This window comes from Nonomuraea sp. NPDC001699, assembly GCF_053596455.1.
On record NZ_JBSFGF010000005.1, the window covers coordinates 113,811 to 168,093 of the forward strand.

At 70.2% G+C, this 54,283-nt stretch carries 58 protein-coding genes and 1 riboswitch (2 of these 59 only partly in view); of the genes, 24 read left to right on the forward strand and 34 right to left on the reverse strand.

The window, feature by feature from the left end:
• The 3 genes in view from ACWCSU_RS17115 to ACWCSU_RS17125 are tightly spaced (at most 44 nt apart) and all read left to right on the forward strand, a layout consistent with a single transcriptional unit that may run on beyond the window.
• On the forward strand, positions 1–237 hold the end of the coding sequence (locus ACWCSU_RS17115; RefSeq protein ID WP_357702356.1) for a family 2B encapsulin nanocompartment shell protein. It extends 1,173 nt beyond the left edge of the window; 237 of the gene's 1,410 nt are visible here — the last part of the coding sequence; the start codon falls outside the window, past its left edge; it ends in the stop codon at positions 235–237.
• A 44-nt stretch (positions 238–281) separates the two neighbouring features.
• Complete coding sequence (locus ACWCSU_RS17120) at positions 282–1,652, forward strand: family 2B encapsulin nanocompartment shell protein (RefSeq protein ID WP_449936407.1); 1,371 nt, start codon at positions 282–284, stop codon at positions 1,650–1,652.
• Entirely contained in the window at positions 1,652–3,859 is a 2,208-nt protein-coding gene (locus tag ACWCSU_RS17125) for a terpene synthase family protein (RefSeq protein WP_449935932.1), read from the forward strand. The genes ACWCSU_RS17120 and ACWCSU_RS17125 overlap by 1 nt, the downstream gene beginning before the upstream one ends.
• Here ACWCSU_RS17125 and ACWCSU_RS17130 read toward each other — a convergent pair.
• Both ACWCSU_RS17130 and ACWCSU_RS17135 read right to left on the reverse strand, forming a co-directional pair.
• Complete coding sequence (locus ACWCSU_RS17130) at positions 3,826–4,173, reverse strand: STAS domain-containing protein (protein ID WP_357702352.1); 348 nt, start codon at positions 4,171–4,173, stop codon at positions 3,826–3,828. The two genes, ACWCSU_RS17125 and ACWCSU_RS17130, sit on opposite strands and share 34 nt — an antisense overlap.
• A 453-nt stretch (positions 4,174–4,626) precedes the next feature.
• The gene (locus ACWCSU_RS17135; RefSeq protein ID WP_357702350.1) at positions 4,627–4,893 is read right to left on the reverse strand and encodes a hypothetical protein; all 267 of its coding nucleotides are present in this window, start codon (positions 4,891–4,893) and stop codon (positions 4,627–4,629) included.
• A gap of 452 nt (positions 4,894–5,345) precedes the next feature.
• On the opposite strand from ACWCSU_RS17135, the gene ACWCSU_RS17140 reads away from it, so the two are divergent.
• The gene (locus tag ACWCSU_RS17140) at positions 5,346–5,780 is read left to right on the forward strand and encodes a C40 family peptidase (protein ID WP_449935936.1); all 435 of its coding nucleotides are present in this window, start codon (positions 5,346–5,348) and stop codon (positions 5,778–5,780) included.
• A gap of 248 nt (positions 5,781–6,028) precedes the next feature.
• Here ACWCSU_RS17140 and ACWCSU_RS17145 read toward each other — a convergent pair whose 3' ends face one another.
• The 3 genes from ACWCSU_RS17145 to ACWCSU_RS17155 all read right to left on the reverse strand — a co-directional run bounded on the left by ACWCSU_RS17145 (position 6,029) and on the right by ACWCSU_RS17155 (position 8,054).
• The gene (locus ACWCSU_RS17145; RefSeq protein WP_357702346.1) at positions 6,029–6,295 is read right to left on the reverse strand and encodes a hypothetical protein; all 267 of its coding nucleotides are present in this window, start codon (positions 6,293–6,295) and stop codon (positions 6,029–6,031) included.
• 650 nt (positions 6,296–6,945) lie between these two features.
• Positions 6,946–7,440: a MarR family winged helix-turn-helix transcriptional regulator gene (locus ACWCSU_RS17150; protein ID WP_364084171.1), complete on the reverse strand. Its 495-nt coding sequence runs from the start codon at positions 7,438–7,440 to the stop codon at positions 6,946–6,948.
• Positions 7,437–8,054 carry a DJ-1/PfpI family protein gene (locus ACWCSU_RS17155; protein ID WP_449935938.1) on the reverse strand — a complete coding sequence of 206 codons (618 nt, stop codon included), beginning with the start codon at positions 8,052–8,054 and terminating at the stop codon, positions 7,437–7,439. Before ACWCSU_RS17155 ends, ACWCSU_RS17150 begins: the two co-directional genes overlap by 4 nt.
• Positions 8,055–8,115: 61 nt before the next feature.
• On the opposite strand from ACWCSU_RS17155, the gene mads6 reads away from it, so the two are divergent.
• Positions 8,116–9,462 (forward strand): methylation-associated defense system protein kinase MAD6, encoded by a 1,347-nt coding sequence (gene mads6, locus ACWCSU_RS17160; protein WP_357702340.1) that lies wholly within the window; start codon positions 8,116–8,118, stop codon positions 9,460–9,462.
• Positions 9,463–9,470: 8 nt separating this feature from the next.
• Here mads6 and ACWCSU_RS17165 read toward each other — a convergent pair whose 3' ends face one another.
• A complete protein-coding gene (locus tag ACWCSU_RS17165; protein ID WP_449935941.1) occupies positions 9,471–12,152 on the reverse strand; it encodes a BTAD domain-containing putative transcriptional regulator in 2,682 nt (893 codons plus the stop codon).
• 115 nt (positions 12,153–12,267) lie between these two features.
• Between ACWCSU_RS17165 and ACWCSU_RS17170 the strand changes: the two genes are divergently transcribed.
• Positions 12,268–13,176, forward strand: a complete 909-nt coding sequence (locus ACWCSU_RS17170; RefSeq protein ID WP_357702336.1) for a M23 family metallopeptidase — start codon at positions 12,268–12,270, stop codon at positions 13,174–13,176.
• 6 nt (positions 13,177–13,182) lie between these two features.
• Here the strand turns inward: ACWCSU_RS17170 and ACWCSU_RS17175 are convergent, their stop codons facing one another.
• On the reverse strand, positions 13,183–13,998 hold the full coding sequence (locus tag ACWCSU_RS17175) for an FKBP-type peptidyl-prolyl cis-trans isomerase (protein ID WP_449935944.1): 816 nt from the start codon (positions 13,996–13,998) through the stop codon (positions 13,183–13,185).
• A 95-nt stretch (positions 13,999–14,093) separates the two neighbouring features.
• Here ACWCSU_RS17175 and ACWCSU_RS17180 point away from each other — a divergent pair, with 95 nt between their 5' ends.
• Positions 14,094–15,140: a DUF2293 domain-containing protein gene (locus tag ACWCSU_RS17180; protein WP_449935946.1), complete on the forward strand. Its 1,047-nt coding sequence runs from the start codon at positions 14,094–14,096 to the stop codon at positions 15,138–15,140.
• Positions 15,141–15,156: 16 nt separating this feature from the next.
• On the opposite strand, the gene ACWCSU_RS17185 is transcribed toward ACWCSU_RS17180, so the two are convergent.
• Positions 15,157–15,855 carry an inositol oxygenase family protein gene (locus ACWCSU_RS17185; RefSeq protein ID WP_449935948.1) on the reverse strand — a complete coding sequence of 233 codons (699 nt, stop codon included), beginning with the start codon at positions 15,853–15,855 and terminating at the stop codon, positions 15,157–15,159.
• Between ACWCSU_RS17185 and ACWCSU_RS17190 the strand changes: the two genes are divergently transcribed.
• Positions 15,761–16,135, forward strand: coding sequence for an MmcQ/YjbR family DNA-binding protein (locus ACWCSU_RS17190; protein ID WP_357702328.1), 375 nt, complete (start codon positions 15,761–15,763; stop codon positions 16,133–16,135). The two genes, ACWCSU_RS17185 and ACWCSU_RS17190, sit on opposite strands and share 95 nt — an antisense overlap.
• On the opposite strand, the gene ACWCSU_RS17195 is transcribed toward ACWCSU_RS17190, so the two are convergent.
• The 7 genes from ACWCSU_RS17195 to ACWCSU_RS17225 form a co-directional block, all read right to left on the reverse strand.
• Positions 16,115–16,723 (reverse strand): LysE family translocator, encoded by a 609-nt coding sequence (locus tag ACWCSU_RS17195; protein ID WP_449935950.1) that lies wholly within the window; start codon positions 16,721–16,723, stop codon positions 16,115–16,117. The genes ACWCSU_RS17190 and ACWCSU_RS17195 overlap by 21 nt on opposite strands.
• 271 nt (positions 16,724–16,994) lie before the next feature.
• Positions 16,995–18,206: a serine hydrolase domain-containing protein gene (locus ACWCSU_RS17200; protein ID WP_449935953.1), complete on the reverse strand. Its 1,212-nt coding sequence runs from the start codon at positions 18,204–18,206 to the stop codon at positions 16,995–16,997.
• Between the two features lie 123 nt (positions 18,207–18,329).
• A complete protein-coding gene (gene kynU / locus ACWCSU_RS17205) occupies positions 18,330–19,526 on the reverse strand; it encodes a kynureninase (protein WP_449935955.1) in 1,197 nt (398 codons plus the stop codon).
• 119 nt (positions 19,527–19,645) lie between these two features.
• Positions 19,646–20,161 (reverse strand): 3-hydroxyanthranilate 3,4-dioxygenase, encoded by a 516-nt coding sequence (locus ACWCSU_RS17210; RefSeq protein WP_357702320.1) that lies wholly within the window; start codon positions 20,159–20,161, stop codon positions 19,646–19,648.
• On the reverse strand, positions 20,158–20,583 hold the full coding sequence (locus ACWCSU_RS17215) for a RidA family protein (protein WP_357702318.1): 426 nt from the start codon (positions 20,581–20,583) through the stop codon (positions 20,158–20,160). The genes ACWCSU_RS17210 and ACWCSU_RS17215 overlap by 4 nt, the downstream gene beginning before the upstream one ends.
• Positions 20,580–21,377 carry a 2-keto-4-pentenoate hydratase gene (locus ACWCSU_RS17220; protein ID WP_357702316.1) on the reverse strand — a complete coding sequence of 266 codons (798 nt, stop codon included), beginning with the start codon at positions 21,375–21,377 and terminating at the stop codon, positions 20,580–20,582. The genes ACWCSU_RS17215 and ACWCSU_RS17220 overlap by 4 nt, the downstream gene beginning before the upstream one ends.
• Positions 21,370–22,779 carry an aldehyde dehydrogenase family protein gene (locus tag ACWCSU_RS17225; RefSeq protein ID WP_357702314.1) on the reverse strand — a complete coding sequence of 470 codons (1,410 nt, stop codon included), beginning with the start codon at positions 22,777–22,779 and terminating at the stop codon, positions 21,370–21,372. Before ACWCSU_RS17225 ends, ACWCSU_RS17220 begins: the two co-directional genes overlap by 8 nt.
• Before the next feature lie 198 nt (positions 22,780–22,977).
• Between ACWCSU_RS17225 and ACWCSU_RS17230 the strand changes: the two genes are divergently transcribed.
• From ACWCSU_RS17230 to ACWCSU_RS17240, 3 genes are all read left to right on the forward strand, one after another.
• Complete coding sequence (locus ACWCSU_RS17230) at positions 22,978–23,520, forward strand: VanZ family protein (RefSeq protein WP_449935959.1); 543 nt, start codon at positions 22,978–22,980, stop codon at positions 23,518–23,520.
• A 153-nt stretch (positions 23,521–23,673) separates the two neighbouring features.
• On the forward strand, positions 23,674–24,426 hold the full coding sequence (locus ACWCSU_RS17235) for a GntR family transcriptional regulator (protein WP_357702310.1): 753 nt from the start codon (positions 23,674–23,676) through the stop codon (positions 24,424–24,426).
• A 123-nt stretch (positions 24,427–24,549) separates the two neighbouring features.
• Positions 24,550–24,780: a hypothetical protein gene (locus ACWCSU_RS17240; protein ID WP_357702308.1), complete on the forward strand. Its 231-nt coding sequence runs from the start codon at positions 24,550–24,552 to the stop codon at positions 24,778–24,780.
• A 157-nt stretch (positions 24,781–24,937) separates the two neighbouring features.
• On the opposite strand, the gene ACWCSU_RS17245 is transcribed toward ACWCSU_RS17240, so the two are convergent.
• A complete protein-coding gene (locus ACWCSU_RS17245) occupies positions 24,938–25,981 on the reverse strand; it encodes a hypothetical protein (RefSeq protein WP_449935962.1) in 1,044 nt (347 codons plus the stop codon).
• A gap of 147 nt (positions 25,982–26,128) precedes the next feature.
• Here ACWCSU_RS17245 and ACWCSU_RS17250 point away from each other — a divergent pair, with 147 nt between their 5' ends.
• Complete coding sequence (locus ACWCSU_RS17250; RefSeq protein ID WP_357702304.1) at positions 26,129–26,650, forward strand: gamma carbonic anhydrase family protein; 522 nt, start codon at positions 26,129–26,131, stop codon at positions 26,648–26,650.
• On the opposite strand, the gene ACWCSU_RS17255 is transcribed toward ACWCSU_RS17250, so the two are convergent.
• The gene (locus tag ACWCSU_RS17255; protein ID WP_449935965.1) at positions 26,622–27,524 is read right to left on the reverse strand and encodes a hypothetical protein; all 903 of its coding nucleotides are present in this window, start codon (positions 27,522–27,524) and stop codon (positions 26,622–26,624) included. The two genes, ACWCSU_RS17250 and ACWCSU_RS17255, sit on opposite strands and share 29 nt — an antisense overlap.
• Before the next feature lie 53 nt (positions 27,525–27,577).
• On the opposite strand from ACWCSU_RS17255, the gene ACWCSU_RS17260 reads away from it, so the two are divergent.
• A complete protein-coding gene (locus ACWCSU_RS17260) occupies positions 27,578–28,906 on the forward strand; it encodes a hypothetical protein (protein WP_357702300.1) in 1,329 nt (442 codons plus the stop codon).
• A gap of 214 nt (positions 28,907–29,120) precedes the next feature.
• On the forward strand, positions 29,121–29,282 hold the full coding sequence (locus ACWCSU_RS17265; RefSeq protein WP_020540796.1) for a hypothetical protein: 162 nt from the start codon (positions 29,121–29,123) through the stop codon (positions 29,280–29,282).
• Between the two features lie 118 nt (positions 29,283–29,400).
• Here ACWCSU_RS17265 and ACWCSU_RS17270 read toward each other — a convergent pair whose 3' ends face one another.
• From ACWCSU_RS17270 to ACWCSU_RS17300, 7 genes are all read right to left on the reverse strand, one after another.
• Positions 29,401–29,682, reverse strand: coding sequence for a metal-sensitive transcriptional regulator (locus tag ACWCSU_RS17270; protein WP_352327377.1), 282 nt, complete (start codon positions 29,680–29,682; stop codon positions 29,401–29,403).
• A gap of 29 nt (positions 29,683–29,711) precedes the next feature.
• Complete coding sequence (locus tag ACWCSU_RS17275) at positions 29,712–30,779, reverse strand: glycosyltransferase (RefSeq protein WP_397035693.1); 1,068 nt, start codon at positions 30,777–30,779, stop codon at positions 29,712–29,714.
• On the reverse strand, positions 30,776–31,570 hold the full coding sequence (locus tag ACWCSU_RS17280) for a hypothetical protein (RefSeq protein WP_357702297.1): 795 nt from the start codon (positions 31,568–31,570) through the stop codon (positions 30,776–30,778). The genes ACWCSU_RS17275 and ACWCSU_RS17280 overlap by 4 nt, the downstream gene beginning before the upstream one ends.
• A gap of 147 nt (positions 31,571–31,717) precedes the next feature.
• The gene (locus tag ACWCSU_RS17285; RefSeq protein ID WP_364084128.1) at positions 31,718–33,817 is read right to left on the reverse strand and encodes a (Fe-S)-binding protein; all 2,100 of its coding nucleotides are present in this window, start codon (positions 33,815–33,817) and stop codon (positions 31,718–31,720) included.
• A 127-nt stretch (positions 33,818–33,944) separates the two neighbouring features.
• Positions 33,945–34,529, reverse strand: coding sequence for a TetR/AcrR family transcriptional regulator (locus ACWCSU_RS17290; RefSeq protein WP_357702293.1), 585 nt, complete (start codon positions 34,527–34,529; stop codon positions 33,945–33,947).
• Between the two features lie 16 nt (positions 34,530–34,545).
• Positions 34,546–35,334 (reverse strand): class I SAM-dependent methyltransferase, encoded by a 789-nt coding sequence (locus ACWCSU_RS17295; protein ID WP_364084125.1) that lies wholly within the window; start codon positions 35,332–35,334, stop codon positions 34,546–34,548.
• Positions 35,331–36,140, reverse strand: coding sequence for a sugar phosphate isomerase/epimerase family protein (locus ACWCSU_RS17300; RefSeq protein ID WP_449935972.1), 810 nt, complete (start codon positions 36,138–36,140; stop codon positions 35,331–35,333). The genes ACWCSU_RS17295 and ACWCSU_RS17300 overlap by 4 nt, the downstream gene beginning before the upstream one ends.
• Positions 36,141–36,255: 115 nt before the next feature.
• Here ACWCSU_RS17300 and ACWCSU_RS17305 point away from each other — a divergent pair, with 115 nt between their 5' ends.
• From ACWCSU_RS17305 to disA, 5 genes are all read left to right on the forward strand, one after another.
• Positions 36,256–36,954, forward strand: coding sequence for a class I SAM-dependent methyltransferase (locus tag ACWCSU_RS17305; protein WP_449935975.1), 699 nt, complete (start codon positions 36,256–36,258; stop codon positions 36,952–36,954).
• A 66-nt stretch (positions 36,955–37,020) separates the two neighbouring features.
• Positions 37,021–37,395: a MerR family transcriptional regulator gene (locus tag ACWCSU_RS17310; RefSeq protein ID WP_357702285.1), complete on the forward strand. Its 375-nt coding sequence runs from the start codon at positions 37,021–37,023 to the stop codon at positions 37,393–37,395.
• Positions 37,392–37,700 (forward strand): thioredoxin, encoded by a 309-nt coding sequence (trxA, locus tag ACWCSU_RS17315; RefSeq protein WP_357702283.1) that lies wholly within the window; start codon positions 37,392–37,394, stop codon positions 37,698–37,700. The genes ACWCSU_RS17310 and trxA overlap by 4 nt, the downstream gene beginning before the upstream one ends.
• Positions 37,701–37,737: 37 nt before the next feature.
• The gene (radA, locus tag ACWCSU_RS17320) at positions 37,738–39,144 is read left to right on the forward strand and encodes a DNA repair protein RadA (RefSeq protein WP_357702281.1); all 1,407 of its coding nucleotides are present in this window, start codon (positions 37,738–37,740) and stop codon (positions 39,142–39,144) included.
• Between the two features lie 40 nt (positions 39,145–39,184).
• Positions 39,185–40,261, forward strand: coding sequence for a DNA integrity scanning diadenylate cyclase DisA (gene disA, locus ACWCSU_RS17325; RefSeq protein ID WP_357702279.1), 1,077 nt, complete (start codon positions 39,185–39,187; stop codon positions 40,259–40,261).
• A gap of 14 nt (positions 40,262–40,275) precedes the next feature.
• On the opposite strand, the gene ACWCSU_RS17330 is transcribed toward disA, so the two are convergent.
• Positions 40,276–40,947 carry a hypothetical protein gene (locus ACWCSU_RS17330; protein WP_357702278.1) on the reverse strand — a complete coding sequence of 224 codons (672 nt, stop codon included), beginning with the start codon at positions 40,945–40,947 and terminating at the stop codon, positions 40,276–40,278.
• Between the two features lie 78 nt (positions 40,948–41,025).
• Between ACWCSU_RS17330 and ACWCSU_RS17335 the strand changes: the two genes are divergently transcribed.
• Positions 41,026–41,901 (forward strand): HhH-GPD family protein, encoded by an 876-nt coding sequence (locus ACWCSU_RS17335; RefSeq protein ID WP_364084116.1) that lies wholly within the window; start codon positions 41,026–41,028, stop codon positions 41,899–41,901.
• A 17-nt stretch (positions 41,902–41,918) separates the two neighbouring features.
• On the opposite strand, the gene ACWCSU_RS17340 is transcribed toward ACWCSU_RS17335, so the two are convergent.
• Both ACWCSU_RS17340 and ACWCSU_RS17345 read right to left on the reverse strand, forming a co-directional pair.
• Complete coding sequence (locus ACWCSU_RS17340) at positions 41,919–42,335, reverse strand: cupin domain-containing protein (RefSeq protein WP_449935980.1); 417 nt, start codon at positions 42,333–42,335, stop codon at positions 41,919–41,921.
• A 45-nt stretch (positions 42,336–42,380) separates the two neighbouring features.
• A complete protein-coding gene (locus ACWCSU_RS17345; protein ID WP_449935982.1) occupies positions 42,381–42,758 on the reverse strand; it encodes a cupin domain-containing protein in 378 nt (125 codons plus the stop codon).
• A gap of 59 nt (positions 42,759–42,817) precedes the next feature.
• Between ACWCSU_RS17345 and ACWCSU_RS17350 the strand changes: the two genes are divergently transcribed.
• The gene (locus ACWCSU_RS17350; RefSeq protein ID WP_449935983.1) at positions 42,818–43,288 is read left to right on the forward strand and encodes a MarR family winged helix-turn-helix transcriptional regulator; all 471 of its coding nucleotides are present in this window, start codon (positions 42,818–42,820) and stop codon (positions 43,286–43,288) included.
• Between the two features lie 5 nt (positions 43,289–43,293).
• On the opposite strand, the gene ACWCSU_RS17355 is transcribed toward ACWCSU_RS17350, so the two are convergent.
• The 5 genes from ACWCSU_RS17355 to ACWCSU_RS17375 form a co-directional block, all read right to left on the reverse strand.
• Positions 43,294–44,232 (reverse strand): sugar phosphate isomerase/epimerase family protein, encoded by a 939-nt coding sequence (locus tag ACWCSU_RS17355; RefSeq protein WP_357702269.1) that lies wholly within the window; start codon positions 44,230–44,232, stop codon positions 43,294–43,296.
• 576 nt (positions 44,233–44,808) lie between these two features.
• Positions 44,809–47,310 (reverse strand): ATP-dependent Clp protease ATP-binding subunit, encoded by a 2,502-nt coding sequence (locus ACWCSU_RS17360; RefSeq protein WP_357702267.1) that lies wholly within the window; start codon positions 47,308–47,310, stop codon positions 44,809–44,811.
• Between the two features lie 1,051 nt (positions 47,311–48,361).
• Complete coding sequence (locus ACWCSU_RS17365; protein ID WP_125641669.1) at positions 48,362–48,694, reverse strand: histone-like nucleoid-structuring protein Lsr2; 333 nt, start codon at positions 48,692–48,694, stop codon at positions 48,362–48,364.
• A gap of 514 nt (positions 48,695–49,208) precedes the next feature.
• Positions 49,209–49,697, reverse strand: coding sequence for an RDD family protein (locus ACWCSU_RS17370; RefSeq protein ID WP_357702265.1), 489 nt, complete (start codon positions 49,695–49,697; stop codon positions 49,209–49,211).
• A 107-nt stretch (positions 49,698–49,804) separates the two neighbouring features.
• Complete coding sequence (locus tag ACWCSU_RS17375; protein WP_364084106.1) at positions 49,805–50,323, reverse strand: RDD family protein; 519 nt, start codon at positions 50,321–50,323, stop codon at positions 49,805–49,807.
• 108 nt (positions 50,324–50,431) lie between these two features.
• Between ACWCSU_RS17375 and ACWCSU_RS17380 the strand changes: the two genes are divergently transcribed.
• Complete coding sequence (locus tag ACWCSU_RS17380) at positions 50,432–51,388, forward strand: hypothetical protein (RefSeq protein ID WP_449935987.1); 957 nt, start codon at positions 50,432–50,434, stop codon at positions 51,386–51,388.
• 10 nt (positions 51,389–51,398) lie between these two features.
• Here the strand turns inward: ACWCSU_RS17380 and ACWCSU_RS17385 are convergent, their stop codons facing one another.
• A complete protein-coding gene (locus ACWCSU_RS17385) occupies positions 51,399–51,968 on the reverse strand; it encodes an amino-acid N-acetyltransferase (protein ID WP_357702259.1) in 570 nt (189 codons plus the stop codon).
• A 287-nt stretch (positions 51,969–52,255) separates the two neighbouring features.
• Positions 52,256–52,407: riboswitch (cyclic di-AMP (ydaO/yuaA leader) on the forward strand.
• 6 nt (positions 52,408–52,413) lie between these two features.
• Between ACWCSU_RS17385 and ACWCSU_RS17390 the strand changes: the two genes are divergently transcribed.
• Complete coding sequence (locus tag ACWCSU_RS17390) at positions 52,414–53,457, forward strand: C40 family peptidase (protein WP_357702257.1); 1,044 nt, start codon at positions 52,414–52,416, stop codon at positions 53,455–53,457.
• Between the two features lie 29 nt (positions 53,458–53,486).
• Here the strand turns inward: ACWCSU_RS17390 and ACWCSU_RS17395 are convergent, their stop codons facing one another.
• Positions 53,487–53,699, reverse strand: coding sequence for a helix-turn-helix domain-containing protein (locus tag ACWCSU_RS17395; RefSeq protein WP_132597751.1), 213 nt, complete (start codon positions 53,697–53,699; stop codon positions 53,487–53,489).
• 278 nt (positions 53,700–53,977) lie between these two features.
• On the opposite strand from ACWCSU_RS17395, the gene ACWCSU_RS17400 reads away from it, so the two are divergent.
• On the forward strand, positions 53,978–54,283 hold the 5' portion of the coding sequence (locus ACWCSU_RS17400; protein ID WP_449935991.1) for a cytochrome P450. The gene runs 798 nt beyond the window's last position; 306 of the gene's 1,104 nt are visible here — the first part of the coding sequence; it begins with the start codon at positions 53,978–53,980; its stop codon lies beyond the right edge, outside the window.

The following is a 54,283-nucleotide window of genomic DNA, read 5'->3' on the forward strand; positions in this document are numbered from 1 at the left end:
GGCAAGCGCACCACGTCGTTCCTGCTCATGCGTACGGGCCAGGAGAACCAGGGGGTCGTCGGCCTGCACCAGACCGGCATCCCCGACGAGTACCAGCCCAGCCTCTCGGTGCGCTTCATGAACATCAACGAGAAGGCGATCATCTCCTACCTGGTCAGCGCCTACTACTCGGCCGCCGTCCTGGTGCCCGACGCGCTCGGCGTCCTGGAGGACGTCGAGCTCGGCAGGAACGGCTAGCAGCCCCTTTCGTCCGTCCGGTCCAAGAATTGGTGGTGGTTGAGTTGACGGAGTCGGATCAGCGGCTGAGCCTGGATACCGCCGCGGCGCGGAAGCTCGCCACGACGACCAAGACGCCTCCGCAGATGCAGGAGATCTCCTCCCGCTGGCTGCTGCGGATGCTCCCGTGGGTGGACACCGCCGGCACCTACCGGGTGAACCGGCGGCTCACCTACATGGTCGGCGGTGGCCGCGTGAGCTTCTCGCGCACCGGCGCCCGGGTACGGGTGGTGCCCCCAAGCCTGACCGAGCTGCCGCCGCTCCACGGGCTCGACGACGACCGCCTGCTCGACACCCTCGCGGGGCTGTTCGAGCAGCGGGAGTACGCCCGCGGCGACACGATCGCACGGGCCGGACGGCCGGCTGACGAGATCATCCTGGTCGCCGACGGCCGGGTCACCAGGTACCAGCCGGGCGACTACGGCAACCGCCTGGTGCTCGGCACCCTCGGCGAGGGCGACCACACCGGCACCGAGCCGCCGGGCGAACGGGCCGTACGGCACGACACGCTGGAGGCCGGCACCAGGTGCACGGTGCTGGCCCTGCCGTGGGGGGAACTGCGCGCGCTGGCCGAGAGCGCGCCCGCCCTGCTCGAACAGCTCGAACGCCACCGCGCCCGGCGGGCCGCCCCCCAGACCAAGCACGGTGAGGCGGCCATCGACCTGGCGGCCGGCCACCGGGGCGAGCACACCCTGCCGGGCACGTTCGTGGACTACGACCCGGGGCCGCGCGAGTACGAGCTGAACGTCTCGCAGACCGTGCTGCGCGTGCACACCCGGGTCGCGGACCTGTTCAGCGACCCGATGGACCAGACCGAGCAGCAGCTCAGGCTCACCGTGCAGGCGGTGCGCGAGTCGCAGGAGCGCGAGCTGGTCAACAACCGCGACTTCGGCCTGCTGCACAACGTCGACCCGAGCCAGCGCATCCGCACGCTGTCCGGGCCGCCCACCCCCGACGACCTCGACGACCTGGTCAGCCGGAGGAAGAAGTCCCGGTTCTTCCTCGCCCATCCGCGGGCCATCGCGGCCTTCGGCCGGCAGTGCAGCGCCAGGGGCGTCTATCCCGACACCGCCGAGATCGAGGGCGTGCCCGTGCAGTCGTGGCGGGGGGTGCCCATCCTGCCGTGCGACAAGATCCCGATCAGCCGGGCGGGCACCACGTCGATCCTGTGCATGCGCACCGGCGAGAAGGACCAGGGCGTCGTGGGCCTGTTCCAGACCGGCGTCCCCGACGAGCGGGAGCCGGGGCTCAGCGTGAAGCTCACCGGCATCGACCGGAAGGCGGTCATGTCGTACCTGGTCAGCGCCTACTACTCGTGCGCGGTCCTGGTGCCCGACGCGCTCGGGGTGCTGGAGGACGTGGAGGTCGCGAGCTGATGGTACACCCGTTCGAGCTGCCCGAGTTCTACATGCCGTATCCGGCGCGGCTCAACCCGAACCTGGAGGAGGCCCGTACGCACGCCAAGCAGTGGGCGCGCGACATGGGCATGCTGGAGGGATCGGGCGTCTGGGAGGAGGCCGACCTCGACGGCCACGACTACTCGCTGATGTGCGCCTACACCCATCCCGACTGCGACGGCACCGAGCTGTGCCTGATCACCGACTGGTACGTCTGGGTGTTCTTCTTCGACGACCACTTCCTCGACGTCTTCAAGCGCACCGGCGACCTCCGGGGCGGCAAGCGGCACCTCGACCGGCTGCCCGCGTTCATGCCGATGGGCGATGACCTGTCCATGCCGGAGCCGGTCAACCCGGTCGAGGCGGGGCTGGCCGACCTGTGGCGGCGTACGGTGCCGGGCATGTCGGCCGACTGGCGGCGGCGGTTCGCCGAGAGCACCCGCCACCTGCTCAACGAGTCGATCTGGGAGTTGTCCAACATCAACGAGGGCCGGATCGCCAACCCGGTCGAGTACATCGAGATGCGCCGCAAGGTGGGCGGCGCGCCCTGGTCGGCGGGGCTGGTCGAGCACGCGGTGCGGGCCGAGATCCCCGCGCGGCTGGCCGGCACCAGGCCGCTGCGGGTGCTGAAGGACAGCTTCTCCGACGCCGTGCACCTGCGCAACGACCTGTTCTCCTACGAGCGCGAGGTCAGGGACGAGGGCGAACTGAGCAACGGCGTGCTGGTGCTGGAGACGTTCCTCGGGTGCACGACGCAGGAGGCCGCCGACGCCGTCAACGACCTGCTCACCTCGCGCATGCAGCAGTTCGAGCACACCGCGCTGGGCGAGCTGGGCCCGCTCTTCGTCGAGCACGCCGTCGACCCGTTGTCGGCGGTGGGCGTGCTGGCCTACGTCAAGGGGTTGCAGGACTGGCAGTCGGGCGGTCACGAGTGGCACCTGCGGTCGAGCCGCTACATGAACGAGGGCGCGACGACGGCCCGGCCGCTCGGCATGAAGTCGCTGATCAGCGGCACCGGGGCCAAGCGGCTGCGCAACTTCGCCCACGCCGGGCGGCAGCCGGTCGGCCCCTCGCGCATTCCCGAGCTGTACATGCCCTTCGAGCTGCGCCTCTCCCCCCACCTCGACCGGGCCCGGCGGCACGCGGCGGCCTGGTGCGCGTCCATGGGCCTGCTGGAGGCCCAGCCGGGCGTCGCGGGCTCGGCGGTCTGGGACGCCGACAAGCTGGCCGACTACGACCTGCCGCTGTGCGCCGCGGGCCTGCATCCCGACGCCACCCCCGAGGAACTGGACCTGGCCTCCGCCTGGTTGTGCTGGGGCACCTACGGCGACGACTACTTCCCCGTCGTCTTCGGCCGGTCGGGCAACCTGGCGGCGGCCAAGGTCGCGGTGTCCAGGCTCTCGGCGTTCATGCCGCTGGACGGCACGCCCGTGCCGCCGCCCGTGAGCGCGCTCGAACGCGGCCTGGCCGACGTGTGGGCCCGTACGGCGGGGCCGATGCCGCCCGCGGCCCGCGCGCGGCTGCGCCGGTCGGTCGTGACGATGTGCGAAGGCTGGCTCTGGGAGCTGGGCAACGAGGCGGCCGGGCACATCCCCGACCCGGTGGACTACCTGGAGATGCGCCGGCTCACCTTCGGCTCGGAGCTGACGATGAGCCTGTGCCGGCTGCGGCACGCGCACACGCTGCCCGAGGCGCTGTACGAGAGCGGCCCGATGCGGGCGTTGGAGAACGCGGTCATGGACTGCGGAATGTTGATGAACGACATCTTCTCGTACCAGAAGGAGATCGAGTTCGAGGGCGAGGTGCACAACTGCGTCCTGGTGGTCCAGAGCTTCTTCGACTGCGACTACCCGGCGGCGCTGGGCATCGTCAACGACCTGCTGACCTCGCGGATGAAGCAGTTCCAGCACATCGCCGCGCACGAGCTGCCGGTCCTGTGCGACGACCTCGGGCTCGACTGCGCGGCGAGGGGGGTGCTCGACGCGTATCTGGCCGACTGCCGCCACTGGCTGAGCGGCATACTCAACTGGCATCGCGGTTGTTTCCGCTACGACGAGCCGTCCCTGCGGCGGCACCACCGGCCGCCGGTCTTCCGGCTGTCGGGTCCCCACGGGCCGGGCACGTCGGCGGCGACCCTGCTCCACAGCGGCGTCTACAGCGGCACGTCGTACGGGCGCGGGGCGTAGAACCAGCCCATCATGCGCAGCAGCCGCCGCACGTGCGGCGTGACGTTGTGCAGGCGGATCCACCGCTCGTCCGGGGGCAGCGCGGGCAGCGCCAGCACCCGCAGCCCGGACAGGTCGATGAAGGTCAGTTCACCGGTGTCGACGTCGATGTACGTGCTGCCCCCGCGCGAGTCGGACAGCGTGCTGGCGAGCGCGGGGCTGTTGGTGACGTCGATCTCCCCCGCCAGGGCGACGGCCGGGGCGCCGGCGGCGACCCGCAGCGTGATGCTGAGCTGCCCGTCCTGATAGAGCAGCCGCTCTTCGAGATCGTTCACGACGTGCGCACCCCCCAACAGCTATGGACCAGGGGGTTGCCGGTGGGATGACCGTCAGGGTTCCTCCCGGCCGTCCTGGCCGCCCTGAGGAGGTCACGGCGCCTTTCGCCGCGCTGACGATTAACCCGAAACCAGGTTACACGAATTATGTTTCACTATGGGATGTTCAGGCAAAAATGACCGAATTGCAGCCCAATGATGAAGGGCCGCCTCCGGGGCCTGATCTCCGATCCCCGAACTCCACTCTCCGGTCTTCGCGGACGAACGAGGCCGGCCCAGCACGCAGGGCTGGGCCGGCCTCGGACCGTCCTCGCGGCGGGGCTCGCCCGCGTCCCGTCGCGGCCGATCCGGCGGCGTTCCGGCAAGGTGCCGCCACGAGGGGTCGTGGCTGTCGGAACGCCTTCAGGTCAGCCTGACGGGCGCACGGACGGGCCGCCGCCGATCAGCGATTGCTCAGTTGTTGTCGCCGTAGTGGCTCTGGGCGTCCAGGATGTTGAGCTCGATGTCCTGGAGGTGCAGGGCGGTGAGGACGTCGACGTACTTGACGGAGTCGTTGAGGACGTCGTTGGCCAGCGTCAGGTCGTCCAGGATGGACAGCTGGCTCAGGATGGCCTTGCCGCTGTTGTAGGCGTTGGGGCCGACGTCGGCCGAGGCGCTCGTGGTCGTGAACCCGAACAGCGCGCCGGCGATGGCTGCACCGGTGAGAATGCGACGCATCATTTTTACTTCCCTTTCATCGGAATCGGCGCAGCGGTGCGCGTCATCATTTATTTCCCGCCTCCCGAGTGGCAGGAATTTCGCGAATAACGATCTCGTGGGATCACGGTGGCCCGCAAGGGGAATATGCTAAGCCAAAGTCAAGTACCCGCACTTATTCCTTTGGCCGTCGATCGGGAGAAAGTCGTCCCGAAATGCCCGGAAATATCGTGACTCGTCGGATGCGGCGGGCTGTTTTATCCCCATACTCCCGGAGAAGGTAATCGGAAGAAGTCGCTTGAAACGCCGTGCCGTAACGGCGGCATGGCCTGTCACGCGGGGGTGCCTAATATGCCATGAACGGACTACTGCGGTTGCTGGCAATAGCATTGGCGCACATCAGCGTGTGCGTTTTTCATTCGTTTCCCGCGTACGGCGCCGCCGGATGCCATCCGCACGGGTGCCGCGCGCAGGCCGTGGCCGTCCGGTCGGCGGCGGGCTCGATCGCGCTGAGGGCGGCGGTGGAGATGATCGGCGTCCCGTACACGTGGGGCGGCGGCGGGCCGGGCGGTCCCGGCTTCGGGATCGGAAAAGGGGCCAAGACCTGGGGGTTCGACTGCTCGGGTCTCACCGAGTACGCCTGGGCGCGAGCCGGCGTGGCCATCGGGACGACGACGTACGAGCAGTGGAGGTCCGGGATCCGGATAGCGCGGGAGGAGATCCAGCCCGGGGACCTGGTGTTCTACGACAGTGACGCCGACACCCCGGGTCCTGAGCACGTGGCGCTCGCGGTGGACGGCACCCAGATCGTGCACGCGCCCTTCAGCGGCGAATCCGTACGGTTCGACGCGCTGGAGCGGCCGCACTTCCTGGGCGTCGTACGCCCGAGCCCGGGTCGTTCCGGCGCCTAGGCCGGGTCCGCCGGCTCGGCGCGGGTACGAACGAGCCCCGCGGCCCAGGTCGTCCTGCAGTGATCGACCCGGGCCGCGAGGCGTTCAGAGCTCGGTGCGCACCAAGCCCGTGCCGTGGCCTCGCGAAATGCCACGGCGCGTACTTTCGGTCCACCTCAAGGCACCAGGAAGCCGACCTTGGCCGGGCGGCTCGGCGGCATTGTCCGCGAGACGCCGATCGTCTTCCTGCCTACGCCATGTGAGGAGGCTCAGTTGTTGTCGCCGTAGTCGTCCTGGTTGTTGAGGACGTTGGCCTCGATGTCGTTCAGGTGCAGCAGGGTGAGGATGTCGATGTACTTGATGGAGTCGTTGGCGACATCGTTCAGCGCCGTCAGGTCGTCGAGAATGCTCAGCTGGCTAAGGATGCTCTGCCCGTTGTTGTACGGGTTGGGGCCGACGTCGGCGGACGCGGCGGAGACGGAGAAGCCGAGAGCGGTGACCGCGATAGCTGCACCGGCCAGAATGCGACGGATCATGTTTGCTTTCCTCCATGGATCGGCGCCGAATTTGTGCGCCATGGTCGTTTGTGCAGGGCTGTGAGGTGCCGCAAATAACCATCGCGGCAGGCAGCGAAAATCGCAACCTGGATTGGCCTAACGAAGGTCAAGGGGACGCCTCGATTTCTTGGGGATCGGTTTCCGCGCTCATCGACCGGGGACTGCATATATCCCGGCCCCGCTGCCCGGCGAACGGGATTCTTTTGGCCTTCCGGCGGCGAGGTTGGGGCGTTCGTGCACTGCCGTTTAGGCAACGATCACCCGAAACTTGATGAACGGCCTACGCCGAACGGCGTACCTGGGGCGCCATCCATGGGCGGACGTCCGGGGCGAACAAAGGGGTGACGGCGGGGCCTGAGTTCGGCGAATCCGGAGATCGGACGAGTGCAATGCGGACGGATATCCGCAAGACCGTCGTGGTTATCCATGTGGTCGCCTCGGTGGCGATGCTCCGACCAGCCATTGGAGGGTGTTCCGCCATTACTGGACGACGGTCGAGCCGGTTTCCCCGGCGGCCGCGCTCCGCGCGGGCACGTTCCCGTTCGGCCCCGGGGAATGGCGACGGCCCGCCTCCTCCCCCGGGCCCGGAGAGCGGAACCGGCCCGGGGCCGAAGAGCAGAGCGGGGAGGTCAGGCGTCGGTGAGGTGGGTGAGGGCGGCGGTGAGGTGGTGGAGGGCGGTCAGGGCGTCGCGGGTGGCGTCGAGGCCCAGCACCTCCACCAGGCGGGCGGCGAAGTCGCGGTGGCCCGGGACGATTCCGGCGATCGCCTCGCGGCCCGCGTCCGTCGGCTGGAGCAGCTTGGCGCGGCGGTGGGCGGGGTTGGGCCGGTATTCGGCGAGGCCCCTCTCCACCAGCAGGTCCGCGATCCGCTGGACCCCTTGCCGGGTCATGCCCATCACCCGCGCGATCCCCGCCACGGGCAGCGGCTCCCCCAGGACGGCGCCCAGCACCTGCCACCAGGCCGCGGTCATCCCCGCCGGCTTGGCCAGCTCCTCGGCCACGTGCAGGAACTGGCCGTTGAGCCGGAACGACGCCAGCGCCAGCCCGGACAACAGCTCAGCCGCCACATCCCCATCCGGCACGTCCGCGTGGTTGCCGGGGTCGGGGGTGGTGCTCGGGGTCATGCGGCCATCAGCACCTCGAACGCCGAGGCGTCGCTCCTGCCGAACAGGCGGTACCAGGCGTCGAGGACGTCGGGGCGGTAGATGTCGAGCCGGCGGAAGATCTCCCTGGCGAAGGCGGCGGGCTCGGTGGGCCCGGCGGTGACGAGGTCGCCGTCGAGGACGGCGTCCGCCTCCCGGTAGCGCCCGGCCCCGGCGTACCCCTCCTGGGCCATCAGGTACGGCGGCGCCGCGCTGGTGTGGTCGCGGTCGTCGAGCAGGCCCTCGCGGGCGAGGCCGGCGGTGGCGCCGCAGATGGCCGCCACCGGCACGCCCGCCTCCAGGAACTCGCGGGCCTTACGGGCGAACGGCGCCAGCTCGTCCCCCGCGTCCCAGAGGTCGGCCCCCGGCAGGATGAGCAGCGAGCTGCCCTCGGGCGTGAGCCGGTCGAGCGCGAGGCCGGGCGTGACCCGCAGGCCGCCCATGCTGACGACGGGCTCGGCGGTCAGGCCGACGTTGACGACCTCGTACGCCCCCGGCTCACGCTGGAAGCGCCCGCTGCGCAGATGGGCGGTCGCGTGCCCGGTCTCCCAGTCGGCGAAGGTGTCGTAGACGGCGTGGTGAATGATTCCCTTCATGACAACACACTGTCATTTCGACAGCATGTTGTCAACAGAGAACCGTGGGAGGATAGGCGCCATGGCACAGATCGTCGGCGGAGGACGGCCGGTCAACGACGCCGAACGGCGCGTGATCTCCTACTTGCGCGACCACGCCCCCGCCGACTGGCTGCTGCTGCACAACGTCGAGGTCCCCCGCGGCGACGACGTGTTCGAGGTCGACCTGCTCGTGCTGACCGGCCACTCGCTCGTGGTCGTCGACGTCAAGGGCACCCGCGGGCGCATCGAGGTGTCGGGCACCCGCTGGTACCCGCCGCGCAGGGAGGCGTTCGGCTCGCCGGTGACCAAGCTGCGGGGCACGGCCAAGGCGCTCAAGGGCCTGCTGGTGTCCAGGGCCACCCAGCTCGAACGCGTCTACGTCGACAGCCTGGTCGTGCTCACCTCGCCCGACGCCGAGCTGGTCGACCAGGCCGGCCGCGACGCGCCCAACGTCACCGACCTGCCCGGCCTGGTCGCCACGCTGGGCGACGTCTCACGGGTCAGGCGGGGGTGCAGCCCCGACGCGCGCCCCTACCTGACGGCGGTGCTCGACGCGCTCAACCAGACCGTGCGCCGCAGCACCGCGCCGCCCAGGTTCGGCAACTGGGAGGTCGAGGAGCAGCTCGGCGGCGACGCCAAGATCACCGAGTACCGCGCGTTCAACGCCACCCTGCCGGGCAGCGAGACCGTGCTGCTGCGGGTCTACCAGGCCGACCCGCTGGCCGACCACGAGGCGCGGGCCGCCGAGCGCCAGCGCATCGCCAACGCCTACCAGTCGCTCGCCCGCATCCCGCCCCACCCGTGCGTCGTGCGCTCGCGCGACTTCTTCGCCATCGACGACGAGAGCCGGTTCGTGCTGGTGCTCGACGACGTCCACGGGGAGGCGCTGCACCTGTCGCTGGGCAAGGGCGCCAGGCTGGGCGTGATCCAGGACCTGCTGCGCGGGCTCGCGCACGCGCATGCCAACGGCGTCGTCCACCGGGCGCTCACGCCCGGGTGCGTGCTGGTCACCGACGACGGGCACGCGGTGCTGACCGGGTTCGACTACGCCAAGCCGGGGCCGCGCAACTACACGGTCGCCCACGAGCTGGGCAACGTGCTCGACGCCCATTACGTGGCGCCCGAGTGCCAGGAGCGTCCCGACCGGATGACCACCGCGTCCGACGTCTACGCGGCGGGGGCCATCGCCTACCAGCTGCTCACCGGGGAACTCCCGACCAGCGCCGACGCCCACGGTCCCGACGTGCCCGACGTGGTGCGCCGGATGCTCGACCACGCTCCCGCCAAGCGGCCGAGCGCGGCCGAGGCGCTCGACGCGCTCCAAGGCGTGCCGTTGCAGCAGTCGCGGCTGCGGCGGCTGGTCCGCCGGCTGGTCTCCGGCCCGTGACACCCCCGTCAGGCCGGCAGGCTGCGGCGCAGGGCGCTGGCGTGCCTGAGGTAGTCGAGGGCCAGGCCGGTGCGCCCGGCCGAGCGGTGCAGCTCCCCGAGTAGCTGGGTGGCCGCCGCCTCGCCGCTGCGGTCGCCGAGCTCCTGGAAGACCTCCAGCGAGCGTTCGAGGCCGGTCGAGGCGCGGGTCAGGTCGCCGCGCGCCGCCTGGAGACCCGCCAGGCTCTGCAGCGCGTACGCCCCGCAGTGGCGGTCGCCGAGCGACTCGAAGATCTCCAAAGCGTGCCGGTGGAACGACATCGCCTGGTGCAGGTGGCCCATCTGGAGGCACACGCATCCCTCCCGGTGGGCGTCCCCGAGCTCCTGGGCCAGCCGCATGGCCTCGCCGAGCGACTCCGCCGCCTGGACGAGGTCGCCCGAGTTCAGGCAGGCCCGTCCGATGGCCTGGTGGGCGAACGCCTCTCCGTGCCGGTCGCCCGAGGCCACGAACATGGCCAGCGCGCGGCGCAGGTGCGCGAGCGACCGGACATGCCGGCCGCGGAACTGGTTCACGGCGCCGAGCCCGCAGACGGAGGTCGCCTCGGCCCTGACGTCCCCCAGTTCGTGGAAGATCTGGCGGGAGAGGGTGAAGCCCTCGGCGGACTCCTCGTACCGGTCCTGGTACAGGCTGACCTGGGCCAGGCCCCTGAGCATGGCGGCCTCGCCGTACCGGTCGCCGGCGGCGCGGGCGGCGGCCAGGGCGACGGTGTGCGTACGGCGCCAGGTGCCGAGGTGGCAGTGCAGATCGAGGTAGGGCACCATGGCGGCGGCCAGCCCCCAGGCCGACTCGGCCAGGCCCAGCTCGGCCGCCAGGTCCACGGCTCCGGCCAGCGCCTCGTGCTCGGACTCGAACCAGCTGATCGGGTCGGCGGTGAGCCGGTCGAGCGTGCGCGCGGGCAGCCGCCACCTGGCCGCCCTGGCCGCGGTGAGACTGAAGACGGTGGTGGGCAGGCGGGCCATGGCGTGCTCGGTGGTCGCCGTCCAGGCCGCCAGCACCCGGGCCAGCGCGGCACGGTCGGGGCCGCGTTCGCGCGCGTGCCTGCCGACGAGGTCGGGCACCCGGTAGCGCGGCTGGCCCACGTCGTCGGTGCCGACCGGGTCCAGCAGGTGGACGTCCACGAGCAGGTCGGTGACGTCGTGCGCGCCGTGCCGGCCGAGCGCGGCGTCCACCACCCAGCCCGGCTGCGCCCCGGCGGCGGGCCCGAGGACGCCGAGCGCGCTCAGCGTACGGGCGGCCTCCGCCGGCAGCCTGCGGTAACCGGCGTCGAGGCAGCCCCGGACCTCCTTCAGCTCGGCGAGCCAGTCCTCCTCCAGCCGTTCGCGCAGCACCGACAGCGACCAGCCGGGCCGACCCGCCAGCCGGGCTCCGGCGCTCCTGACCGCCAGCGGCGACCCGCCGCAGAGCGTCACGACGGCCAGGGCGTCGGCCGGTTCGCGGGCCACCCGTCCGGCTCCGGCGACGCCGCCGAGCAGCGTCAGCGACTCCTCCGGCGACAGCTCGCCGAGCTCGACGCGCAGCGCGCCGGGCAACTCGGTGATGCGCCGCCTGCTGGTCACGATGACGGCGCTCTCGTTGCCGGGGAGCAGCGGGCCTACCTGGGCGGCGTCGCGGGCGTCGTCCAGCACGACCAGCATCGGGCGCTCGGCCAGCAGCGACCGGAACAGCGCCGACCGCTCGCCGGGCGTCGGCGGCGCGCCGGTCACGCCGAGCGCCCGCAGGACCTCGGCCAGCAGCTCGCCCGGCGCCCTGCCGCCCAGCTCCAGGTAGAGCTGGCCGGCGGGGAAGGCCGCGCGCAGGAGGTGGGCGGCGTGCACGGCCAGGGCGGACTTCCCCACGCCGGGCGGGCCGGAGATCACCGCGACCGAGAACGTCCCGCCCAGCGCGGCGAGGGGCGCGGCCCTGCCGATGAAGTCCGGCAGATCGGGCGGGAGCTGCCGGGGCACGGCGGGCGCCGCGCGTCCCTCGTCGGCCAGGATCAGCTCGTACGCACCGCGCAGCTCCGCCCCCGGCTCGACGCCGAGCTCGTCCACGAGCTGGTCGCGGACCGCCGCGTACGTGCGCAGCGCCTCGGCCTTGCGGCCCCCGCGATGCAGGGCGAGCAGCAGCCGGCCCCACAGGTCCTCCCGGTAGGGATGCTCGGCCAGCAGGCCGCGCAGCTCGTCGGCCGCGCCGTCGTGGTCGCCGGCCTTGAGCCGCCGCTCGATCAGGCACTCGGCGGCCCGCAGCCGCAGCCGGTGGAGGTGCTCGATCCGGCGGTCCCAGACCGGGCTGCCGGGCAGGTCGCTCAGCGGCGCGCCGCGCCACAGCGCGAGGGCGTCGCCGTACTCGCCGCGGCCGGTCAGCTCCTCGAACAGGCGCAGGTCGAGGGCGTCGTCCGCGACGTCGATCGTGTAGCCCGCCCCGGCGGCGCGCAGGCCGACCGGCCCGAGCTGGGACCTCAGCGCGCTCACGTAGGTGCGGACGTTGGCCAGGGCCGAACGCGGGGGCCGCCCCGGCCAGAGCACCTCGGCGAGCCGGTCGGCGCCGACCACCTGCCCGGCTTCCAGCAGCAACGTGGCCAGCAGCATGCGGGGTTTGCCGCCGGAGATCCGTAGGGGGCGGCCGCCGGAGCGGATCTCCAGCGGCCCGAGGACGTGGAAGGTGACCGTCATGACAGCATCAGCCCCTTTACGGGAGATCTGACAGCTCTTTGTATCGGTTCTGGATGATTCTTGTGCGGCCAATGCGGACTCTGGTGTCACAGATCCCACTGGAAAGGATCACTCCATGAAGCTCAGCCGATCAATGGTCGCGGGCCTCGCATTGTTACTCGGCCTCGGTACGACGACCCCCGCCTTCGCCGACCCGGAACCGGAGTCCGCGCAGGCGCAGCTCCTCGCGACGAACTTCCAGATGCCGTTCCCCTGCGGCCAGACCTGGACCGGCAACTCCAGCGGGAGCAGCGCCCACCAGTCGTGGGAGATCGACTTCAACCGGGGCAGCACGGCCGACGCCGACCTCGGCGACCCGGTGGTGGCCGCGGCGTCGGGAACGGTGGCGATCTCGGCGCACCAGGGCTCGACCAACGGCTACGGCAACCTCGTCAAGATCGACCACGGTGGCGGCTGGACCACCTACTACGCCCACCTGAACACCCGGCTGGTCAGCGCCGGCCAGTCCGTCTCGCAGGGCCAGCAGATCGGCACGGTCGGCAACACCAGCAAGCCGGGCAACAACATCAGCCCCCACCTGCACTACGAGGTGCGCCTGGGCACCAGCTACCCGTCGAACATCCAGAAGGCCGTCTTCAACGGCGTCACCTTCGGCTACCCGGTCCAGACGGTGACCTCGAAGAACTGCGGCGGGTCCGCCAACCCGTACACGCCGCAGGAGGCCTGCGGCTCCGGCTACGACGTGATCGACTCGGCCGGGCTCGGCGCCGACGGGACCGTCTACCTGCTCTACAACAACTCCAACGGCAACAACTGCGTGGTCACCATGAAGGCGAAGTCGCTCGGCACGGCGACCGCGACGACCGCCTACCTGGAGGTGCAGGGCAGTACCAGGAAGACGGACTCGGGCAACTACGGCTACTACGCCGGCCCGGTCTACGCCGCCGCCGCGAACACGTGCGTCAAGTGGGGCGGCAAGGCCGGCGCCTCGGCCTACGACAGCCCGTTCGAGCACTGCGGCTGAGACGGCTCAGATGGGCGTGATCGTGTCGAGGACGTCGATCACGTACAACATGGGCCGCTCCCCCGGGGAGCCCACGGCCAGCCGGCTGCCGACCTGCTGGCCGACCAGGGCCTCCAGCCAGGCGGGCGGCACCGAGCCCGGCTTGAGCGTGAAGGCGCTCGGGCCGCCCCTCCGGTAGGACGAGTCCACCACCGAGCGGGACGGCCAGGACGCGGCCACGTACTGGATCACCACCTTGGAACCCGCCGTGACGTTCCGCCCCGAACCGTCGATGAGGGTCCGGGGCGCGGAGTCCGGCCGCAGGTCGGGCGGGATCGCCGGCAGGGCCCGTCCGACGAGCCGCGCGTCGGGCGGGTAGCCGCCGAGGATGTCGAAGACCACCACCAGCGTGTCGGCCGGCGAGACGCCGGTCAGCGGCACGTTCGGGCCCAGGGCCTCCGACGCCGGGCTGACCAGCATGACCCGGCTGCCGGCCGGCCTGCCGATGAGCGAGGCCCGCCAGGTCTCGGAGACCTGCCTGCCGTCGAAGACGACCGTGGTGGGCTGGTTGCCGTCGTAGGTGCTGAGATACGGCTTGTTCCCCGACCAGCGCCGGATGTCCACGTCGGCGAGCACGACGTCCCCCGGGACCGTACGCCGGCCGTTGCCCATGGAGAGCACCGTGATCCGCGGCGTGCGTCCCGGCTTCCCCCGAGGTATGGCGACGACGGGCTTGCTGCCGAACGCACCCGTCACGACGGGCTGGGAACCGTCCTCGGCGACACCACACGAGGTGGCCAGCATGAGTACGGCAGGCCAGAGCAGGCGCACGATTTCCCCCAAGATGCCAGATCCGAAGGGGTTACTTGCCGCAATAGCCAAAAGGAAAGCTGCGGGTCTCGCCATCTCACGACAAAGGGCGCGGGAGACTGGACCGCGTGAGCAAGCCCAACCTGGCCCGCAGGGTCGCAGCAGCAGCCGAGGTCGCGTTGACCAGCCGCCACTACGTGACGTTCATCGACGTCGTGACGGGGTTGCGCTGGCTGCACTCCCGGCACGTCGACCTCTGGCGGCAGGGCCGGGCCGGCACGCTGGCCGAGCTGGCCGCGGTCGACGAGGAGCGCCTGCTCGCCACGGCCGGGCTGCTGCGGGAATGGGCCCTGGCCAAGGGGCTCAAGCCGGTGGACACGCCGTACGTGGCCGGCACCCGCGACCGGCGCGACCTGCGCTTCACGTCCGGGCACGGGCAGGACGCCTTCCGCGTCCACTGGATCTCGCCCGACCTGAGCGAGGCCAGGGTGCGGCGGCTCACCGAACGGCAGAGCAAGGCGCCCGACCTGGTGGCGGTGGCCTCGCAGGAGCCGTGGAGGTGCGCGTCCTGCGGTGACACCGGGCCGTACCTGATCATGGAGGACGACCGGCCCCACTGCCTGAGCTGCGCCGACATGGACCACCTGGTGTTCCTGCCGTCGGGGAACGCGGCGCTGAGCCGGCGGGCCAAGCAGGAGAGCGGGCTGTCGGCGGTGGTCGTCCGGTACAACCGGCGGCGCAAGGTCTACCAGCGTCAGGGCGTCCTGGTCGAGGAGGCCGCCCTGACCGCGGCCGAGGAGCGCTGCCTGGCCGACGAGGAGGCGCGTATGCGCCGCCGGGAGCGCGACCAGGAGCGCAGGGCCGAGCAGGACGTCGGGTTCCAGGCGGCGATGGCGGCCGAGATCGCCCGGCTGTTCCCGAGCTGCCCGGCCGAGCGGGCCCACGAGATCGCCGAGCACGCCGGCCAGCGCGGCAGCGGCCGGGTGGGCAGGACGGCGGCGGCCAAGGCGCTCGACGAGAACGCCATCACACTGGCGGTGATCGCGTCGGTCCGGCATCTCGACACCGACTACGACCGCCTGCTCATGTCGGGCGTCCCCCGCATGGAGGCCCGCGACCGCATCAGGAACGCCATCGAGGCCAAACTGACGGAGTTCCGGCGACCGTCCCGGTGAGCGATCGTGGGCAGGCTCACCGGGTTCCGGCGAGCGTGTCGATGATCGGTCGCCAGGTGGTCAGTTCGGCGAGGGGTGGGCGGGTCAGGCCGACCACCTTGCCCAGGTCGTCGGCGCGGCGCAGGGCGACGGCGGCCGGGCCGTGCGGCGCGGCGGCGAAGGCGGCGGCCTCCGCGGCCGACATCGGGCCACCCTGGAGCTCCAGCGTCCGCGCCGACTCCGGCGACAAGCCGCGTCCCGGCTCCACCGTGACCAGGTAGCGCTTGGCGGGCACGTGCAGCTCGACCAGCGCGGCCACCCGGTCGCCGAGCAGCCCCCGCACCGCCGCCGCGCCGACGGCGGCGTGGCCGGCCTCGTCGCCCGGGGCCAGCAGGTGCCCGAGGTCGTGCACCAGCCCGGCCACCTGGAGCTCGCGGTCGCCGGGGTGCCGATCGCGCAGCATGGCGGCCACCTGGAGGCCGTGGTCGAGCAGCGGCACGGGGTCGCCGGTCCGGTCGGGGGCGTCCCAGGCATCCTCGCACCGGGCCAGCAGGTCCATCAGCTCGTCGACCGTCACGTCACCAGCCTCCCGCGCCGCCGGCCAGTGCCGCCAGGCGGGACTTTTCGATACCGTCCATCGCATGGACGACTGGCACACCGTACGGGAGGAGCTGCGGACCTTCGCGCTGGGCCTGCCCGAGACCCACGAGGACCATCCGTGGGGCGAGACGGTCATCAAGGTCAACAAGAAGGTCTTCCTGTTCCTCGGCCTGGACGAGCAGACGGAGAAGTGGGACCCGACGTTCGGCGTGAAGCTGCTGTCGGAGGCGCACGGCCACGCGCTGACCGTCGAGGGCGCGGCCCCCAGCGGCTACGGCCTGGGCAAGGCCGGCTGGGTGACCGTGCCGTTCCTGTCGGCGCTGCCCGAGACCGACGTGCTGCTCGACTGGGTGGAGGAGAGCTACCGGACCATCGCCCCGAAGCGGGCGGTCAAGCTACTGGACGGCGAGCCGTAGCGCGAAGGCGACCAGCAGCACCCCGGTCACCCGCTCGACCCTGGCCCGCACCCGCGGCCTGCGCAGCAGCGCGCTCACCCGGTCGATGATCACGTTGTAGAGGCTGAACCAGAGCACGTAGAGCACGGCGATGATGCCCGACAGCAGCAGGGCCCGTCCCAGGGTGTCGCCGTGGCCGGGCAGGAACTGCGGCAGCCAGGTCACGAAGAGCAGCAGCACCTTGGGGTTGAGCAGGTTCGACAGCAGCCCTCTGCGTACGTGCACGAGCGGCGAGCCGGTCGGGGGCGCGGCGGCCTCCACGACCTTGGTCCGGTTCCGGCTGGACAGCAGCGCGTGCACCCCGAGCCAGAGCAGGTAGCAGATGCCGAGGGCGCGTACCACGGTGAAGGCGGTGGGCGAGGCGACCAGCAGCGCCGACAGGCCGATCGCCGCGGCGGCGGCGTGCACGGAGAGGCCGAGCAGGCCGCCGAGCATGGTCAGCAGGCCGGCCACGCGGCCGTGCGCGAGGGAGTTGCGCATGATCAGCGCGGCGTCGGGGCCGGGAATCATGATCATGATGAGCGTCGTGACCGCGAAGGTCAGCAGCATGGCGGGGGTCTCCCGGAGCCGAGGGCGCGCTCCCGCCCGACCCGCCGGGTGTGCGGAGGTCGCACGGTCACGCGGGCGAACATCGTCAGTGCCTTGTGGGCACTGACCATGATACTGGGACCAGTTTGCCCAAACACGCCAGGGCGGCCGATAAGGGATCTCTCCGGCGAAAGCCACCCTGAGCGCCCTGACGGGCCCCTACCGGGCGAAGACCGGGGGGCCCTACCGGGCGAAGAGCGCGGGCCTCTGCTGGGCGAAGGCCGCAGGGCCCCTATTGGGCGGGGGTTGCGGGCGCCTCTTTGGCGAAGGCCGCCAGTGCGACGCCGAGGCCGCGCTCGTTCTGGCCCTGGGCCTTGGCGTCGGTGGAGTTGATCGAGTAGACCACGACGCGGCTCAGGTCGCGGGTGGCGCCGATGCCGGTGGAGCTGCCGTACCGGGCGCCGGTCTTGCCGTACGCGACGATGCCGCCGGGCAGCACCAGCTCGGTCAGGCCGGAGGTGTAGTGGGCCGGCTCGTCGTCGGTGCCGAACATGGTGACCTTCGGCACGGTGAACATCAGCTCCAGCTGCTCGGCGGGCACGAGTCCGCCGCCGAACAGCGCCTTGGCGAACTTCTCCAGGTCGGCGGTGGTGGAGATGAGGTCGCCCGAGGCCCAGGTCGAGGTGACCTCCATCTCGGTGACGTCCACGACGTACCCCTTGCCGTAGGCGAAGGAGTCGGGGAAGCCCTTCGGGACGACCTGGTAGCCGCTGTTGTGCCGGCCGTGGACCTTGACGGACGCGCCGGGGAAGTAGCTCTGGTTCATGCCGAGCGAGCGCAGGATGCGGTCGCCCACCTCCCGCTCGTACGACCTGCCGGTGACCTTCTCGATCAGCAGGCCCTCGACGAAGGTGTTGATGTTGAGATAGTGCTGCTTGGTCCCGGGGGTGAACTCGATCGGGTTGAGCACGGCCTGGCGGACGTACTCCTTCGGGGTGATCGTCTTGAAGCGGTCGGCGTAGACCCGTTCGAAGCCGCCCTCCGACTTCGGCGCGGGCAGGCCGCTGGTGTGGTTGAGCACCTGGGACAGCTTGACCGGCGGGTAGTCGGCCGGCAGCAGCCCCGGCAGGTAGTCCTGGACCGTGCGGTCGAGGGAGAGTTCGCCCTCGGCCACGAGCTGGAGCACGACCGCCGTGGTCAGCACCTTGGTCACGCTGCCCGCCCGGAACCTGGCCCCCTCCCGGGCCGGGTGCTTCCCGCGCAGGTCGGTCACCCCCGAGACGCCGCGCCACGAGCCGGCCCAGCCGCTCACCCTGACCTCGGCGGCGGTGGCGTCGGGCGCGGGCAGCCCGGCGATGCTCTTCCGCAGCGCCGTCTCGTTGATCGGCGGCACCTGCACGGTGACGGCGCTGTGGGAGCTCGCCTGAGACTGGGCCAGGGCGGGGGCGCTGACGGTCAGGGCGGCCAGAGCGAGGACGGCGGCGGCGATACGCGTGCGCTTCATGGGGGATCTCTCCAGGTCACATCGGCTTTCGATGGGACAATCCTGGCTGGCGACCCCCCGGCGGCGGATCGCCGACGACGGCGATCTTCCGGCTCGCTCTCAAGAGGGAGGGGACTCGCCCGATCAGGTGACCGCGAGCCGCCGGGCGTACTTCTCGTCCCGCCACAGCTCCTTGTCCAGCACCTCCAGCAGCGTGGCGGCCGCGTCGTAGACGTCGGTGTAGCCGATGTAGAGCGGCGCGAAGCCGAACCGCAGGACGTCCGGCGCGCGGAAGTCGCCGTGCACGCCCCGGTCGATGAGGGCCCGCATGACCGGGTAGCCGTCGGGGTGGTGGAAGCAGACCTGGCTGCCGCGCGACTCCGGCTCGGCGGGCGAGGCCAGCTTGAGCGCGTCGCCGACGAGGTCGGCGAAGAGCGAGGTCAGGGCGATGCTCTTGGCCCGCACCTGGGCCATCGGCACCCGCTCCCACACCTCCAGAGCCGCCTCCAGAGCCGCGAACGACACCACGTGCGGCGTGCTGACCGCGAACCGCCGGATGCCCTCGGCCGGGCGGTAGCCGGTCTCGAAGGCGAACGGCTCGGCGTGGCCGTGCCAGCCGGACAGCACGTTCTCGGCGTTGGCGTGGTGGCGCGGGTTGACGTAGAGGAAGGCGGGCGCGCCCGGCCCCGCGTTGAGGTACTTGTACGTGCACCCGACCGCGAAGTCGGCCTGCGACACGTCCACCTCCATGGCGCCGACGCTGTGGCACACGTCCCAGACCATGAGCGCCCCGGCCGCCTGGACCTGGGCGGTCACCGAGGGCACGTGCCGCCTGGCGCCCGTGCGGTAGTCCACCTCCGACAGCAGCACCACGGCCGCGTCGTCGAACCGGCCCTCGGCATAGTCGCGCACCTCGTAGTCGCCGAGCAGCCGGGCCAGGCCCTGGGCGATGTAGTGGTCGGTGGGGAAGTTCCGGGGGTCGGAGACGATCACCTTGCGGCCGGGGCGCAGCCGTACCGCGGCGGCCAGCGCCTGGTAGGCGGCGATCGTGGTGGTGTTGCCCACGACGACCTGGCCGGGGCCGGCCCCGATCAGCGGCGCGATCCGGTCGCCGGCGGTCAGGGGCTGGTCGTACCAGCCGGCCGCGTTCCAGCCGCCGACGAGCTGGCCGCCCCACTCGTCCACGACCGTGCGGCGCACCCGTTCCGCGGCGCGGCGGGGCATCGCGCCGAGCGAGTTGCCCACGAGGTAGACGACCCCTTCGGGCAGGACGAACTCGTCCTTGAACGGCCGCAGCGGATCGTCGGCGTCGAGGGCGAGGCAGGCGTCACGGTCCAGCACCGGTTGTGCTCCTTACGGGGGTGAGATGGTGGCAATTATCCGGTTTACACCATTCTGGTGCTGGTTGACGTACCAGTTCTGCACCGGATCGTGGGCCCCGATCTCCGTGGCCAGTACGCCTAGCCCTTGCCGGGGTGCAGAGCACCGCACCGGTCGCACGTACGGGCCTTCTCGTCAGCGTAGAACGCCTCGAAGACCGGCGGCAGGTCCTTGACGATGTCGCGCACCTGGAGCTCGACCTCGTGGACCTTGGCGCCGCACTCCATGCAGTACCACTGGAACCTCTCCAGCTCACCCTCGGGCCGGATCCGCTCCACCACCAGCCCGACGGACCCCTCCTCGGGGCGCTGCGGCGAGTGCGGCATGCGCGCGGGCAGCAGCCACATCTGCCCCTCGCGGACGTGCACGGTCTCGGGGCCGTTCTCGGTCACCACGTTGACGTGCATGTTGCCGCGTACCTGGTAGAACAGCTCCTCGTACGGGTCGACGTGGAAGTCGGTCCTGGAGTTGGGCCCGCCGACCACCATCACGATGAAGTCGCCGGCGCCCTCGAAGACCACCTTGTTGCCGACCGGCGGCTTGAGCAGATGGGCGTGCTCGTCGATCCACCTGGTGAAGTCAATGGGGGGAATCATGATCGCTCCTGTGGATGGTAGGCGACGGCCTGCATCTCGATGAGCAGGTGCGGATGCGGGAGCTGGTGCACCGCGACCGTGGTCCTGGTGGGACCCTCCTCGTCGAAGAATTCGGCGTACACCTCGTTGTAGCCCTTGAAGTCGTTCATGTTTACCAGGTACGTGGTGATCTGTACGAGATCGGCCAGCGAGCCTCCGGCGGCCTTGAGCAGGTCGCCGATGTTCTCGATGACCGCCCGCGTCTGGGCGCGGATGTCCAGGTCGGTGACGCCGTACCGGTCGGCCTGCGCGCCCGCGAAGGTGCCGTCCGGCCTGCGGGAGCTGGTGCCGGAGACGTACAGGAAGTCGCCCGCGCGTCTGACGTGCGGGAAGCGTCCCCGGGGCACGGCCTTGCCGGGGACGGTGACGGCCTCGCGGCTCATGCGCCGAACACCGCCCGCACCGATCCGAGCCCCTCGATCCGTGCCTCGAACACGTCCCCGGCCTCGACCGGCACCACCGGGCCGAGCGCGCCGGTCAGGACGACGTCCCCGGCGCGCAGCGGGTGGCCGGCGCCCGCCAGTGCGCCGGCCAGCCAGAGGGCGGCGTTCAGCGGGTTGCCCATGCACGCGGCCCCCGACCCCGAGGAGACCTCCTCGCCGTTGCGCGTCATCGTCATCGCCGCCGTGCCGAGGTCGAGCGCCGTCAGCTTCTTCGGCGTGCCGCCCAGCACGTACGCGCCGCCGGAGGCGTTGTCGGCGACCGTGTCGGCGATCGTGATGTCCCAGTCGGCGATGCGCGAGTCGGCGATCTCGATGGCGGGCAGCGCGAACTCCACCGCCCTGATCACGTCCACCAGCGTGAACGGCCCCTCGGTCAGGTCCCGGCCGAACACGAGCGCGACCTCGGCCTCGGCGCGCGGTTGCAGGAACCGCTCCACCCGGACGGGCCGGCCGTCGAGCTCGGCCATGTCGGCGAAGAGCATGCCGTAGTCGGGCTGGTCGATGCCGAACTTCTGCTGCAGCAGCGGGTTGGTGGCGCCGATCTTCCTGCCGACCAGCCGCCGGCCCTCCTCCAGCGCCCGCCGGGTGTTGATCTCCTGCACCGCGTAGGCGTCGGCCACCGTGGTGATGAGGTCCCTGAGCGGCGCGCAGGGCTTTCCGGTACGCGCGGCCTCGACGAGCCGATCGGCGGCCTGCCCCCGGGTGTCGACGGCCAGGGACCATTCGTCATGCATCGGGTTGCTCCAGTTTGATGGTGATCGTGGTGGGCTCGGAGTAGAAGTCGAGCGACTGCGTGCCGCCCTCCCTGCCGATGCCCGACAGCTTCACGCCGCCGAACGGGGTGCGCAGGTCGCGCAGGTACCAGGTGTTGACCCAGACCAGCCCCGCCTCCAGGCGCTGGGCCACGCGATGGGCGCGGTCGAGGTTGGCGGTCCAGAGGGTGGCGGCCAGGCCGTACTCGCTGCCGTTGGCCAGGTCGACGGCCTCGGCCTCGCTGTCGAAAGGAGCCACGTGGCACACGGGACCGAAGATCTCCTCTCGATTGAAACGGGACCACTCCGATAACCCTGTCATTACCGTTGGTTCCACGAAATATCCGGTATCGCGGTGATCGCCGAACGTGGGGACGCCTCCTCCTGTGAGCACCTTGGCTCCCTCCGAGCGGGCCAGGGCGTAGTAGGACAGCACCTTCTCCCGGTGTCCGGCCGAGATCATCGGCTGCAGTTCGACCTCCTGTGCCCGGGACGCGAGCCGGCCGCAGAAGTCGTCGAAGATCGTCCGCTCGACGTAGAGCCGTTCGGTGCACAGGCACACCTGGCCGCCGTTGGTGAAGACCGACTTCACCGTCCCCTCGACGGCCCGGCCGAGGTCGCAGTCCTCGAAGACCAGGCCGGCGTTCTTGCCGCCCAGCTCGAACGAGATCGGCTTGACCCGGTCGGCGGCCGTCTTCATGATCTGCGTCCCGGTGGCGGTCGAGCCGGTGAACGTCACACCGTCCACGCCCGGGTGCTCGACGAGGAGCTGGCCCGCCGGGCCGTGCCCGAAGATGATGTTGACCACGCCCGGGGGCAGGCCGGCGTCGGCGCAGATCTCGGCGAAGACCGCGGCCGAGCCGGGCGTGTGCTCCGACGGCTTGACCACCACGGTGTTGCCGGCGACCAGGGCGGGGGCGAGCTTCCACGTCATGAGCAGGAACGGCAGGTTCCACGGCACGATCACCGCGACCACGCCGAGCGGCCTGCGGACGGTGTAGCTCAGCACGCCGGCCAGGTGGAAGGCGTCGTCGGGGCGCTGGGAGGCGATCTCGGCGAAGGCGCGGAAGTTCGCGATGCCACGCGGGACGTCGAGCGTCCGGGTCTGGCCGAGCGGTTTGCCGGTGTCGGCGATCTCGGCCGTGACCAGGTCGTCGAAGCGCACCTCGATGCCCTCGGCCAGGCGGCGCAGCCAGCCGGCCCGTTCGGCCACCGGCAGCCCCGCCCAGTCGCGCGCCGCCTCCCTGGCCGCGCGCACCGCCCGGTCGACCACCTCCGGGTCGGCCTCGTGGACCTGTCTGATCACCCCGCCCGTCACCGGGTCGTGGACCGGGAACGCCTTGCCCGCCGCCACCGGCAGCCCGCCGATGAAATGGGTCAGCACAGCAGCCTCCTCTAGCCTCACTCCCCGGTATAGATCGTCGGGCGACGGTGAGACAACAGTCCGGCGGGAGCGGGAAGCGCGCCGGGCCGTCATGCCCCGGTGGCGACGGTGACACTGAGCCACCCCTCGGCCGCGTCCGGGAGGACCTGTCCGTACGGACATCTTCCGGTACCCCTCGGCTCCCGAGATGATGACCGAATGGCGCGCACATGGGAGCTGTGGGGAAATGTCGTTATTGCTGGTGTTTTAGCGCTTCCGGTGGCCCTGCTGGCCAGCATGGCGCTCGCCCGCCACCGCGCCCGCGCCGGGCATCCGGCACCGCTGCGCACCTCGCTCGCCGACGTCGGCATCGCCGTCGGGACCGCGCCCTGGATCTGGATGATCCTCACGCCGTCCACCGGCCGGGCAGGGGTCGGCCTCGTCCCGTTCGCGGACCTCGCCGATCTCGTCGGGGCGTCCTGGGAGACGGTGTTGGTGCAGGTCGGCGGCAATCTGCTGGTGTTCGCCGCGCTGGGGGCGCTGCTGCCCGTACGCACCGCCGCGATGGCCTCCTACGGCCGGGTCGCGGCCGTCGCGGCGGCCCTCTCGATCACGGTCGAGTTCCTCCAGTACGCCCTGAGACTGGGCCGGTTCTCCTCCGTGGACGACGTGATCATGAACACCGCGGGCGCGGTGCTCGCCGCGTCGGTTACTCGCCGCTGGTGGGCCCCGCGAATAGCGGCCGGGACCGTTCCACGATAACGGCCTGCATAAACGTCCTCCACTTCATCACACAGGCACGATCAGCTCAAAAGAAGCTCGGGACCAACCTCTGTATCTGTGCGATCGTGGACAAGACGGGGCAAGTTCTCTGGAGACGCCACAACCTGGTTGGTGACAGAGGGTGATCGAAACGTGTCTGAATCCCCGGTACCCCACGAGCCTCCTATTTATCGCCGCATCGCCGACGGCCTCCGCTCCCGGATCCTGTCCGGCGAACTGCGCGACGGGGACCGCCTACCGGGCGAGAACGCGCTCATGGCCGACTACGCAGTCGCACGCGCCACCGCCAGGCAGGCGCTTGCCGTACTGATCAACGAAGGGCTGGCGGTGCCCAAACGAGGCTCGGGGGTCTACGTGCGCCTGTTCAAACCGATCCGCAGGCACGGCTCGCGCCGCCTGTCACGAGAGCAGTGGGGTCAGGGGCGTGCCATCTGGGACGCCGACACCCGGGGCCGTCCGTTCACCGTGGACCAGGTGGAGGTGGTGCTGGAGCGCGCCCCGGAGGAGGTGGCGGACGTCCTGGAGAGCGGCGAGGTATGGGTTCGTCGGCGTCGCTACTCGGTGGACGGCCGGCCCGTGCAGCTGGCGACCTCCTCCTTCCCCGCCCGGCTGGTCCAGGGCAGCGCCATCACGCTGCCCGACAGCGGACCGGGCGGCGTCTACGCCAGGCTCGGCGACCTGGGCCTGCCCCCGGCCCACTTCACCGAGGAGGTACGTGCCCGCATGCCCGGCCCCCGCGAGACCGGGCTGCTCGACCTGCCCGGCGGCACCCCCGTCATCGTCATCGCGCGCACCGCGTACACGGCGGGCGGCCTGCCCGTCGAGCTCAACGAGATGGTCCTGGACTCGGCGGCGTACGTACTCCAGTACGACTTCGACGCCTAGTTCACGATCTGTCAAGCGATAGGTGGACCTGTCCACCCCGATCATTGAATTCTCTAGAGAAGTCCCTCATCTTCTAAGGAGATGGAACCGTTCAGGAGCGTGGGGCCCGGGAGAGGTGTGCAGATGTCCGTCGACCGGCATCTTGCCGAAATCGCCCGGGAGTACCCCAAGTGGACCATCTGGCGGAGCGACGCGGGCCGCTGGTGGGCCACCCGGCACCATCCGCTCGACGCGGCGCAGCGCGAGGCCGGATGTGCGACGACCATCGACGCCGACGACCCGGACGGTCTGCGCGACCAGCTCCGGGACCAGGAGGAGCGGACCGGCCGGCGGGCCGGCCCCGCCCCTCCCTGACGCGGGCCGTGGAGCGTTCCCCGGCCCGCACACGAGCAGCCCGGTGCCGGGTCCAGCGTCTCGGCGGCCCCGGTACCGGGCCACCAACGGGGCCACGTACGCGGAAGTCTCCGACCCTATCGGGGGCGGGGGCTTCCGCTCCCCGCCCCCTCACCTTCTACGAGTGGTACTCGCCCAGCCGCAGGATGTGCACGTCGGTGTCGTCGGAGACGCCCTCCTTCGGCTTCTCCTCCTCCTCTTCGACGATGACCCGCACGTCGTCCTGGACGGAGAACTGCGGGACCGGCTGCGGCGCGGCCTCGATGGCGGGCTCGGGCGTGCGCGCCGGCACGGCCGCGGGCTGCTGGGCGGCCGGCACGGGCGGCACGGGCGGCAGCGCCGACTCCGGCACGAGCTGCCCGGCCCCCGCCTCGGTGCGCATGAGGTCGCCGAGCACCGAGCCGATCTCGGTCAGCCGCCGCACGACCTCGGTGTGGGTGTTGGTCAGGTACTCCACCCGGCGGCCGGCGTGCTCGTCGAGCGAGGCGGTGCGCTGACGCGCCGCGGCCAGCATCGACTCGGCCTCCGCGTGCGCCCCCGACAGCAGCTGCTCGGCCTGCCCGTTGGCCGTCGCCATGACGCGCTCCGCCTCGGCGTGCGCGCCGCCGAGAACGCGCTCGGCCTCGGCGTGCGTCTCGCGCAGCAGGCCCTCGGCCTCGGCGCGGGCCGACCCAAGCTGCTCCTCCGCGTCGGCGCCCGCCTGGGCCAGCATGCGCTCGGCCGCCTGCGTGGCCTCGGCCACCCGCCGCTCGGCCTCCGCCTGAGCCGAGGTCAGCATCTTGTCGGACGTCTCGCGCGAGGTCGTCACCAGCCGCTCGGCCTCCGCCCTGGCGCTCTCCCGCACGGCGGTCGCCTCGGCCTCCGCGTCCGCGCGCTTGGCCGCGGCCTCCTCCTCGCCCAGCTTGAGGATCTGCGCGAGCCTCGGGCTGAGGTCCTCGTAGCTCTGGGGCGCCTCGACCATCCGCCGCCTGGCCTCCGCCAGCTCGACCCGGCCCTGCTCCGCCTGGTCGATCGCCCGTGCCAGCCGCTCTTCCAGATCCCGGATCTGGTTCCGGGTACGGATCATGTAGTCGTGCACCTGACGGCGGTTGTAGCCGCGCATCACGACTTCGAAGGTGTCCTCTTGCATCAGATCGGGAATGCTCTCGTGCTGGTTTGTCATGGGGGTTACCTAAGGGTTTGCGTGAGGCGGGGGAAAACTGCGAGTTGTGAGGGTCTGACGACGAGACGTCAGGAAACGACTTTCCTGCCATCTGCCCACGTCCGCAACCGGAACGCCACACCTGAGGCGGGAATTACGATTGGACGAATGTACATAGCAGCGTTGGACAACGGGGCGGTGCCGGACCTCCATCCGGAGGCGTACATCGCGCCCGGCGCCGTCGTGGTCGGAAGCGTGCGGGTGGGCCGGGCGTCCAGCATCTGGTACGGCTCCGTTCTCCGAGGGGACGACGAGCGGATCGAGATCGGCGAAGAGTGCAACGTACAGGATCTGTGCTGCCTGCACGCCGACGCGGGCCAGCCGGCGATCCTTGAGGACCGGGTCAGCCTGGGCCACAAGGCCATGGTCCACGGCGCGCACGTCGAGACCGGCGCGCTGGTCGGCATCGGCGCGATCGTGCTGGGCGGCGCCCGGGTGGGCGCGGGCACGCTGGTGGCGGCCGGCGCGCTGGTGGGCCCGGGCAAGAAGATCCCGTCCGGGGTGCTGGTGGCCGGCGTGCCCGGCAGGATCGTGCGCGAGCTCACCGACGACGACCGGGCCTCCTTCGCCCGCACGCCGGACAACTACATGGCCAAGGCGATCAGGCACCGGCAGGCGTCAGCAGTTTGATCAGGACCTGGTCCGACACCGAGGCGGTGTTGAGCGGGTCTGCGTAGTCCGGCAGCTCGGGGCGGAGGAAGCGGACGAAGTCGACGGTCAGCTTGAGGTCGGGGGTGCCCTTGATCTGCTTGGCGTTGGCCTTGGCGGCGTCCTTCTTGAGCGCGCCGTAGCTGTCCCAGTCGGTGTAGGCGGTGACACCCCATTGCAGCACCTCGGGGAGGTTCGAGGGCCAGCGCCTGGCCACCTTCCAGGCGCCGCCGTCCTCCTTGTAGAGCGCGACGGCGACCCGGCCCAGCCTGGCCAGCACGAGGTCCACCCAGCCGCTCTTGACCGGCGTCTCCAGCGGCTTGGAGCTGCCGTCCAGGGTGAACTTGGCCTCGACCTGCCCGGCCGCGTCGGCGGTGCCGGTGGTGACGGACATCCAGTTGGGCTTGTCGTACGTGCCGGGCTGGCGGGCCATGAGCCCGCCGAGCGAGAACTTGCGCGCGGGCCTGCCGCCCTTCGCGCCGGTGACCTTGACCCGGGCGTGCATGACGATGTCCCCGGCCAGCTCCTGGTAGACGAACGGGCCGCGGAAGCCGTCGTACCAGGTGGAGGTCTTGGGCTCCAGGTAGAGGGCGCCCTTGGCGGTCTTGTTCACGTCGAGCTTGGCGATCCTGTCGACGTCCTTCTCGGTGTCGCTCAGCTTGCTCCACACGGCCAGCTCCGCGGCGTCGGCGAACTCGCCGGAGGCCGACCCGACCTCGCCGCCGGGCGCGGGCGCCTGGGCGTTCTGGACGGTCAGCACGCCGGGACCGGTGGGGGTGGGCGGGGCCTCGGCCGCGAGTCCGCAGCCGCTCACCACTCCAGCCACCGCCAACACCCCTGCCACCTTTGCCCTCATAGCGGACATTCTGCCGTGAAATGCCGACAGGTAGAGTCCGGCAGGCCAGTACGATGACGGCCGTGCGCCCCTGGGATGCGTTCACCTCGACAGAGGCGGAGGTCCGCGCGATGGTCGCGGACCCGCGCTGGCAGGGCCTGTCCGTGCCCGACCGCGCGCACGTCCTGGCAGCTCGGGTCCTGGTGACCCCCGACGGCGACCGCTGGCTCCACGGCGCGTACGCGCGCTGGCACCTGCACGACCCCGGCGACGGCCGCTGGCATCCCGCGCCGCCTCCCAGGGGCGAACGGGCGCGCAAGGTGGGGCACGTCACAGCGGCATTGCCGGACGAGGTGGTGCCCACCGGGCCCGACTTCGCCGCCGAGCCCGGCTCGACCCAGGCGTTCATCGGCCCCGACGTGCCGCGGGCGGTGACCGAGCAGATCGCCGAGACGGTCCGCGGCGCCGGCCGCAAGTCGGAGCTCGACTACCCGCTGACCGCCTTCGGCGAGATCTTCGCCGCCGACGTGCCGAGCACGGTCGCCGCCGTCTGGGGGACGATCATGTGGTGCGCGTACGCGCCGGCCTTCGACGGCAACGAGCGCCTGATCACGCTCTTCGGCGAGTACCTGCGCCGCTCGCTGCCCGGCGACGAATGGGTGCGCTGGCTGCCCGCGCCGCCGCTGCTCGACCTCGTCACGCTGGTGTCCGAGCGCACCCGTGCCGGCCGCCCGCGGGCCGCGCTCCGGCTGGCCGCGCTGATCGCCGACACGGCCCAGGTGCTGCTGTCCGACATCCGGTTCAGGCCGCGGGCGCTGGCGCTGCTCACGATGGTGGAGCCGACGCTGCGCCGGCCCGGCCGCGACGACGCCGCGGCCGCTCGGGGCGACGACGCCGTACGCCGGGCCTGGCTGGACCGTTGCCCGCCGCGGCTGGCCCTGGCCCTGCTGCCGGAGACCGATCCCGGCGCCTGCTTCGCCCACTCGGTGTACGACCTGGTCGAGGCGCTGAGCTTCGTGGGCGACGCGTCGGGGGCGGCGGCGGCGTACCTGGCCGATCTGTCCGACTCCAGGAGGATGTTGCCCGAGCGGCTGAACCACCGGCTGCGGCGGGCGTACGGGGAGTTGGAGCGTGCCGGGTTGACGGGCACCTCGGCGGCCGAGCGCACCGAGCCGGAGGGCTTCGCCGTACGTCCGGGCGGCGAGCCCGTGCCGCAGGCGGCGGTGGTGACGCCGCCGGACCGGGAGAGCAAGGCGGCCGTGCTGGGCGCGGCGTACGCCACGTGCCTGGCGTGGAGCCGGCTGACGGGGGCCAAGGTGCCGCAGCACGGCCTGGCCGGCCAGAGCGCGCTGGTCCGCGAGCTGATCCACGAACGCGACGATCACCACATCGGTCACACGTAACCCACTATTACCGTAATTTCACCCTTACTACGCCCATATCCCCGTATCACTTCAGTCACCGGGCAATTCGCTGAATTGTGATCTCGACTTCGGGAAATGATCCCTGTGGGGCCCCCGTGACGCCGAAAGGAATGACTCCGATGGGCCATGTCGCAGGAAGGGCGCTCGCCGTAACCTCGTAGAGGGTGTGGGCTGCGGAAGGAAGGACGACGCGGTGGGGCACGACGACCTGGACTCTCGGGTCCACGACCGTGTCGCGTTGGACGAGATTGCGCTCTACGCCGAGGTGCTCACCGCCGTCGCTGTCAGCGAGCGGCGGCTGACCTTGGACGAACTCGACGACGCGCTCGGATTGCGGACTTCGGCGAGTCGCTGAAGACCATCGAAAATTACCTGTCCCGGGCTCCGATGGGGTCCGGGACAGTCGTTCCCGGGGATTCCAGGTAACTAGTCAATCGAGGGTGTCTCTCTCCTACGTATGGAGGAGGACGGCCCTATGACTTGACCAGGCGGGCGATGGCGGCCGACGCCTCCTTCACCTTCGCCTCGGCCTCCGGGCCGCCCGTGTTGATCGCGTCGGCGACGCAGTGGGAGATGTGCTCCTCCAGCAGCCCGAGCGCCACGGCCTGAAGGGCCCGCGTGGCCGCGGAGACCTGGGTGAGCACGTCGATGCAGTAGGCATCGTCGTCGACCATGCGCTGCAGGCCCCTGATCTGGCCCTCGATTCGCCGGAGGCGCGTCAGATATGCCTGCTTGTCTCCGCTGTACCCATGCATGCTTCTACGGTACCCGTAACCCGTATGAGCTAGCGGAGATCTGAGAGCAGCTTCTCCCACTGTTCGGCGACTTCCTCGGCCGAATGGCGTACGGCGGTGTCCAGAGCACCGGCCGCGAGCGAGCGACGGCGGCGCTCGTCGTCGATGAGCGCGAGCAGCGCGCCCGCGAAGTGCTGCGCCTCGCTCTCGCTCTCGGGCACCAGCACACCGTTGTAGCCGGTCGCCACGAACTCCCTGGGGCCCCTCGCGCCCTCGAAGGCCACCACCGGCACCCCGCACCCCATGGCCTCCAGCACGGTCATGCCCAGGTCTTCGCTGCGGGAGGGGTTGGCCACGATCGACGCCTTGGCGAACTCCCCCGCCAGGTCGGGCGTGACGCCCATGAAGTAGACGTGGTTGTGCAGGTCGAGCTCGCCCACCAGCGACCGCAGCCGCCGCTCCTCGGGGCCGCCGCCGTACAGGCGCAGCCGCCAGTCGGGACGTTTGTCCGCCACGATCGCGAACGCCCTGATCAGCCGGTCGTACGCCTTGACCGACACCCACCTGCCCCCGGCCGCCACGATCCGGTTGTCCATCCGCGAGCGCGGCCACGGGCCACCCGGCAGCGCGTCCGGCACGGAGTGGACGGCGAGCCCGCCGCCGAGCAGCCTGACCCATTCCTCCTGGGCCGACTCCGTGGCCGTCACGACCGCGTCGAGGCGCGGGTAGAGCCGCTGCACCGGCCCGGGGACGGCGGGCCGCCCCCACTCTCTGGCGATCTTGAGGGTTTCACGTGGAGCATGCCGCGCCACCTGGACGCCGATGCCCGGCCTGGTGGTGATCACCACGTCGGCCCTGAGCCCGCGCAACATCCGCCAGAGCGCCATCTCGGTGCGCATCTGGCCGCGCGGCAGCAGGTGGCGCACCCCGGGACGGGCGTCGACCACGCTGCGCATGGCCACCTTGGCGCCGATGGGGAAGAACGGCTTCTCCTTCTGCCGCCTGACGCTGACGACCTCGACCTCGTGCCGCTCGGACAGGGCGGTGGCGAGGTTGAGCATCGCGCGCACGTCGCCGCGCATCCCGTACGCCGAGGCGAGGACCAGGCTGACCTTCATCCGCCCACCTCGATGCGCAGCTCGTCGTCGGCGGTGTAACTGGGCCGGACGGGCACGCCGTCGATCTCGGCCGACGGATAGTGCAGCCGTCTGCGTTTGCCGTCGACGTCGTCGAGCCAGGCACCCAGCCGCAGCGGCGTGGGCACGCCCTCGACCTCCAGCGCGGGCTCCCACGTGCCGGCCGTGTCGGGATCGGCCTCGACCACGTTCACCAGCGACACCGCCGCGTGGAAACGCACGCCCTGGACGGTGGCGGTGGACGACACCCGTTCCCTGGTCGGCCTGCGGTCGAGGGTGAGCGTGGCCTCGCGGCGCGCGTCGTCGTCCTCCAGCCCGGTGTACGCCAGCAGCCCCGTCACCTCGAACCGGCCCTCCCTGAACCAGATCGCCCGCACCTCGGCCACCGGCGTGGCGTCGGCTATCTTCAGGGCCAGAAACCCGTTCCGCGTCCGGTACGACCGGTAGGCCAGCGTCCGGCGGCACAGCGCGTACGCGTCGAGGTGGTCGAGCGAGAACCCGGGATCGACGCTGCGCAGTCTGCTGCGGCCGCCCTCGTGCCGCAGGTAGGCGTCCCATCGGCCGGCGGTCAGCTCCAGCGGCGCGAGCGAGACGGCCAGCGTGGCCTCCCGCGTCCGGCTTCCCGTCCGGCCCAGACGCACGTCGCGCTCGACCCCCGTGGCGCGATGGCGCAGGACGAGCTCGGTGCCGTCACCCAGGGGCTCGTCGATGGCGAGTCGCAGGGAGAGCACGTCGGCCAGGGTGACTTCGGCGTCCGTGACCACGACGCGCATCACTAGCCCCCTCCCCGTCGAATAAGGCCATGCGACGTTGAGGTTACCGTGATTTTCCCGTTATGTGGATGGGAGATTTCCTTGGCATGGCCTCGTGACGTGCGGAACTCCTCTACAGAGCCTGTAGAGGAGTCCGACTTTTCGAGGTCAGGAAGCGCCCTTGACAGATTTGATCAAGAGCTGCGCGACGTCCACGACTTCCAGCGTTTCCTTGGCCTCGCCGTTGTTCTTCTTCTCGTTGATCGCGTCACCGAGCATCACCATGCAGAACGGGCACGCGGTCGAGACGGTGTCGGGATTCGTGGTCAGCGCCTCGTCGACCCGCTCGGTGTTGATGCGCTTGCCGATGCGCTCCTCCATCCACATGCGCGCGCCGCCCGCGCCGCAGCAGAAGCCGCGGTCCTTGTGGCGGTGCATCTCCTGGGTCTGCACGCCGGGCACCTTCGACATGATGTCGCGGGGCTGGGAGTAGACCTTGTTGTGGCGGCCGAGGAAGCACGGGTCGTGATAGGTGATCTTCTCCTCGATCGGCGTGACCGGGGTGAGCAGACCCTCGTCCACCAGCTTCGACAGCAACTGCGTGTGGTGCACGACCTCGTAGGTGCCGCCGAGCTGCGGGTACTCGTTGGCCAGCGTGTTGAAGCAGTGGGGACAGGTCGCGACGATCTTCTTGACGCCGGCCTCGTTGAGCGTCTCGATGTTCTGCTGGGCGAGCATGTTGAACAGGTACTCCATGCCCAGGCGGCGGGCCGGGTCGCCGGTGCACGCCTCCATCGGGCCGAGCACCGCGAACTTCACGCCCGCGATGTGCAGCAGCTCGGCGACCGCCTTGGTGGTCTTCTTGGCGCGGTCCTCAAGGGCGCCCGCGCAGCCCACCCAGAACAGGTACTCGGCGTCCTCGGGCATCTTCTCGTCGACCAGCTCGACCTCGAAGTCGAGCTCCTCGATCCAGTCGGCCCGCTTCATCTCGGACATGCCCCACGGGTTGCCCTTGTTCTCCAGGTTCTTCACCATCACCCCCGCCTCGGACGGGAACGACGACTCCACCATGACCTGGTAGCGGCGCATGTCGAGGATGTGGTCGATGTGCTCGATGTCCACCGGGCACTGCTCGACGCACGCGCCGCAGTTGGTGCACGACCACAGCACGTCGGGGTGGATGACGCCGTCCTCGCCGACGAGCGGCTTCTCCAGCAGCGCGAGCACGTCGGTGCCGGCGTGCTCGTTGCTCGCGGCCATCAGGTACGGGGCCACCTTGAAGGCGTGGTCGCGCTGGTCGAGGATGAGCATCTTCGGCGAGAGCGGCTTGTCGGTGTTCCAGGCCGGACACTGCGACTGGCAGCGGCCGCACTCGGTGCAGGAGTAGAAGTCGAGGAAGCCCTTCCAGGTGGTGTCGCCGATCTTGCCGCGGCCCAGGCGTTCGGCGTCGAGCTCCTCGTCCTCGAAGTCGACGAGCTTGCCGTCGACGCGCAGCTCCGAGGCGGCGCCGAGGCCGTTGGGACGCCGGGAGAAGAGCACGTTGAGCGGCGCGGTGAAGATGTGCAGGTGCTTGGAGTTCACCACGATGACCAGGAACACCAGCATGAAGCCGATGTGCAGGAGCAGCGCGATCTCCTCCAGCAGCGGGCTCGCCGGCAGCGCGTCGCCGAGCGCCAGGGAGACGAAGGCGCCGGAGGAGTAGGGGAAGTTGCCGTTGGCCGCCGAGGCGCCGCGGGCCAGGAACAGCGTCCAGATGATGTTGAAGATCATGAACAGGACGAGCCACGCGCCGCCGAGGTGCGAGCCGGAGAAACGCGACTTGCGGCCCAGCGTCTTGGGCGAGTTCTTGACCCGGATGATCGCGAAGGCGACCAGCCCGAGCAGACACGCGACCGCGATGAAGTCCTGGAGGAAGCCGAGCACGCCCCAGGTCCCGATGAGCGGGATGTGGAAGTCGGGCTCACCGGTGATCGCGCCCTGGATGATCGCGCCGTACGCCTCGATGTAGACGGTCAGCAGGATGAAGAACGCCCACATGACGAAGAAGTGGGCGATGCCCGAAGGCGTCCACTTCAGCAGCTTCTTCTGGCCGAAGACCTCGACGAGCTGGGCCTTGAGCTCATCGGCGGCGTGCTCCTTGGCGTACTCGACGCGTTCGGGCGCAGGCGGCCCCGAGGTCGCCAGCTTGAACAGGAACAACACCCTGCGGCCGGCGACGGCCACCGCCAGGACGGTCATGACCAGCCCGATGATCGCTACCCAGAGCACGGGGTCCTCCCACAGACGACGATGGCTGCCAGCATACGGACACGTGTTTTCCAGGAATCTTACCGGCCAGTAACTTCCCGGGACGACACCTATACCCTAAGGTCAGTGCCCTATACCGAACAATGCTCTACGCCGTGAAGTACCTCTGGATGGTCGGCGCGATCAGCTCGACCAGCTCTTCCGGGTCCGCGCCGGCCAGTGGCTCCAATTTGATCACGTAGCGGGCCATGATGAGGCCGTACATCTGGGCGAACGCGGCCTCGATCCGCAGGTGCGGCACGCCGAGGCTGTCGGCCACCTGGAAGAGCAGGGCGTTCGTGATGAACTCGCGGAACATCGCCGCGGCCTGCTCGTTCGTCAGCGCCGAGCGGATCAGGGCGATCATCGGCTCGCGGGTCTCCGGCTCGGCGGTCACGCCGAGGATCGTCCGCACCAGCCGCTCGCCGATCTCCTCGCGCGGGCCGTCCAGCAGCATCGGGACGATCTCGTCGGGGGTGATCGGCAGTTGCAGGGCCGCCGCGAACATGCCCTCCTTGGTCTCGAAGTAGTGGTGCACCAGAGCCGGGTCGACCTTGGCCTCCCGCGCGATCCCGCGCACCGTGGCCTTGTCGAAGCCCTTCTCGGCGAACACCCGCCGCGCCGCCGCCAGGATCTCGCCGCGCGTGTCGGCGGACCCGGGCCTGCGTCCGGGCCGCCGTCGTACGTCGGTCATGGCCGCGCCCCGCCGGTCACCGGCCCACCGCCAGGTACACCCGCATCGGCACCGACAGCACGCCCTCGGGGAAGACCTTCCCCAGCTCCCCGCGCTGCCGGGCGACCAGCCCGTCGGCCGCCTCCGGCGACAGCGCCGCCATGTACGAGTGGGACCGCAGATCGAGCAGGAAGTCCTCGATGCCGACCAGCCTCGTCCACGGGATCCAGCGCTCCTCGACCACCTCGAAGGCCGCGGCGATGGGCGGCACCGACCACTCCTCGACCGCCGGCCCCCAGTACGTGGGCACCGCCTCGGCCAGCCGCGCCTCGTAGGCGGCCAGCCAGTCGGCCTGCGCGGCGTGGTGGAGGTTCCAGCAGCCCACGATCGCGCCGCCGGGCCGCAGCACCCGCCTGGCCTCGGCGATCGAGACGACGGGGTCGAGCCAGTGCCATGACTGCGCGTACGTCACCAGGTCGGCCACCCCGCCGGCCAGCGGCAGCGCGTTGCCGTCGGCGATCAGCGCCGTGACGGCCGGCGGCTCGCCGTCGATCCGCGAGACCAGCCGGGCCAGCATCTCCGCGCCCGGGTCGACCGCGATCACCTGCGAGCCGCGGGCCCGCAGCGCGTGTGTCAGGATGCCCGTGCCCGCGCCCACGTCGACCGTGGTGGCGCCGTCGAGCTCGACCCCGGTGATCTCGGTGAGCGCGCGGAACATCTCGTCGGGATAGGTCGGGCGGCCCGCGTCGTAGGCGTCGGCCACGCTGTCGAAGACCCTGGCGAGGTCTCTGGTCGGCCCCACGTTCCTGGTCGGCCCCACGTTCATCGGGACGCCGCCAGGTGCAGCCGGGCGAAGGCCAGCGCCTCGGCCAGGTCGTCGACGCGCTCGGTGCGGCTGGCCGCCTTGCGGGTGTTGATCTCCAGCACCACCAGGCCGCCGTAGCCGGAGGTCGCCAGGCGTTCCAGCATCTGCGCGCACGGCTGGTTGCCCCTGCCGGGGACCAGGTGCTCGTCCTTGTTCGTCACGCCCATGCCGTCGGCCAGGTGGAGGTGGGCCAGCCGGTCGCCGAGCTTGGTGGCCATCTCCATGGCGTCGGAGCCGGACACGGCGGTGTGCGACAGGTCGAGGGTGACCTGCGGGAAGTCGTAGTCGATCGGGTTCCAGTCGGGCGAGTACGGCACCACGTCGTTGCCCCTGGCGCGCAGCGGGAACATGTTCTCGACCGCGAACGTGACCGCGGTCTCGTCACGCATGCGGGCCAGGCCGGTCTCGAAGTCGCGGGCGTAGTCGCGCTGCCAGCGGAACGGCGGGTGCACCACGACGGTCGAGGCGCCGAGGCGCTCTGCGGCCTTCTGCGCCCTGACCAGCTTGGCCCAGGGGTCCCTGCCCCAGACCCGCTGCGTCACGAGCAGACAGGGCGCGTGGATCGCCAGGACGGGCACCTGATAATGCTCCGACAGCCGCTCGATCACGTCGATGTCCTGGCTCACCGGATCGGCGCCGACCATGATCTCGACACCGTCGTAGCCCAGGCGCGCGGCCAGTTCGAACGCGTCGGGAGTGCGTTCTGGATATACCGAAGCGGTGGACAATGCGATCTTCGCATTGGGCACGCGGATGACATCAGCCACGTTGCCAGCCTAAGCCGGAGAAGCGCCTCTGGCGCGTGAGCCCCACCAGATAGCCCTACCCAACCCCCCATCCCACCCCAAAGACGCTCCCCCACACCCCACTACGGTTGGGACCATGCCACGGATAGCCAGAGGCGCGATCCCGAGCCCGAACATCTGGAACACCCCCCAGGTCTACGAGCTGGAGAACCGCGCCGTCGACCCCCAGGGCGCGGCCGACGCCGCGATGCGCGAGCTGCGCCCCTGGGCCGGCGCGACCGTGCTCGACATCGGCTGCGGCACCGGCTACCACCTGCCCGTCCTGGCCGCCGACGCGGCCGCCGTGATCGGCGTCGAGCCCCACGGCGACCTGGCCGGCCTGGCCCGCCGCCGCTGCGCGAACCTGCCCAACGTCTCGGTGCACGCCGCCACCGCCCAGGACCTCCCGATCCCCGACGCGAGCGTCGACGTGGCCATGGCCCGCTGGGCCTACTTCTTCGGCCCCGGCTGCGAGCCCGGCCTGCGCGAGCTGTCCCGCGTCGTACGCCGCGGCGGCGCGGCCTTCGTCATCGACCTCGACGCCACCCGCGGCTCGTTCGGCCGCTGGTTCTCCCGCACGGTGCCGGCGTACTCGGCGCGCGAGGTGGAGGCGTTCTGGGTCCGCCAGGGCTGGCAGCGACGGCCGCTCGACCTCACGATGTCCTTCGAGCGCCGGGCCGACCTGGAGGCGGTGCTGCGCATCGAGTTCGCCCCCGACGTGGCCGAGCAGGCCGTCGCCGAGACCCCCGGCCTGGAGATCTTCTACCCGAACGTGCTGCGCTGGCGCTACTTCTGAGCTCATGGCCGCACCTCGCCCGGAGGACTTGACGTTGACGTCGGTGTCAACGTTTACCTTGGACGCATGCGCATCGGGGAGCTGGCGGAACGCACCGGGGTGAGCACCCGTTCACTCCGCTACTACGAGCAGCACGGCCTGCTCTCGGCCAGACGCGGCCCCAACGGCTACCGCGAGTACGCCGAGGAGGACGTCAAGCTGGTGTCCGAGATCCGGTCGTTGCTCTCGGTCGGCTTCACGCTGGAGGACACCAGGCCGTTCGTCGACTGCCTGCGCTCGGGCCACAGCTCGGGCGGCTCCTGCTCGGAGTCCGTCGAGGTCTACCAGCGCAAGATCATGCAGATCGACGAGGAGATCCGCGTGCTGCTCGCCCGCCGCGCCGAGGTCGCCGCCCAGCTCGCCCAGTCGTGCCCGGGCTGTTTCGTAAGGGGAGACAAATGATCACGTTGACCACCGACAACTTCGAGGAGCAGGTGCTCAAGAGCGACCAGCCGGTGCTGGTCGACTTCTGGGCCGAGTGGTGCCCGCCGTGCCGCATGGTGGCCCCCGTCCTGGACGAGATCGAGGCCGAGCACGGCCTGGCCATCGGCAAGCTCAACACCGACGAGAACCCCGAGATCATGTCCCGCTACGGCGTCATGGGCCTGCCCACGCTGCTGCTGTTCGAGAACGGCGAGCCCGTCAGGCAGATCGTCGGCGCCCGCCCCAAGCGCCTGCTGGTGCAGGAACTGGGCCTGTCGCGGTAGTCGAGGATTGTCGGCAGGGGCCGCTAGCCTGCTCGACATGGCCAAGACAGCGCAGAAGCCCGGTTACCGCTGTGCCGAGTGCGGCTGGCGCACGAGCAAGTGGGTCGGCAGGTGCGGCGAGTGCCAGGCGTGGGGCACTGTCGACGAGGAGGGCGCGCGCGCCGGGGTCAGCGTCGTCCAGGGCGGCGCGACCACCGGGCCCGCGCTGCCCATCGGCCAGGTCAAGGCCGAGGTGGCCACGGCCCGCACGACCGGGGTGAGCGAGCTCGACCGGGTGCTCGGCGGCGGCCTGGTGCCCGGCGCGGTGGTGCTGCTGGCCGGCGAGCCCGGCATCGGCAAGTCCACGCTCCTGCTGGAGGCCGCGGCCCGCATCGCCGAGCGCACCACCGTCCTCTACGTGACGGGCGAGGAGTCGGCGGCCCAGGTCCGTCTGCGGGCCGACCGCATCGGCGCCATCCAGGACAATCTCTACCTCGCCGCCGAGACCGAGCTGTCGGCGCTGATCACCCACATCGACAAGGTCGAGCCGAGGCTGCTGGTGGTCGACTCGGTCCAGACGATCGGTTCGGCCCAGGCCACGGGCGTGCCCGGCGGCGTGACCCAGGTGCGCGAGGTGGCCGCCAACCTGGTGCGCCTGGCCAAGGAGCGCAACCTCGCCACGGTCCTCGTCGGCCACGTCACCAAAGAGGGCTCGATCGCCGGCCCCCGCACCCTTGAGCACCTGGTCGACGTCGTGCTCAGCTTCGAGGGCGACCGCCACTCCAGGCTGCGCATGGTCCGCGCGATCAAGAACAGGTTCGGCCCCACCGACGAGATCGGCTGCTTCGACCTGCACGAGCGCGGCATCGAGGGCATCACCGACCCCAGCGGGCTGTTCGTCTCGCGGCGCACCGAGCCGGTCGCCGGCACCTGCGTCACCGTCACCGTCGAGGGCACCCGCCCGCTGCCCGCCGAGGTGCAGGCGCTCGTGGCCCGCACCGAGGCCCAGCAGCCGCGGCGATCGTCCTCCGGGCTCGACACCTACCGCGTGCAGATGATCCTCGCCGTGCTGGAGCGCCGGCTCAACGCCCGGCTCGGCGGCTGCGACGTGTTCACCGCCACCGTGGGCGGCATCAAGCTGGCCGATCCCGCCGTCGACCTGGCGGTGATGCTCGCCGTCGCGAGCGCCGCGGGCGACAAGCCGCTGCCGGCCGGGCTGGTGGCGCTCGGCGAGGTGGGCCTGGCGGGCGAGCTGCGCCCGGTCAAGGACGTGCGCAGGCGGCTGACGGAGGCGGCCAGGCTGGGGTTCAAGCGGGCGCTCGTCCCCGCCGGATCTCTCGAAACTGGCACCGGGAAACGCAACGGGCAGCGGGCTCTGGTGCCTGTGGGGCCCGTCGCGTTCGCCCCCGGGTTCGAGGTCGTCCAGGCCGAGAACGTCTGGGACGCACTCACGCACGTCACATAGCACGGCTAAGCTGGGCGTGACCAATCGACACGGGGGTCAGGTGGACAGGAGTCTTGACGACCGCCGTCGCGACGCTTTGGCCGCTGTGGCGCCGGGCACTCCGCTGCGCGACGGCCTTGAGCGCATCCTGCGCGGGCAGACCGGCGGGCTGATCGTGCTCGGCCACAACCGGACCGTCGAAGAGGTCTGCAGCGGCGGCTTCGAGCTCGACGTCGAGTTCTCGGCCACCCGCCTGCGCGAGCTGGCCAAGATGGACGGCGCGATCGTGGTGAGCAACGACCAGAAGATCGTGCGCGCGGCCGTGCACCTCGTCCCCGACCCCGCGATCCCCACCGACGAGTCGGGCACCCGCCACCGCACCGCCCAGCGCGTGGCCAGGCAGACGGGCCTGCCCATCATCGCGATCAGCAAGTCCATGCGGATCATCGCCCTCTACCTCGACGGCATCCGCTACGTGCTGGAGGAGTCGGCGGCCATCCTGTCCAAGGCCAACCAGGCCCTGGCCACCCTTGAGCGTTACAAGCACCGGCTCGACGAGGTCTCCGGCACCCTGTCGGCGCTGGAGATCGAAGACCTGGTCACCGTGCGCGACGTGTCGGCGGTGGCCCAGCGTCTGGAGATGGTCCGGCGCATCTCCGACGAGATCAAGGGCTACGTGGTCGAGCTCGGCACCGACGGGCGGCTGCTGTCGCTGCAGCTCGACGAGCTGGTGGCGGGCGTCGACTCCGAACGCGAGCTGGTCGTGCGCGACTACCTGCCGGCCCCCGCGAGCCGCCGCCAGAAGCGCCTGACCGAGGCCCTCCACGACCTCGACCACCTGTCGGGCGGCGAGCTGCTCGACCTCTCGGCCGTGGCGCACGTGCTGGGCCACGGCGGGGCCGAGCGGCTCGACAGCCCGGTGAGCCCGCGCGGCTTCCGGCTGCTGGCCAAGGTGCCCCGGCTGCCCGCCACGGTGGTCGACCGCCTGGTCAACCACTTCGGCGGCCTGCAGAAGCTGCTGGCTGCCAGCATCGACGACCTGCAGGAGGTCGGCGGCGTCGGGGAGTCGCGCGCCCGCAGCGTCCGCGAGGGCCTGTCGCGCCTCGCGGAGTCCTCGATCCTCGAACGTTACGTCTGAGCGGGCCGCCCCGGTCAGCGCAGGTGGAAGACGCCCTTGCCGCTGCGCAGCGCGCCCATGCGGGCGGTGGCCACGTACGTGCCGGGCAGGGCGGCGGCCGGGGTCGAGCGGCAGTCGGTGCTCGACCGGCGCCGGTCCCACTCCAGGGTCCGCACGTACGGAACCCCGCGCTGCAACTCCCTGACCTCGGTGCCCAGCCCGCTGACGCAGTCGGCGGTGGACCAGATGCGGTCGGCGCCCGAGGTGATGCGGATCTCCATGGCCCGCGGCCCGACGTCGGCCGTGCACATCACCGGCCCGGTGTTGACCAGCGTGACGATGAAGGTCGGCCGCGTCGCGCCCGTGTAGATCGGCTCCTTGCCGCCCTGGAGGCTCAGCACCAGGCTGTCCTGCGGGCACGGCTCCCCCGGCCGTCTGGGTTTGACGGCCGGGCTCTCCTTGGGCGCCGGGGTGGGCGAGGGGCTGGCCGTCCCCATGGCGAGCGTGCGCAGGCCGGCCAGCAGCGGATCGGTGGCGGGCGTGGCGCTCGGTGAGCTCTGCGCGTTGGACGGTCGTTCCGGCCCAGAGCCCCCGCTGGAGCACGCCCACGCCACCACGGCCACCACGACGAGAACGGCCACCAGCACGCTCATGCGACGCCGCCAGTAGACGTCACCGCCGTCGCCACCCATCGAATCCGGATCCATAGGCACAGCATGGTAATTGATCGGCTACCAACAGTGACGACACGCCGAACGAGTCCGTCTCCGAATACGCTTGACCCCGTGGTTGAGCCGAACCTCCTGCACGCCCCCGTTCTGGAGTGGTACGAGGACAACGCCCGAGACCTCCCCTGGCGCGCCGACGACGCGACCCCGTGGGGGGTGCTGGTCAGCGAGATCATGCTCCAGCAGACCCCGGTCGTCCGCGTCCTGCCGGTGTGGCTGGAGTGGATGGCCCGCTGGCCCACGCCCAAGTCGCTGGCCGCCGAGCCGCCGGGCGAGGCCGTACGGCATTGGGGCAGGCTCGGTTATCCGCGCCGGGCGCTGCGCCTGCACGCCTGCGCCCGTGCCATCGCCGACGAGCACGGCGGCGAGGTGCCCGACGACCACGCGACCCTGCTGGCGCTGCCGGGCATCGGTGAGTACACCGCCGCCGCGGTCGCCAGCTTCGCGTACGGCGGCCGGCACGCCGTCCTGGACACCAATGTGCGCCGGGTGTTCGCGCGGGCCGTACGCGCCGAGGAGTACCCTCCCACGGCCACCTCCGCGGCCGAGCGGCGGCTGGCCGAGTCGCTGCTGCCCGAGCTGGGCGCGGCCCGCTGGGGCGTGGCCGTGATGGAGCTGGGCGCACTGGTCTGCACGGCCCGCGCGCCGCGCTGCGCCGACTGCCCGATCGCCGACCTGTGCGCGTGGCGGCTGGCCGGCAAACCGCCGCACACCGGCCCCGCCCGCAAGGGCCAGACGTACGCCGGCACCGACCGCCAGTGCCGCGGCCGCCTGCTCGCGGTGCTCCGCGCGGCCCACGGCCCGGTGCCGAAGACGGCCCTCGACGTGGTGTGGGACGACGCGGTCCAGCGCGAACGCGCACTCGACGGCCTGGTCACCGACGGCCTGGCCGAGGTGCTCGACGACGGCACGTACCGCCTGCCGCACTCCTGAGCCGGCCGGGCCGCCCGCTAGGCCATCCACGGGGGCACGGTGCGGTCCGTGCCCTTCGGGGCCAGGTCGCAGGCGTCGGGCGCGGACTCGCCGCCGGGGTTGTAGACCTCGACCCCCGCGGGCGCGACGACGATCGAGACGAACCCGCGCCCGGGGGCGGCGAACATCCGCCGGCTCACGTCGGCGGGCAGGACCATGGTGTCGCCCGGCCCCACCTCGAACCGCTCGCCGCCCAGCTCGACGACCGCGCCGCCCTCCAGCCAGGTCCACACCTGCTCGCCGGTGGCGGCGTGCACCGGGCCCTCCATGCCGGGGTTGGCGTCCACGCGCCACATGGCCACCCCCGCCCGCCCCTGGGTGGGCGAGGCGAGCGTGGTCATCAGGGCGTTGGGCGTACGGACTTCACGGGCGTCGGCGGACATGACGACTGGCATCGCACGAACTCCTTGGGTTCTCGGCTGGAACGTTCCTGATGGCGATCACGCGATCCACGGCGGAGTGCCGACGTCGGTGCCGTCGGGCATGATGGCCCTGGCCCCGGCCGCGGCGGTGACGACGGCCGTGTAGCCGGCGTCCGCGTCGGCCAGCACCCTGCGCAGCACGCGGGCCGGCATGACCACGGTGTCGCCCGCGGACACCACGAACCGCTCGTCGCCCAGCTCGACGGTGGCCCCGCCGGAGAGCCAGCTCCACACCTGCTCGGTGTCGATGTCGTGCCGGGGCCCTGCGACGCCCGGCTTGGCGTCGACCCGCCAGAGCGAGCACGAGGCCCCGCCCTGCGTCGGCGAGGCGAAGGTGGTCATGACCCCGCCCGGCGTCTCGGAGCGCCGGGAATCCGCGTCACGAATGACAGACACGATGCAACCCCCTAAGATAGGTAACTACGTTGTCTATATAGTTAACCAGGTTGTCTATTGTGTCAAGCGACACCCCGGGCTTCGAACTGCCTCTGCGGCTTCTGCTCGCCTTCCGCACGCTCATCGACGAGCTGCACGCCGAACTGGCCCGCCAGGGCCATCCGGACATGCGCCCGAACCACGGATTCGTCATGCAGGCGATCGGCCCACGCGGCACGACCGCCGTCGACCTGGGCCGTGCCCTGGGCGTCTCCAAGCAGGCCGCGGGCAAGACGATCGAGGCCCTGGAACGCGTCGGCTACGTCGAGCGCACCAGGGACGACGCCGACACCCGGCGCAAGATCGTGCGCCTCACGCCCCGCGGCGTCGACGCGCTCGACCGTTCAGCGCGGATCTTCGACGACCTGCGCGCCCGTTGGGCCGCGGAGCTGGGCGAGGACCGCCTGCGGGCCCTGGAGTCGGACCTGCGCAGGATGACGCCGGCGAACGTGTGGCGCCTGGACACGCCAGGCTGGTTCGCCGGCCTCTGAGGGGGTCAGGCGGCCAGTTGCAGGCCGAGGCTGGTCAGGTTCGTACGGGCCCAGGCCAGCTCCTCGGCCAGCAGCGACACCAGCGCGCCCGGCCCCTTCGCGCGCCCCGGCACGAACAGGTTGTGCGTCTCGACCTCGATGTGCGCGCTCCCGCTGACCGCGCCCGACAACATCGCCGTCAGCGTGTCGTGCAGCACCGCGCCGGTGCTCGGCGTCTCACCCGTGTGGTTGTGCACGTGCCCCAGCTTGACGACGGGCGCGCCGGCCTCCGCCAGGCCCTTCAGCGCCGCGCCGGGCTCCTCGGCCCCGCAGGCGAGGTGACAGGCGTCCAGGCACACGCCCAGGTGCTCGGAGTCGATGCCGCCCACCCGCTCCAGCGCCTGCTCGGTCGTCTCCAGGACGCAGCCCGGCCACGGCTCGAACCCGACCCTGATGGTCTTGCCGGTCACGCTGTAGATGCCGCGCAGCTCGCGGGCCAGCCGCTCCAGGCGGCGGGTGGCGATGGCGTGCAGGTCGGCGGGCCAGTCGCGGCGCCAGCCGATCGGGATCGTCGAGATGCTGCCGAACCGTACGTCGTCGGGCAGCAGGAACGCCAGGATCTTGGCCAGCGCCATGGTGTAGCGGTAGCGCTCGGGCTTGGCCCAGTCGGGGCCGGGGACCTCCTGGTTGCGGCCGCCGGTGCCGTTCAGGCTGACGACCTCCAGTCCGCGCTCCTCCAGGGAGCGGCGCAGCCGTACGAGCTCGATGCGGTCGGCCGTGAGGTGATCGGCGACGCCGGGCGACAGCCACAGCCCGATGCCCATCCGCTCCACGCCCAGCCTCTTGCGCACCGGCACCGCGTAGCGGGTCAGGTGGGCGATCAGGTTCTCCAGGTCCTCGGCAGGATGGATACCTGCGTTGTAGGCGAGGTGAACGAGCGTTCCGTCGTTGTGACGCAGGCGCATCGGTTCCTCCACGGCTTGCTTGAGTGTTCCCGTCGCCCGCCTCAGACGCGCGAACCCTGTGAGCATGCCTGCTTCCGGGTGGCGCACGCGTCCGCCCTGAGTTGATTCCTTACTACTCCCCAGGGAGCAGCCCTGACTCTAGGAACACGCTCTTGCGGATCACTTGGATGAGACTTGGCGATGCTCTACGGAGTGTAGTACTACTAGCGGTGGCGATGTACCCAACCACCCAACAATTACGCAACAACCCCGTCTCGCAGCTTCGAACGCCCCGCCACCATGCAGGAAGTGCCGCCCACCATGGGCGAGCCGAGATGGGACGCGCGGCGGCACTCAACGATCACGAGCGGACGCACCCCAGGGCCACGCCGAAGGCAGGGGCCCTGAAACCGGGATATGCGCGGTGTATTGTTGGCCGGCCCTGTGCGGCGTCCGGGCTTGCTCGGCCCCGCCGCGAAGAACCGGCGTCCGGAAGAAGCAGCCTCCGGGAAACACACGGTGCTGCGGACGGTCGGGCCCGGACATGCGAAAACCCCCGCCGGGGCGGGGGTTTTCGGTGGTGCGTCGGTGCGTCGGTCAGTGCTGGATCGGCGCGGCGATCGCCGCCGCCGAGTCCGGGACCTCCGTGGTGGACTCGCCCTTGAAGACGAACTTGGCGTTGTCGCCCTCGCCCTCGATCGTCACCTTCACGACCTGCCCCGGACGGAGCTCGCCGTAGAGGATCTTCTCGGACAGGGAGTCCTCCAGCTCGCGCTGGATCGTACGGCGCAGCGGCCGCGCGCCCATGACCGGGTCGTAACCGCGGTCGGCCAGCAGCTGCTTGGCCTCGGGCGAGACGTCGAGCCCCATGTCGCGGTCCTTCAGCCTGGCGTCCACCTGGGCGAGCATCAGATCGACGATCTTGATGATCTCGTTCGGCGTCAGCTGGTGGAAGACCACGATGTCGTCGACACGGTTGAGGAACTCGGGCCGGAAGTGCTGCTTGAGCTCCTCCTGGACCTTCGCCTTCATCCGCTCGTAGTTGGACTCGGTGTCGTTGGACTTCGCGAACCCGACCCCGATGCCCTTGGAGATGTCACGGGTGCCGAGGTTGGTGGTCATGATGATGACCGTGTTCTTGAAGTCGACCACGCGGCCCTGGGCGTCGGTCAGGCGACCGTCTTCCAGGATCTGCAGCAGCGAGTTGAAGATGTCGGGGTGGGCCTTCTCGATCTCGTCGAACAGGACCACGGAGAACGGCTTGCGCCGCACCTTCTCGGTGAGCTGGCCGCCCTCCTCGTAGCCGACGTAGCCGGGAGGCGAGCCGAACAGCCTGGAGACGGTGTGCTTCTCCATGAACTCCGACATGTCCAGGCTGATCAGAGCGTCTTCGTCGCCGAAGAGGAACTCCGCCAGAGCCTTGGACAGCTCGGTCTTACCGACACCGGACGGGCCCGCGAAGATGAACGAACCACCGGGACGGCGCGGGTCCTTCAGACCGGCGCGGGTACGCCGGATGGACCGCGACAGACCCTTGATGGCGTCGTCCTGGCCGATGATCCGCTTGTGGAGCTCGTCCTCCATGCGGAGCAGGCGCTGGGACTCCTCCTCGGTCAGCTTGAAGACCGGGATGCCGGTGGCGGTGGCCAGGACCTCGGCGATGAGCTCCTGGGTGACCTCGGCCACGACGTCCATGTCGCCGGCCTTCCACTCCTTCTCCCTGCGCTCGCGCTTGAGCTGGAGCTGCTTCTCCTGGTCGCGGAGCGCAGCGGCCTTCTCGAAGTCCTGCGCGTCGATCGCGGACTCCTTGTCGCGACGGACGTTGGCGATCTTCTCGTCGTACTCGCGCAGGTCCGGCGGAGCGGTCATCCGGCGGATGCGCATCCGGGAACCGGCCTCGTCGATGAGGTCGATCGCCTTGTCGGGCAGGTAGCGGTCGCTGATGTAGCGGTCGGCCAGCTGCGCGGCGGCCACCAGGGCGTCGTCGGTGATGGACACGCGGTGGTGGGCCTCGTAGCGGTCGCGCAGGCCCTTGAGGATCTCGATCGTGTGGCTGAGAGAGGGCTCGGCCACCTGGATCGGCTGGAAGCGGCGCTCCAGCGCGGCGTCCTTCTCAAGGTACTTGCGGTACTCGTCGAGGGTGGTGGCGCCGATCGTCTGCAGCTCGCCACGGGCCAGCATCGGCTTGAGGATGCTGGCGGCGTCGATCGCGCCCTCGGCGGCGCCCGCGCCGACGAGCGTGTGCAGCTCGTCGATGAACAGGATGATGTCGCCGCGCGTGCGGATCTCCTTGAGGACCTTCTTCAGGCGCTCCTCGAAGTCACCGCGGTAGCGGGAGCCGGCGACCAGGGCGCCGAGGTCAAGCGTGTAGAGCTGCTTGTCCTTCAGCGTCTCGGGCACCTCGCCCCTGACGATCTTCTGCGACAGGCCCTCGACAACGGCGGTCTTGCCGACGCCGGGCTCGCCGATCAGCACCGGGTTGTTCTTGGTCCTCCGGGAGAGGACCTGCATGACCCGCTCGATCTCCTTCTCACGGCCGATGACCGGGTCGAGCTTGCCCTCGCGGGCCGCCTGGGTCAGATTACGGCCGAACTGGTCGAGCACCAGGGACGTGGACGGCGCCGACTCCTGCGGACCACCCGCGGCGGCCGGCTCCTTGCCCTGGTAACCGTGGAGCAACTGGATGACCTGCTGCCGGACACGGTTGAGATCAGCTCCAAGCTTGACCAGCACCTGGGCGGCCACACCCTCACCCTCGCGGATGAGCCCGAGCAGGATGTGCTCGGTGCCGATGTAGTTGTGGCCCAGCTGCAAGGCCTCACGGAGCGACAGCTCGAGGACCTTCTTGGCCCGCGGGGTGAACGGAATGTGCCCCGACGGAGCCGACTGGCCCTGGCCGATGATCTCCTCGACCTGCTGACGCACACCCTCAAGGCTGATGCCGAGGCTCTCCAGAGCCTTGGCGGCTACGCCCTCACCTTCATGGATCAAACCAAGAAGAATGTGCTCAGTGCCGATGTAGTTGTGGTTGAGCATCCTGGCCTCTTCTTGGGCCAAGACGACAACACGCCTCGCTCGGTCGGTGAACCTCTCGAACATCTCGTCGCTCCTCACAGAGCGGTCAGTCAGGCCGGTAAATCCGGTCCCGTCATCCCGCATGCTAGCCCTGGCTCGGCGAACCGTGCCCACTGCCGCTGACACGCTCTATAGCAGAGACGTTCCCCGAGAGCAGGGCGTTCACCCTCTATCCAACTACTGTTCGGGGGTGACGTGTTCCCGATACGCCGCAAGCGAACGATGTTTAGGCGCTTCCCGGAAGCGCCTGGAATTCGACGCCCGCGGCCCAGGGCGGACCAACACGGATCGGCCATCGGACGCTGGGCGAAGCCGGCCTTGGGGTGCCCGTCCGCCCACGCATCTCGGATGCCCGCGCCCGTATCTGTTACGCAATCATCGTATGTCCTGCACCAAACCGAGTCCAAGCGCGGACGCTACGCCCTGAGCACAACGCGGCACGGAACGCACGCCACGCGTAATCCCCATCGGGTCAGCCGGGTTACCGCTCCGCCGTCGCCGTGGGGCTCCCGCGACGGGACAATGTGCGGCACAAGGGAGAGGACGCCGGTTTTCCATCGCGTCCCACCAGTCGCACGGCCACGTTTTGCGGCCGTCCGCGACGCCGTCACCGAGAAGCCCGAGAACCCCGCAGAAGACCGTAAGAAGCCGGTGCGCAAGAGGGCGGACTCAGGACGCGCCAGAAGGGCCCACCAGAAGGGCGCGGTCCGGTTTGTGTGGCGGAGCGTCACCGCTTTGCGCGTACGCCGCAGGAGCCGGGAACGGGAACATTGCGGCGGGTGACGGCATTGGCCCGTTCCCGGCGCGGGAGGCGGCGAAGAAGCGGGCCCGCCGGGCGCCCGGGAATTGGCACGGACGCCGCCGCAAAGCCCGGCGCGTTCCACTCCCCCACAAGACGCCTTCCACGGCGTCCCAGGAGAGCAATACGCCCACATTTGGGCGAATCAGAAGATCAACAAGTGGCCGGGAAGATTCGCGAACTCCCCACAAAAACGATCATGCGCTTATGGCGCTCGCCGGGGTCCTAGGCGAACGGCATAAGCGCATGGTCAGGAGATGGCTCTCTCGACGAGGCTCAGTGAGCCGCTTCGTACTTCTCCACGACGGTGGAGGCGATGCGGCCGCGCTCGCTGACCGGCAGACCGTGAGCCTTGGCCCACTGCCGGATCTCCGAGCTCTTCTCGCGGCTCATCGCACGGTTGCCGCCGCGACCACGGCGGCGGGCGGACACGGCTCCTGCCCTGCGGGCGTGCTGCACGAAAGGCGTGAGTGCGTCCCTCAGCTTCTTGGCGTTAACGTCGCTGAGGTCAATCTCATAGGAGGAGCCGTCAATAGCGAAGCTGACCGTCTCATTGGCCTCGCCCCCATCGAGGTCATCGATGAGAATCTCCTGGATCTGCTTGGCCATCTACGCAATCCTTTCCCGGAGCATTGTTTCATTCGCTCGCCCAAACATATACCCGGAAAGGCGCGGAGACAATTCAGCGCCACGTAGATTCGCTGACTGGCAGATCAGTTCTGGTTCTCGGCCTGATCCTGGTGGTTTGACCGGCGCCCGGCGACCTCGGAGCGCAGCAACTTCACCGCGCCAAAGATGAAGGCGCCGCCTACCACGACCGGGGGGATGAGCGCTGACAATACGTCTGTTACGGCTTCCATTCGTCCTCGCCTCCAGGGCTAGCGGGGTTTCGGGGGCGCTAAATACGCATCCCGGCGCGACCTGCGGAGCACGCCGGACGCTCATGACGCCTAGGTGACAACTCACCCGGAACCGACCATAGCCACACACAGTCGCCCTCAGGGAGCAGGGGCACCGACATCCGGCAACCCGGACGCCCCATAGCCTAATGCCAGTCTCTCCAGGCTCCTTACCGGATCAAGGGAAAATTTTGCGAAAAGGCATCTTCCCAGGTGCGGATGCCTCAACGAAGATCTTTTACCACCCGCGTTCCGGCCAGCCTGTCATGCGGCCCGCGCTCCAACGGCTTGTCGATCAGGATGAGCAGGCCGACGCCGAACAGCAGCATTCCGGCCAGCAGATTGACCACCGGAATGCCCATCAGCATGACAGGCCCGGGATAGATCAGCGCTCGTTTCAGCAGGGCCCGGCGCGGCAGGGCGTCTGGCGCCAGGCGAATCTTCATGATCGCCTGGCCGAAGGTCCGCCGGCGCAGGCAATGGGCCCGCCAGTCATAGGCCGTATAACACAGGCCGGCCAGGAACCACGCGAAGATCCCCGGGAGCCGCCCGTCGAACGCCTCCAACATCCCGACAGTTCGGAAGATGCCCCACAGCGCGATGAACAGAATGTAATAGAAGACCCCGAAGACCAGCGCCTCAATGAAGCGGGCGGCGAGGCGTTCCCACCATTCCGCGGGCACGGTGCCCGCCCACGACGGTGTCCCGGCCATATCCCACCTCACGGGGTCGGCGGTCGTCCCCCCCCATTTTGGTACGCCCCGCACACACAAAACAGAGGCCGGCGGGAAGCCGGCCCCTGTTTTACGCTGACGCGGGATTACTTGATCTTCACGACCACCGTGCCCGCGAACTTGTCCGCGAACGTCTGCTGCAGCGGCTTGTCCCACAGCTGCGAGGCGCCGTTGACCGCGACGCACACCCAGCCGATCAGCGCACCCAGGATCGGGATGATGCTCAGGATGTAGCCACCCCAGGTGACGCCGGCACGCTTGATCGCCATGTCGGACGCGAGCCCGCCCGGAGCCAGCGCCTGGCCCACCGGGACGACCTTGATCCCCATGACCAGCTTGCCGACCGTCTGGCCGTTCGACTTCGTCATGAAGAACTCGTAGACCACCCAGATGGCGGTCGTGACGATCGTCGACAGGATGGCGATGACGAAGGCCGACATGAAGCCGGACGTCGAGCCGGTCGCCGAGTCGTAACCGATCGCGAACAGGCCGAAGATCAGGCCGATCACGAAGTTCACGATCCCGAGGATGACGCCGTCGATGATCCTCGCGACCAGACGCTGCCACCACTCCGCCAGAGGGGCCGGAGCGCCCGGGGGCTGCACGCCGACGGGCTGACCGTAGGGCTGGCCGTAGCCGGGCTGACCGTAGGGCTGCGACTGCTGCTGCTGGCCGTATGCCTGGCCGTACTGCTGCTGGTCACCGTACTGCTGTTGCCCGTAGCCCTGCTGCTGCTCGCCGTACTGCTGCTGGGCGTAGCCCTGCTGGCCCGAGGCGGGCTGCTGGCCGTAACCCTGCTGGCCGTACTGCTGCTGGGCGTAACCCTGCTGCTGGCCGGAGGACTGCGGCTGCTGGCCGTAACCCTGCTGGCCCTGCTGCCCGTACTGGGCCTCCTGGCCATAGCCCTGCTGCTGCTGACCGTAGTCGGGCAGCGACTGGGGCTGCTGGCCGTACTGCGGCTGCTGGCCATAACCCTGCTGGCCCGAGGCGGCCTGCTGGCCGTACTGGGCCTCCTGGCCATAGCCGGGCTGCGTGTACTGCTGGCCCGAGGACTGCGGCTGCTGGCCGTAACCCTGCTGCTGGCCGGAGGCGGGCTGCTGGCCGTAACCCTGCTGGCCCTGCTGCCCGTACTGGGCCTCCTGGCCATAGCCCTGCTGCTGCTGACCGTAGTCGGGCAGCGACTGGGGCTGCTGGCCGTACTGCGGCTGCTGGCCATAACCCTGCTGGCCCGAGGCGGCCTGCTGGCCGTACTGGGCCTCCTGGCCATAGCCGGGCTGGGTGTACTGCTGGCCCGAGGACTGCGGCTGCTGGCCGTAGCCCTGCTGCTGGCCATATCCCTGCTGCTGGCCGTACTGGGGCTGCTGGCCGTAGCCCTGCTGCTGGCCGTGCTGCTGTTGCTGACCGTATTGGGGTTGCTGGCCGTAGCCCTGTTGCTGCTGCTGGCCATATGGGGGCTGGCCATAGGCGTCGTCCGCCCGGTAGCCGACCACAGTCACGTCCGGGTCGGGCTCACCGGGGCGACGGCCCTGGTGCTGCCCGTACTCGGGGTTCTCGCCGGATTCGTCCTGTGGATACGGCGGCTGTCCGGTGCTCACCGTGTCACCTCGCTTCGAGTGCGCATGTGGCACGTGTCAGGACACATGCCTGTGCTGCCCAACGTATCGACATAGGTATCAACAATCACCTTTCCAAGTGGTCAAGGTCCGCGTCACCCGATGTCAGATGCAGCAGCATGCGGGTGTTGCCAAGGGTGTTCGGTTTGACGTGTTCCAGATCAAGGAACTCCGCCACACCCTCGTCGTACGAGGCCAGCAACTCGGCGTAGACCTCGGGTGAGACCGGCGTGCCCTGGATGGGGCGGAAACCGTGCCTCGCGAAGAAGTCGACCTCAAAAGTCAGACAGAATACACGTCGCAGCCCCAGATCCTTCGCCTGCCGGACGAGTGCCGAGACGATCCGATGCCCGGCCCCCATTCCCCGGCACGCCGGATCGACCGCCACCGTACGGACCTCGGCGAGATCCTCCCAGAGCACGTGAAGCGCGCCGCAGCCGACGACCTCCCCGCTCAGCTCGGCCACCCAGAACTCCTGGACGTCCTCGTACAGCGTGACCGTGGCCTTCTCCAGGAGCCGCGGACCCGCGCCCGCGTAGGTGTCCACGAGACGCCTGATCGCGCGCACGTCGGGCGTGCGGGCACGCCTGACCACGACCGCGGTCTCGGGGACTGCCACTTCGGCCACCTGCTCCATGGCTCTCCAGGGTACAGATCTCATTACGGCTCAGCCCTAAATCCCACGTCTCGGGCATCTCATCACATGCTGTGTCCAGATGAACACGCCCCGACCTGGAGCTTTCCTCCAGTCGTCACCCCCCAGAATGCTGGACAAAAGGTGCAGAAGCCCGCTTCCGTACGGCTACCCACGAGATCACCTTGTGACCCTTCAGTTGTGAAACCTCTACAGACTCGGTAGTTCCGGTTGAGCGCGAACCCGGAGTGCATTAGTGTCCAGCGACGATGTTCTCCGCGTAATGCGCGCGGAAAGACACGCCCAATTCCCGCAAGGGAAGCCGGGGAACCACCGGTGGCGAGCACCTCGCGCCACCACTCGGGGTGAATCCGATCATCTCGGTAGGGCTGCTCCGGCCCGAACCCGTCAGCTAACCCGGCCGGCGTCGATGAGAGGAGCTTGGTTGGTGAAGCGGACGCTCGATCGCGAGGGGAAGCCGGGGGGCAGGCACGCCCGTCCCCGGGAGCAGGCCAGGCGCTCACGTCGCCTCGGCGTCATCGGCGCCGCCGTCGCCGCGATGCTGTTCGCCGTACCCGTCGGTTCCGCCGCCGCCGACCCGAAGCCGTCGCTCTCCGAGCTGGCCGACCAGGTCGAGAAGATGCACGAAGAGATCGAGACGCTGACCGAGGAGTACAACGGGCAGCGCGAACGGCTGAAGTCCGCGCAGAAGGCCAACGACGCCGCCCAGAAGACCCTGGCCACCAGCGAGTCCGACCTGGCCGCCAAGCGCGCCAGGGCCACGCTGCTCGCCCAGAACGCCTACATCACCGGCGGCCTGGACAAGGCCCTGGTCTTCGCCCAGTCCGACGACCCTGAGACCTTCCTCGACCGGGCCGCGACCACGTACGCGCTCGAACAGCAGCAGGGCGAGGAGGTCAACCAGCTCGCCAAGGCCATGGAGGCCGCCGAGCGCGCCAGGTCGGGCGCCAAGACCCGCATCGCCGAGGTCCAGAAGATCGTCAGTGATCTTGAGGGCAAGCGCTCGAAGATCACCAAGCTGGTCGCCAAGGTCGAGAGCAACCTCTACCGGCGGGCCGTCGGCGAGGCCGGCCGGCCCGGCACCCGCGCCGTACGCGTCAACCTGCCGGTCATCGGCAACGGCAAGGCCGCCCAGGCCGCCAAGTGGGCCCTCACCCAGCAGCTCAAGCCGTACGTGTGGGGCGCCGAAGGGCCGCGCTCCTACGACTGCTCCGGCCTGGTGATGGCCGCCTACCAGCGCGTGGGCATCTCGCTCCCCCACTACACCGGCGACCAGTGGACGGCCGGCACGCACATCAGCCGCGACCAGCTCCGCGCCGGCGACCTGGTCTTCTTCTACAGCGACCTGCACCACGTCGGCATCTACATCGGCGGCGGCATGATGGTCCACGCACCGCAGACCGGCGACGTCGTCCGGATCTCCGCGCTCGGCAATCGGCCGTTCGCCGGCGCCGTGCGCATCGCGGACTGACCGGCGATTCACTTCGGAGTTCCGCGCCGTCAGATGAGCTGGCGGCGCGCCGCCCATGCCACGGCCTCGATCGCCGTGGCCACGCCGATGCGGTCGCAGATGCCTCTGAGCCGCCGGCGTACGGTCCGTCCGCTGATATCCAGCCGTCTCCCGACCCGGTCGACGGTCACCCCTCTGGCCAGTTCAGCCAGTAACGCCAAATCCGCGTGGCTCAGCTCAACGCCTTCAGTGAGCACATCCACCGGGAGCCCTCCCCCCAACAGCAGAACTTGGACCTTTCAGTAGGAGCAAAGCCGCTCGTCTCGGTGAAGGTAAACGCATCGCGGAAAGGTCGTCAAGCACGACAATCGCCGCCCTTGACCAGTGCTATTGACATGATCACTTATATGTGACGTACTCCGCATATGTCGGCACGCCACGGTCCGCTATGAATGGTCCAAACGATCAATTGGCCGGCCCGGTCCAGCCACCGATGAGCGCCACCGACCTCCTGGGTTTTGATCCCTCGGATCCGCAATTTGTGCGCGATCCGTACGTCCGATATCGAGAGCTCCGCGCGGCCGGGGCGATCTTCAGAACGCGCGGCGGGCTGCTCGTCACGACCACCTACGAGCTGTGCGCGGCCGTCCTGCGTGACCCGATGTTCGGTCACGGAACGTCCGCCCCCGTGGCGGAAGAGGCAGGTCAGCCCGGCAGGTCGTTCCTGCTCATGGACCCGCCCGATCACACCCGGTTGCGGAACCTTGTCAGCCGCGCGTTCACCCCGCGCATGGTCGAACGGCTCAGGCCGCGGGTCGAGGCGATCACCGCCGACCTGATCGGACGG

What these genes read in the sequence shown, in the direction of transcription:
- ACWCSU_RS17255 (WP_449935965.1), bottom strand. Translation starts at nt 27,524, where the DNA reads ATGAGGGCAAAGGTGGCAGGGGTGTTGGCGGTGGCTGGAGTGGTGAGC.
- ACWCSU_RS17310 (WP_357702285.1), top strand. Translation starts at nt 37,021, where the DNA reads ATGCGCATCGGGGAGCTGGCGGAACGCACCGGGGTGAGCACCCGTTCA.
- ACWCSU_RS17195 (WP_449935950.1), bottom strand. Translation starts at nt 16,723, where the DNA reads ATGCTGCTGACCTTCGCGGTCACGACGCTCATCATGATCATGATTCCC.
- ACWCSU_RS17230 (WP_449935959.1), top strand. Translation starts at nt 22,978, where the DNA reads ATGGCGCGCACATGGGAGCTGTGGGGAAATGTCGTTATTGCTGGTGTT.
- ACWCSU_RS17330 (WP_357702278.1), bottom strand. Translation starts at nt 40,947, where the DNA reads ATGGATCCGGATTCGATGGGTGGCGACGGCGGTGACGTCTACTGGCGG.
- ACWCSU_RS17275 (WP_397035693.1), bottom strand. Translation starts at nt 30,779, where the DNA reads ATGAAGGTCAGCCTGGTCCTCGCCTCGGCGTACGGGATGCGCGGCGAC.
- ACWCSU_RS17370 (WP_357702265.1), bottom strand. Translation starts at nt 49,697, where the DNA reads ATGGCCGGGACACCGTCGTGGGCGGGCACCGTGCCCGCGGAATGGTGG.
- ACWCSU_RS17385 (WP_357702259.1), bottom strand. Translation starts at nt 51,968, where the DNA reads ATGGAGCAGGTGGCCGAAGTGGCAGTCCCCGAGACCGCGGTCGTGGTC.
- ACWCSU_RS17125 (WP_449935932.1), top strand. Translation starts at nt 1,652, where the DNA reads ATGGTACACCCGTTCGAGCTGCCCGAGTTCTACATGCCGTATCCGGCG.
- ACWCSU_RS17190 (WP_357702328.1), top strand. Translation starts at nt 15,761, where the DNA reads ATGGACGACTGGCACACCGTACGGGAGGAGCTGCGGACCTTCGCGCTG.
- ACWCSU_RS17290 (WP_357702293.1), bottom strand. Translation starts at nt 34,529, where the DNA reads ATGACCGACGTACGACGGCGGCCCGGACGCAGGCCCGGGTCCGCCGAC.
- ACWCSU_RS17355 (WP_357702269.1), bottom strand. Translation starts at nt 44,232, where the DNA reads ATGCGCCTGCGTCACAACGACGGAACGCTCGTTCACCTCGCCTACAAC.
- ACWCSU_RS17135 (WP_357702350.1), bottom strand. Translation starts at nt 4,893, where the DNA reads ATGATGCGTCGCATTCTCACCGGTGCAGCCATCGCCGGCGCGCTGTTC.
- ACWCSU_RS17220 (WP_357702316.1), bottom strand. Translation starts at nt 21,377, where the DNA reads ATGCATGACGAATGGTCCCTGGCCGTCGACACCCGGGGGCAGGCCGCC.
- ACWCSU_RS17360 (WP_357702267.1), bottom strand. Translation starts at nt 47,310, where the DNA reads ATGTTCGAGAGGTTCACCGACCGAGCGAGGCGTGTTGTCGTCTTGGCC.
- ACWCSU_RS17185 (WP_449935948.1), bottom strand. Translation starts at nt 15,855, where the DNA reads ATGACCGTCTCGCCCCACGGATGGTCCTCGTGGGTCTCGGGCAGGCCC.
- ACWCSU_RS17260 (WP_357702300.1), top strand. Translation starts at nt 27,578, where the DNA reads ATGACGGCCGTGCGCCCCTGGGATGCGTTCACCTCGACAGAGGCGGAG.
- ACWCSU_RS17270 (WP_352327377.1), bottom strand. Translation starts at nt 29,682, where the DNA reads ATGCATGGGTACAGCGGAGACAAGCAGGCATATCTGACGCGCCTCCGG.
- ACWCSU_RS17280 (WP_357702297.1), bottom strand. Translation starts at nt 31,570, where the DNA reads ATGCGCGTCGTGGTCACGGACGCCGAAGTCACCCTGGCCGACGTGCTC.
- ACWCSU_RS17240 (WP_357702308.1), top strand. Translation starts at nt 24,550, where the DNA reads ATGTCCGTCGACCGGCATCTTGCCGAAATCGCCCGGGAGTACCCCAAG.
- ACWCSU_RS17200 (WP_449935953.1), bottom strand. Translation starts at nt 18,206, where the DNA reads ATGAAGCGCACGCGTATCGCCGCCGCCGTCCTCGCTCTGGCCGCCCTG.
- ACWCSU_RS17150 (WP_364084171.1), bottom strand. Translation starts at nt 7,440, where the DNA reads ATGACCCCGAGCACCACCCCCGACCCCGGCAACCACGCGGACGTGCCG.
- ACWCSU_RS17165 (WP_449935941.1), bottom strand. Translation starts at nt 12,152, where the DNA reads ATGACGGTCACCTTCCACGTCCTCGGGCCGCTGGAGATCCGCTCCGGC.
- trxA (WP_357702283.1), top strand. Translation starts at nt 37,392, where the DNA reads ATGATCACGTTGACCACCGACAACTTCGAGGAGCAGGTGCTCAAGAGC.
- ACWCSU_RS17365 (WP_125641669.1), bottom strand. Translation starts at nt 48,694, where the DNA reads ATGGCCAAGCAGATCCAGGAGATTCTCATCGATGACCTCGATGGGGGC.
- ACWCSU_RS17295 (WP_364084125.1), bottom strand. Translation starts at nt 35,334, where the DNA reads ATGAACGTGGGGCCGACCAGGAACGTGGGGCCGACCAGAGACCTCGCC.
- ACWCSU_RS17215 (WP_357702318.1), bottom strand. Translation starts at nt 20,583, where the DNA reads ATGAGCCGCGAGGCCGTCACCGTCCCCGGCAAGGCCGTGCCCCGGGGA.
- ACWCSU_RS17305 (WP_449935975.1), top strand. Translation starts at nt 36,256, where the DNA reads ATGCCACGGATAGCCAGAGGCGCGATCCCGAGCCCGAACATCTGGAAC.
- ACWCSU_RS17245 (WP_449935962.1), bottom strand. Translation starts at nt 25,981, where the DNA reads ATGACAAACCAGCACGAGAGCATTCCCGATCTGATGCAAGAGGACACC.
- ACWCSU_RS17155 (WP_449935938.1), bottom strand. Translation starts at nt 8,054, where the DNA reads ATGAAGGGAATCATTCACCACGCCGTCTACGACACCTTCGCCGACTGG.
- ACWCSU_RS17145 (WP_357702346.1), bottom strand. Translation starts at nt 6,295, where the DNA reads ATGATCCGTCGCATTCTGGCCGGTGCAGCTATCGCGGTCACCGCTCTC.
- ACWCSU_RS17210 (WP_357702320.1), bottom strand. Translation starts at nt 20,161, where the DNA reads ATGATTCCCCCCATTGACTTCACCAGGTGGATCGACGAGCACGCCCAT.
- mads6 (WP_357702340.1), top strand. Translation starts at nt 8,116, where the DNA reads ATGGCACAGATCGTCGGCGGAGGACGGCCGGTCAACGACGCCGAACGG.
- ACWCSU_RS17250 (WP_357702304.1), top strand. Translation starts at nt 26,129, where the DNA reads ATGTACATAGCAGCGTTGGACAACGGGGCGGTGCCGGACCTCCATCCG.
- ACWCSU_RS17170 (WP_357702336.1), top strand. Translation starts at nt 12,268, where the DNA reads ATGAAGCTCAGCCGATCAATGGTCGCGGGCCTCGCATTGTTACTCGGC.
- radA (WP_357702281.1), top strand. Translation starts at nt 37,738, where the DNA reads ATGGCCAAGACAGCGCAGAAGCCCGGTTACCGCTGTGCCGAGTGCGGC.
- ACWCSU_RS17340 (WP_449935980.1), bottom strand. Translation starts at nt 42,335, where the DNA reads ATGCCAGTCGTCATGTCCGCCGACGCCCGTGAAGTCCGTACGCCCAAC.